The sequence below is a fragment of the Bradyrhizobium sp. Ghvi genome (assembly GCF_900115265.1).
Classification (GTDB): domain Bacteria; phylum Pseudomonadota; class Alphaproteobacteria; order Rhizobiales; family Xanthobacteraceae; genus Bradyrhizobium.
In genome coordinates this window covers 1-56,034 of sequence record NZ_FOVU01000012.1, presented here as the reverse complement: position 1 = coordinate 56,034, position 56,034 = coordinate 1, and the positions used below count along the sequence as shown (strand labels likewise).

At 64.2% G+C, this 56,034-nt stretch carries 55 protein-coding genes and 1 tRNA gene (1 of these 56 only partly in view); 25 read left to right on the top strand and 31 right to left on the bottom strand.

Translation table 11 applies throughout. From position 1 onward, the window contains the following. A protein-coding gene (locus BM374_RS31460) for an MBL fold metallo-hydrolase (RefSeq protein ID WP_244552762.1) crosses the window boundary here: on the bottom strand, positions 1–260 show its 5' portion. It extends 550 nt beyond the left edge of the window; 260 of the gene's 810 nt are visible here — the first part of the coding sequence; it begins with the start codon at positions 258–260; its stop codon lies off the left edge, out of view. Continuing rightward, positions 257–628: a Crp/Fnr family transcriptional regulator gene (locus tag BM374_RS31455; protein WP_092301858.1), complete on the bottom strand. Its 372-nt coding sequence runs from the start codon at positions 626–628 to the stop codon at positions 257–259. The genes BM374_RS31460 and BM374_RS31455 overlap by 4 nt, the downstream gene beginning before the upstream one ends. A gap of 280 nt (positions 629–908) precedes the next feature. Here BM374_RS31455 and BM374_RS31450 point away from each other — a divergent pair, with 280 nt between their 5' ends. The 3 genes from BM374_RS31450 to BM374_RS38885 all read left to right on the top strand — a co-directional run bounded on the left by BM374_RS31450 (position 909) and on the right by BM374_RS38885 (position 3,774). Further along, entirely contained in the window at positions 909–1,907 is a 999-nt protein-coding gene (locus BM374_RS31450) for a hypothetical protein (protein WP_177248684.1), read from the top strand. A gap of 95 nt (positions 1,908–2,002) precedes the next feature. Beyond that, the gene (locus BM374_RS31445) at positions 2,003–3,529 is read left to right on the top strand and encodes a hypothetical protein (RefSeq protein WP_092301852.1); all 1,527 of its coding nucleotides are present in this window, start codon (positions 2,003–2,005) and stop codon (positions 3,527–3,529) included. An 80-nt stretch (positions 3,530–3,609) separates the two neighbouring features. Then, positions 3,610–3,774, top strand: coding sequence for a hypothetical protein (locus BM374_RS38885; protein WP_177248665.1), 165 nt, complete (start codon positions 3,610–3,612; stop codon positions 3,772–3,774). A gap of 9 nt (positions 3,775–3,783) precedes the next feature. Here BM374_RS38885 and BM374_RS31440 read toward each other — a convergent pair whose 3' ends face one another. The 3 genes from BM374_RS31440 to putA form a co-directional block, all read right to left on the bottom strand. Next, positions 3,784–4,431, bottom strand: coding sequence for a glutathione S-transferase family protein (locus BM374_RS31440; RefSeq protein WP_092301849.1), 648 nt, complete (start codon positions 4,429–4,431; stop codon positions 3,784–3,786). Positions 4,432–4,562: 131 nt separating this feature from the next. Next, positions 4,563–5,768, bottom strand: a complete 1,206-nt coding sequence (locus tag BM374_RS31435) for a CaiB/BaiF CoA transferase family protein (protein WP_092301846.1) — start codon at positions 5,766–5,768, stop codon at positions 4,563–4,565. 331 nt (positions 5,769–6,099) lie between these two features. Then, positions 6,100–9,099 carry a bifunctional proline dehydrogenase/L-glutamate gamma-semialdehyde dehydrogenase PutA gene (gene putA / locus BM374_RS31430; protein WP_092301843.1) on the bottom strand — a complete coding sequence of 1,000 codons (3,000 nt, stop codon included), beginning with the start codon at positions 9,097–9,099 and terminating at the stop codon, positions 6,100–6,102. A 113-nt stretch (positions 9,100–9,212) separates the two neighbouring features. Between putA and BM374_RS31425 the strand changes: the two genes are divergently transcribed. Further along, positions 9,213–9,674 (top strand): Lrp/AsnC ligand binding domain-containing protein, encoded by a 462-nt coding sequence (locus BM374_RS31425; protein WP_018643717.1) that lies wholly within the window; start codon positions 9,213–9,215, stop codon positions 9,672–9,674. Positions 9,675–9,842: 168 nt separating this feature from the next. Here BM374_RS31425 and BM374_RS31420 read toward each other — a convergent pair whose 3' ends face one another. The 4 genes from BM374_RS31420 to BM374_RS31405 form a co-directional block, all read right to left on the bottom strand. Further along, positions 9,843–10,043: a cold-shock protein gene (locus tag BM374_RS31420; protein ID WP_008134691.1), complete on the bottom strand. Its 201-nt coding sequence runs from the start codon at positions 10,041–10,043 to the stop codon at positions 9,843–9,845. A 196-nt stretch (positions 10,044–10,239) separates the two neighbouring features. Next, positions 10,240–10,548, bottom strand: coding sequence for a SorB family sulfite dehydrogenase c-type cytochrome subunit (gene sorB / locus BM374_RS31415; RefSeq protein WP_177248664.1), 309 nt, complete (start codon positions 10,546–10,548; stop codon positions 10,240–10,242). Between the two features lie 11 nt (positions 10,549–10,559). Next, positions 10,560–11,759 carry a SorA family sulfite dehydrogenase catalytic subunit gene (sorA, locus tag BM374_RS31410; RefSeq protein WP_092301837.1) on the bottom strand — a complete coding sequence of 400 codons (1,200 nt, stop codon included), beginning with the start codon at positions 11,757–11,759 and terminating at the stop codon, positions 10,560–10,562. Between the two features lie 322 nt (positions 11,760–12,081). After that, on the bottom strand, positions 12,082–13,818 hold the full coding sequence (locus tag BM374_RS31405) for an adenylate/guanylate cyclase domain-containing protein (RefSeq protein WP_092301834.1): 1,737 nt from the start codon (positions 13,816–13,818) through the stop codon (positions 12,082–12,084). A 409-nt stretch (positions 13,819–14,227) separates the two neighbouring features. Here BM374_RS31405 and BM374_RS31400 point away from each other — a divergent pair, with 409 nt between their 5' ends. Then, entirely contained in the window at positions 14,228–15,733 is a 1,506-nt protein-coding gene (locus BM374_RS31400) for a glycosyltransferase family 39 protein (RefSeq protein WP_244552766.1), read from the top strand. A gap of 121 nt (positions 15,734–15,854) precedes the next feature. Here BM374_RS31400 and BM374_RS31395 read toward each other — a convergent pair whose 3' ends face one another. Together BM374_RS31395 and BM374_RS31390 are read right to left on the bottom strand one after the other, a co-directional pair. Continuing rightward, entirely contained in the window at positions 15,855–16,883 is a 1,029-nt protein-coding gene (locus tag BM374_RS31395; protein WP_092301829.1) for a YcjF family protein, read from the bottom strand. Further along, positions 16,880–18,349, bottom strand: a complete 1,470-nt coding sequence (locus BM374_RS31390; RefSeq protein ID WP_092301826.1) for a YcjX family GTP-binding protein — start codon at positions 18,347–18,349, stop codon at positions 16,880–16,882. Before BM374_RS31390 ends, BM374_RS31395 begins: the two co-directional genes overlap by 4 nt. A gap of 180 nt (positions 18,350–18,529) precedes the next feature. Here BM374_RS31390 and trhA point away from each other — a divergent pair, with 180 nt between their 5' ends. Further along, on the top strand, positions 18,530–19,225 hold the full coding sequence (trhA, locus tag BM374_RS31385) for a PAQR family membrane homeostasis protein TrhA (protein WP_092301823.1): 696 nt from the start codon (positions 18,530–18,532) through the stop codon (positions 19,223–19,225). 55 nt (positions 19,226–19,280) lie between these two features. After that, entirely contained in the window at positions 19,281–20,075 is a 795-nt protein-coding gene (locus tag BM374_RS31380) for an SDR family oxidoreductase (RefSeq protein WP_092301820.1), read from the top strand. A gap of 116 nt (positions 20,076–20,191) precedes the next feature. Here BM374_RS31380 and mdlC read toward each other — a convergent pair whose 3' ends face one another. The 4 genes from mdlC to BM374_RS31360 form a co-directional block, all read right to left on the bottom strand. After that, positions 20,192–21,814 (bottom strand): benzoylformate decarboxylase, encoded by a 1,623-nt coding sequence (gene mdlC / locus BM374_RS31375; RefSeq protein WP_092301817.1) that lies wholly within the window; start codon positions 21,812–21,814, stop codon positions 20,192–20,194. Between the two features lie 112 nt (positions 21,815–21,926). Further along, positions 21,927–22,778 (bottom strand): HTD2 family dehydratase, encoded by an 852-nt coding sequence (locus tag BM374_RS31370; RefSeq protein ID WP_092301814.1) that lies wholly within the window; start codon positions 22,776–22,778, stop codon positions 21,927–21,929. A gap of 15 nt (positions 22,779–22,793) precedes the next feature. Then, a complete protein-coding gene (locus BM374_RS31365; RefSeq protein WP_092301812.1) occupies positions 22,794–23,891 on the bottom strand; it encodes a CaiB/BaiF CoA transferase family protein in 1,098 nt (365 codons plus the stop codon). 9 nt (positions 23,892–23,900) lie between these two features. Next, a complete protein-coding gene (locus tag BM374_RS31360) occupies positions 23,901–25,082 on the bottom strand; it encodes an acyl-CoA dehydrogenase family protein (protein ID WP_092301809.1) in 1,182 nt (393 codons plus the stop codon). Positions 25,083–25,208: 126 nt separating this feature from the next. On the opposite strand from BM374_RS31360, the gene BM374_RS31355 reads away from it, so the two are divergent. Beyond that, on the top strand, positions 25,209–26,129 hold the full coding sequence (locus BM374_RS31355) for a LysR substrate-binding domain-containing protein (RefSeq protein ID WP_092301806.1): 921 nt from the start codon (positions 25,209–25,211) through the stop codon (positions 26,127–26,129). A 240-nt stretch (positions 26,130–26,369) separates the two neighbouring features. On the opposite strand, the gene BM374_RS31350 is transcribed toward BM374_RS31355, so the two are convergent. Both BM374_RS31350 and BM374_RS31345 read right to left on the bottom strand, forming a co-directional pair. Next, positions 26,370–27,644, bottom strand: coding sequence for a cytochrome P450 (locus BM374_RS31350; protein ID WP_092301803.1), 1,275 nt, complete (start codon positions 27,642–27,644; stop codon positions 26,370–26,372). Between the two features lie 25 nt (positions 27,645–27,669). After that, positions 27,670–28,935 (bottom strand): cytochrome P450, encoded by a 1,266-nt coding sequence (locus tag BM374_RS31345; protein WP_092301800.1) that lies wholly within the window; start codon positions 28,933–28,935, stop codon positions 27,670–27,672. 267 nt (positions 28,936–29,202) lie between these two features. Between BM374_RS31345 and BM374_RS31340 the strand changes: the two genes are divergently transcribed. The 3 genes from BM374_RS31340 (at position 29,203) to BM374_RS31330 (ending at position 32,053) form a co-directional block, all read left to right on the top strand. After that, a complete protein-coding gene (locus BM374_RS31340) occupies positions 29,203–30,360 on the top strand; it encodes a YjgN family protein (RefSeq protein ID WP_244552761.1) in 1,158 nt (385 codons plus the stop codon). A 3-nt stretch (positions 30,361–30,363) separates the two neighbouring features. Beyond that, positions 30,364–31,497 carry a M48 family metallopeptidase gene (locus BM374_RS31335; RefSeq protein WP_502689474.1) on the top strand — a complete coding sequence of 378 codons (1,134 nt, stop codon included), beginning with the start codon at positions 30,364–30,366 and terminating at the stop codon, positions 31,495–31,497. Between the two features lie 64 nt (positions 31,498–31,561). After that, the gene (locus BM374_RS31330; RefSeq protein ID WP_092302120.1) at positions 31,562–32,053 is read left to right on the top strand and encodes a DUF305 domain-containing protein; all 492 of its coding nucleotides are present in this window, start codon (positions 31,562–31,564) and stop codon (positions 32,051–32,053) included. A gap of 19 nt (positions 32,054–32,072) precedes the next feature. Here BM374_RS31330 and upp read toward each other — a convergent pair whose 3' ends face one another. The 3 genes from upp to BM374_RS31315 form a co-directional block, all read right to left on the bottom strand. Beyond that, the gene (upp, locus tag BM374_RS31325; RefSeq protein WP_092301797.1) at positions 32,073–32,702 is read right to left on the bottom strand and encodes a uracil phosphoribosyltransferase; all 630 of its coding nucleotides are present in this window, start codon (positions 32,700–32,702) and stop codon (positions 32,073–32,075) included. Between the two features lie 169 nt (positions 32,703–32,871). Continuing rightward, a complete protein-coding gene (locus BM374_RS31320) occupies positions 32,872–34,110 on the bottom strand; it encodes a URC4/urg3 family protein (protein ID WP_092301794.1) in 1,239 nt (412 codons plus the stop codon). 7 nt (positions 34,111–34,117) lie between these two features. After that, the gene (locus BM374_RS31315) at positions 34,118–35,374 is read right to left on the bottom strand and encodes a GTP cyclohydrolase II (RefSeq protein ID WP_092301791.1); all 1,257 of its coding nucleotides are present in this window, start codon (positions 35,372–35,374) and stop codon (positions 34,118–34,120) included. Between the two features lie 340 nt (positions 35,375–35,714). Between BM374_RS31315 and BM374_RS31310 the strand changes: the two genes are divergently transcribed. Continuing rightward, positions 35,715–36,842, top strand: coding sequence for a threonine synthase (locus tag BM374_RS31310; RefSeq protein WP_092301788.1), 1,128 nt, complete (start codon positions 35,715–35,717; stop codon positions 36,840–36,842). Between the two features lie 143 nt (positions 36,843–36,985). On the opposite strand, the gene BM374_RS31305 is transcribed toward BM374_RS31310, so the two are convergent. Together BM374_RS31305 and BM374_RS31300 are read right to left on the bottom strand one after the other, a co-directional pair. Next, the gene (locus tag BM374_RS31305; protein WP_177248682.1) at positions 36,986–37,816 is read right to left on the bottom strand and encodes a DUF2927 domain-containing protein; all 831 of its coding nucleotides are present in this window, start codon (positions 37,814–37,816) and stop codon (positions 36,986–36,988) included. An 82-nt stretch (positions 37,817–37,898) separates the two neighbouring features. Then, entirely contained in the window at positions 37,899–38,474 is a 576-nt protein-coding gene (locus BM374_RS31300; protein ID WP_092301782.1) for a L,D-transpeptidase, read from the bottom strand. Between the two features lie 279 nt (positions 38,475–38,753). Here BM374_RS31300 and BM374_RS31295 point away from each other — a divergent pair, with 279 nt between their 5' ends. Next, the gene (locus BM374_RS31295; protein WP_092301779.1) at positions 38,754–40,301 is read left to right on the top strand and encodes an acetolactate synthase large subunit; all 1,548 of its coding nucleotides are present in this window, start codon (positions 38,754–38,756) and stop codon (positions 40,299–40,301) included. A gap of 37 nt (positions 40,302–40,338) precedes the next feature. Beyond that, positions 40,339–40,857, top strand: a complete 519-nt coding sequence (locus BM374_RS31290; protein WP_092301776.1) for a hypothetical protein — start codon at positions 40,339–40,341, stop codon at positions 40,855–40,857. 87 nt (positions 40,858–40,944) lie between these two features. Here BM374_RS31290 and BM374_RS31285 read toward each other — a convergent pair whose 3' ends face one another. Both BM374_RS31285 and BM374_RS31280 read right to left on the bottom strand, forming a co-directional pair. Then, positions 40,945–41,172: a hypothetical protein gene (locus BM374_RS31285; protein ID WP_092301773.1), complete on the bottom strand. Its 228-nt coding sequence runs from the start codon at positions 41,170–41,172 to the stop codon at positions 40,945–40,947. A gap of 197 nt (positions 41,173–41,369) precedes the next feature. Continuing rightward, complete coding sequence (locus BM374_RS31280) at positions 41,370–42,914, bottom strand: peroxidase family protein (RefSeq protein WP_092301770.1); 1,545 nt, start codon at positions 42,912–42,914, stop codon at positions 41,370–41,372. A 516-nt stretch (positions 42,915–43,430) separates the two neighbouring features. On the opposite strand from BM374_RS31280, the gene BM374_RS31275 reads away from it, so the two are divergent. From BM374_RS31275 to BM374_RS31255, 5 genes are all read left to right on the top strand, one after another. After that, positions 43,431–43,763: a hypothetical protein gene (locus BM374_RS31275; RefSeq protein WP_092301767.1), complete on the top strand. Its 333-nt coding sequence runs from the start codon at positions 43,431–43,433 to the stop codon at positions 43,761–43,763. A 152-nt stretch (positions 43,764–43,915) separates the two neighbouring features. Further along, positions 43,916–44,389, top strand: coding sequence for a hypothetical protein (locus tag BM374_RS31270; protein WP_092302118.1), 474 nt, complete (start codon positions 43,916–43,918; stop codon positions 44,387–44,389). Between the two features lie 163 nt (positions 44,390–44,552). Then, entirely contained in the window at positions 44,553–45,035 is a 483-nt protein-coding gene (greA, locus tag BM374_RS31265; protein ID WP_092301764.1) for a transcription elongation factor GreA, read from the top strand. 912 nt (positions 45,036–45,947) lie between these two features. Further along, positions 45,948–46,244, top strand: a complete 297-nt coding sequence (locus BM374_RS31260) for a hypothetical protein (RefSeq protein WP_092301762.1) — start codon at positions 45,948–45,950, stop codon at positions 46,242–46,244. A gap of 105 nt (positions 46,245–46,349) precedes the next feature. Continuing rightward, positions 46,350–46,628, top strand: a complete 279-nt coding sequence (locus tag BM374_RS31255; RefSeq protein WP_092301759.1) for a DUF1488 family protein — start codon at positions 46,350–46,352, stop codon at positions 46,626–46,628. Here BM374_RS31255 and rpsU read toward each other — a convergent pair. Further along, on the bottom strand, positions 46,618–46,893 hold the full coding sequence (gene rpsU, locus BM374_RS31250) for a 30S ribosomal protein S21 (protein WP_092301756.1): 276 nt from the start codon (positions 46,891–46,893) through the stop codon (positions 46,618–46,620). The two genes, BM374_RS31255 and rpsU, sit on opposite strands and share 11 nt — an antisense overlap. Before the next feature lie 419 nt (positions 46,894–47,312). Between rpsU and BM374_RS31245 the strand changes: the two genes are divergently transcribed. From BM374_RS31245 to BM374_RS31235, 3 genes are all read left to right on the top strand, one after another. Further along, positions 47,313–47,522 (top strand): cold-shock protein, encoded by a 210-nt coding sequence (locus BM374_RS31245; RefSeq protein ID WP_092302117.1) that lies wholly within the window; start codon positions 47,313–47,315, stop codon positions 47,520–47,522. A 97-nt stretch (positions 47,523–47,619) separates the two neighbouring features. Continuing rightward, a complete protein-coding gene (locus BM374_RS31240; RefSeq protein ID WP_092301753.1) occupies positions 47,620–47,874 on the top strand; it encodes a transcriptional regulator in 255 nt (84 codons plus the stop codon). Between the two features lie 61 nt (positions 47,875–47,935). Further along, positions 47,936–48,148 carry a hypothetical protein gene (locus BM374_RS31235; protein ID WP_502689473.1) on the top strand — a complete coding sequence of 71 codons (213 nt, stop codon included), beginning with the start codon at positions 47,936–47,938 and terminating at the stop codon, positions 48,146–48,148. Between the two features lie 260 nt (positions 48,149–48,408). Here the strand turns inward: BM374_RS31235 and BM374_RS38125 are convergent, their stop codons facing one another. The 5 genes from BM374_RS38125 to BM374_RS31205 all read right to left on the bottom strand — a co-directional run bounded on the left by BM374_RS38125 (position 48,409) and on the right by BM374_RS31205 (position 52,986). After that, positions 48,409–48,594, bottom strand: coding sequence for a hypothetical protein (locus BM374_RS38125; protein WP_143270288.1), 186 nt, complete (start codon positions 48,592–48,594; stop codon positions 48,409–48,411). Between the two features lie 1,033 nt (positions 48,595–49,627). Then, positions 49,628–50,332, bottom strand: a complete 705-nt coding sequence (locus tag BM374_RS31220; protein ID WP_092301741.1) for a TetR/AcrR family transcriptional regulator — start codon at positions 50,330–50,332, stop codon at positions 49,628–49,630. A gap of 394 nt (positions 50,333–50,726) precedes the next feature. Then, positions 50,727–50,801, bottom strand: a tRNA-Val gene (locus BM374_RS31215). A gap of 160 nt (positions 50,802–50,961) precedes the next feature. Then, the gene (locus tag BM374_RS31210; RefSeq protein ID WP_092301738.1) at positions 50,962–52,260 is read right to left on the bottom strand and encodes a coiled-coil domain-containing protein; all 1,299 of its coding nucleotides are present in this window, start codon (positions 52,258–52,260) and stop codon (positions 50,962–50,964) included. Positions 52,261–52,377: 117 nt separating this feature from the next. After that, the gene (locus BM374_RS31205) at positions 52,378–52,986 is read right to left on the bottom strand and encodes a DUF1134 domain-containing protein (protein WP_092301735.1); all 609 of its coding nucleotides are present in this window, start codon (positions 52,984–52,986) and stop codon (positions 52,378–52,380) included. Positions 52,987–53,126: 140 nt separating this feature from the next. Here BM374_RS31205 and BM374_RS31200 point away from each other — a divergent pair, with 140 nt between their 5' ends. Then, positions 53,127–53,612 carry a YHS domain-containing (seleno)protein gene (locus tag BM374_RS31200; protein ID WP_092301732.1) on the top strand — a complete coding sequence of 162 codons (486 nt, stop codon included), beginning with the start codon at positions 53,127–53,129 and terminating at the stop codon, positions 53,610–53,612. On the opposite strand, the gene BM374_RS31195 is transcribed toward BM374_RS31200, so the two are convergent. Beyond that, positions 53,606–54,433: a 3'(2'),5'-bisphosphate nucleotidase CysQ family protein gene (locus BM374_RS31195; protein ID WP_092301729.1), complete on the bottom strand. Its 828-nt coding sequence runs from the start codon at positions 54,431–54,433 to the stop codon at positions 53,606–53,608. The two genes, BM374_RS31200 and BM374_RS31195, sit on opposite strands and share 7 nt — an antisense overlap. Before the next feature lie 188 nt (positions 54,434–54,621). On the opposite strand from BM374_RS31195, the gene chpT reads away from it, so the two are divergent. Together chpT and BM374_RS31185 are read left to right on the top strand one after the other, a co-directional pair. Continuing rightward, the gene (chpT, locus tag BM374_RS31190; RefSeq protein WP_092301726.1) at positions 54,622–55,275 is read left to right on the top strand and encodes a histidine phosphotransferase ChpT; all 654 of its coding nucleotides are present in this window, start codon (positions 54,622–54,624) and stop codon (positions 55,273–55,275) included. A gap of 197 nt (positions 55,276–55,472) precedes the next feature. Then, a partial coding sequence (locus BM374_RS31185; RefSeq protein WP_177248131.1) for an Hpt domain-containing protein occupies positions 55,473–56,034 on the top strand: 562 nt, incomplete at its 3' end.

The window sequence follows — 56,034 nt, the reverse complement described above, 5'->3', positions numbered from 1 at the left end:
TCGAGATGCTCATGGCTCAGCACGACCATGTCGATCTTCTCGGGCGGGCATCCGGCGAAGTTCAGGCATTCCACCATCGCCGGATAATTCGAGGACAGCCCGACATCGATCAGGATGGTCCGCGCCGAGCCGCGCACGAGATAAGCGTTGGCGGCGCGGTTGGAAAAGCGGATCTGGAAGACGTCGTCCGCCGCCTGGATCAGCGAGCAGATGTCGTTCTTCATCAGGATGGGGAATGCGGTCGGCTTTCGTTCGCTCATGATTGCGCTGCCCGATAGGTGACGGCGTTGGACGCGCGCAAGCGCTTCGACAGCGCGTCCATTACCATCAGCGCGAACGCCGGCTGCTGGCTGACGAGGTAGACGAAGCGGGCGTGGTTGATCCGCATCACCTTGGTGTTGGGCGCCGAGGCGATCGCGGTCGCCGAGCGGGCTGAGCCGTCGATCACGGCCATCTCGCCAAAGAACTCGCCCTTGCCGAGCTTGACGATGCTGGTCTTGCGCGCGCCGTCGAACTTGGCGATCTCGACCTCGCCGTCGAGCACGACGAACAACTCGCGGCCGGTCGAGCCCTCCTCGAAGATGACGTCATCGACACCAAACGCGTTGATGCATTTCTCGATCGTCATGGCACCCCCAAACGCCTTCTGGCTAACGGGACGACCCATGTTAACCGGGGAACAATCACGGGCAAACACTCCTTCGGCTGAGGCGCGCGGCCTATCGCAGGGCGGCATCGGCTGACAATTTGTTGCGCGACGCCACGCCGGTTCCACCTTCCTGACCAAATTCGGCCTCGGACGAGTTCCTAAAATTTCGGTAAGCGGGTCCTGAGGTAAGGAATTCGCAAGCAATGAAAGTTACCAAAAAGTCAACCTAGACTGGAGTATTTGAGCCGTGAGCGAACCCATGCCCGACCTGGCCGGCCAAGAGACCAACGACCGGACCGGCACCGTTGAGGCCGCCGCCGGCGTCGAGGCCCCCTCGATCGCCCCCGACCATGAGGCGCCCCCTAAGCCTGATGCTCCGACGGTCGCGCCGCCCCGGATCGAGGTCCCGAAGTTTCAGACCAAGATCGAACCCAAGATCGAACCCAAGATCGAACCCAAATCCGAGCCCAAGGCCGACGTTAAATCCGAGCCGAAGCCCGGCAAGCTCATTGTCATGGCGCCCTCGGAGCGGTCCTGGGAGCGCGAAGAGTTTGCCCCGCATGTGAAGGCTGAGGACGTGCGCGACGCCGGCGGCAAACGCCGCTTGTCGGCAATGGCCGCTGTGGTCGCGATCGCGGCCTGCGTCGGCGCCATCAGCGGCGCGCTCGCGACCGCGGGCATGATGCATTTCGCCGCTGCCCCGGCCCCTGTGCAGGTCGCCGATACCAGTGCGCTGGACGCTTCCGTTGCGCGGATGGATGCCGACATCGTCGCGCTTAAGGCCAATGTCGAGCACACCTCGAAGACCGATCTCAGCCAAATCAACCGGACCAATGATCGTCTCGACAGGCTCGAGAAGGCGCAGGCCGAACCGATGGCCAGGCTGGCAAAACTCTCCGAGACCGTCGACAAGCTCCGCGCCACCCCGCCGGCTGCCCCCGCGCAGGCCGCCGCCGCGACGCCCGCGAAGGAGACCACCGGCACGATCGCGCCGGCCTCGGCCCAGGTCGGTACTGCTGTTCCCGCAACTGCTCCTGCGTCGGCCGCGCCCAAGACCGAGGTCGGCCGCTTGCCGACTATCGAAGGCTGGAGGCTGCGCAACGCCGCCAATGGCGGTGCGCTGATCGAGGGCCGCGGCGGCCTCTATGAGGTCTATCCCGGCGATCCCATTCCCGGCGTCGGCCGCGTCGATGCGATCCGTCGCCAGGACGGCCGCTGGGTGGTCGTCACCGCCAAGGGCCTGATCGTCGCGCGCTGAAAACCTCCCGGAGCTGAATTTCGAAGAGGCGCTTCACCACCGCGTGAAGCGCCTTTTGACTTGAATAGGCTGTCACGCGCGGTGTTAGTGGAGGCATGAGCCGCGCGCTGCAAATTCTCCTGGCCGCCTCGCTGTTGCTTGGCGGCGTCATGTCGCTCTCGGCGGCGGAAAACCCGCCGCACGCACGCGGCACCGCGATCACCGATCCCGACCTCCTGCGCAAGCTCGACCAGAGCGATGCGCTGTCAATCTCGCGGCTGCTGCAGCCCGAGGGTAGCAGCACTGTTCCGCTGACGACTGATGCACTGTTCGCCTCACTGCCGCAGCTCAAGGAGATTCCGCCGGCGATCGACGCCGAGTTTGATCGCTACATCGCGCAGCACAAGCAGGCTTGGCCGAGCGAGACCATCGGCGTCGGCGAGGGTTTCGACGTCCAGCTATTCGATCCGGCCGTCATGGCATCCGCAAACACACGTTTCGTCCTGGCTGGAATCGTCAATCGCATGGACCGCGCCTATGTCTCGGAAGAATCCTGCGGCGAGATCCGGCTGATCTATCGCTTGGCGCGGTTCGGAAGCGGCAATACCGCGACGCGCCTGCCAATGACCTTCAATCTGGTGATGAAGGCGCGCGATGCGCACCAGATCGATCAGAACGGTAAGCCCGTTACTTGTGCCGAAGTCGCGCGGCGCTGGCTCCACAATGGCGACTGGCAGGCGTTGATCGGCAGTCGCTCCGCTCCTTACGATGCCATGATCGACCGCATCGAGACCAATATCCAGATATCGATTGCGCCGAGATCGGCGCTGCACGACTTTCGCTCGGATTATCTGCTCAAGGTGTTCAAATACGATGCGGCCAGCAAGACATTCGTGGAATCGACGCTGGAGAACCAGATCGACCGCGATCGCATCCTCGCCGTCGAGGCGCTTCGGCGGGACTTCAAGGTCTGGCTGCTGACGCCGGCGAATCTTCGCGAGTTCGACCGCGGCACCGTACTGATCCCGGAAAAGTATCTCGCCAAGGCGGCGGTGGCGCCGACACCCGCAGGCCTCGATGCGTCGATATTGCAGCCGGAGTTCGGGATGCTGCAAGGTGAGGGTGAGAGCAATCATCTGTTCACTGACGACGACGTCGTCGGCGCGCTGAAGCAGGCGGCGGCACGCGGCATCGCCCTGGAAAACATCCGCTCGGTCGCAGGCTTCCAGCGCCGTCTCAACGATGTCACCTGCTCGGGCTGCCATCAGACCCGCGGCATCGGAGGCTTCCATTTCCCCGGCGTGGACTGGCTGACGGACGGGGCGTCGAATTTCACCATCGTGCCGGCCTCGCCGCATTTCTTCGGCGATCAGCTCCGTCGCCGCGACATCCTGGCGGCGTTCGCGGAAGGCAAACGCCCTGATTTCTCACGCGGATTTGCCAGCAGGCCGCAGACCCGCGGCAACGGTGAGCTCGCCGGGACCGAATATCAGGACGGCTGGGGCGCGCATTGTTCCCTGCAAAATGCGGGATCGGGAGAGGCCGACAAGAGTTTTAAGTCATGGACCTGTGCTAAGGGTCTCACCTGTCAGGCTGCGGCGGCTTCCAACCGCATTGGCATGTGCTTCATCAAGACGCGTTAGCGCATGATCCGGAAAAGTGTGTAGCGGTTTTCCGATCAGATCATGCGTAAATCAAGCGACCCAACCGGTTCGGATGACCCATGACGGACACCAGCGACGCCAACAAGCAGCGCAATCGCGAGATTGCGCAGAATGAGGAAGCCAAGCAAATCGCAGGCAGCGTCCGTGTCAGCGCCTCGGCTGTCACGGCGGCGGTCATCATCTGCGGCATCCTGTTCACGCTCGGCTGGCTGGCACTGAGATAGTCGGCACCCTCACTTCGCGTAGTTCGTCATCCGCTTGCCGGGCAAGAGCTCGTAGGCCGGCTTCCAGCCGGGCAGTGCAGCCATGCGGCCGAGCCAGGCGTGGATGGCGGGATGGCTTTCCGCGAAATCAAAGCCGTGCTCGTCGCTCGGATAGTGCAGATAGGCCATCATCGAGATATCGGCGATGGTCGGCTTGGTGCCGATCGCGAACGCATTGTGCTGGAGATGACCGTCGAGAATGCCGAGGAAATCGTCGAGCCGCCGGCGAAAGTGCTTCAGCACTTGCGGATCGTTCTTCTCCGTGAAGGCCCGCATGAAGCGATAGGTCGCCATGTAGCCGGTGAGCTTGTGGTTGTCCCAGAACAGCCAGCGCAGCAGCTCGAATTTTTCGGCTTCCGTCGCCGCGCCGAAGCGGCCGTATTGCTCGGCCAGCTTGAGCAGGAGGGGCGCGGTCTGCGTCATCTTCACGCCGTCGACCTCGAGCACGGGAATCTCGCCCATCTCGTTCACGCTCCGGCGCCATTCCGCCGTGCGCGTGACGCCGCCGCCGAAATCGGTCCACACAGGCTCGAACGTCTCGCCGCACAGCGTGAGCATCAGCGCCAGCTTGTAGCTGTTGCCGGATTCGGGGAAGTAGTGAAGGCGGTAGCTGGGCATGGGACCTCGCGGCATTCGTGTTTTGCCGATGATTATACCGGCCTGGTTCTACGTCGTCATTGCGAGCCAACGGGTCCGCGCTTTGCGCGGACCCGTTGGCTCGCAATCGCGGGGTTAGAGCGGTGCGTCCCTTACCCCACCGCCCCCTTCGCCCGCAGCTGCCTGATCGCGGCCTCGTCATATCCCGCCCCACGCAAAATCTCGTCACTGTGCTCGCCGACGCCGGGCGGCTTGCGCGGTTGCACCTTCTTGGTGCCGTCGATCCAGATCGGAGAGTTGATGGTGAGCATGGTGTCGTTCTCGAACGGCACCAGCACCTCGTTGTCGAGCATCTGCTTGTCGTTTGGAATGTCGTCGAGAATGCCGACGATGCCGAACACCAGGCCGCTGCCGTCGAGAATCTTGCGCCATTCGGCGAGATCCCTGGCGGCGAAGGTCTCGTCAAAAATCTTGATCAGCTCGACCGAGCGGGCGTGACGGTCGGCCTTTGTCGCGAAGCGCGGATCGTTGATCAGGTCCTCGCGTCCGAGGCATTTGGCCAGCGTCGGCCACTGCTTCTCCTCGCTCAGCAGCGACAGGATCAGCCAGCGGCCGTCCCTGCATTGATAGTGGTTGGCGACCGCGTTGAGCGCGCGCTCGCGCGGGCGCCGCTCGCCGAATTTGGCGCCGCAGAGCTTGGCCTGCGCCAGCACGCTGGCCGCCCAGACGCCGTTGGCCATCAGATTGGAGGCGACATGCGAGCCCTTGCCGGTCTTCTCGCGCTGATACAGCGCGGTGACGATCGCGCTGTAGAGCGCCATGGCACAGGGATGATCGCCCATGCCGGCGACCGAGCGGGCTGGCGTGGTGTGGGTATCGGCGCGGACGAGATCCATCAGGCCGGAGCGCGCCCAATAGGCGTTGCTGTCGAAACCGGGCTTGTTGGCCTCCTCGCCTTTCTCGCCATAGCCGGTGAAGGAGGCGTAGATCAGCCGGTCGTTGAGGTGGGCGAGATGGTCATAGCTGATACCGAGGCGACCGCGCACCGGCGGCGGCATGTTGGTGATGAAGACGTCCGCCTCTTCGACCAGTCTGTAGAGCACGGCCTGCGCCTCGGATTTGGAGAGATCGAGCGCGAGGCTCTTCTTGTTGCGCGCCTCGAGCAGCCAGGCGAAATTGTGTTCGCTGGTGGGATAGCCGGGCAGGTTGGGCAGATTGCGGTAGGGATCGCCGGCACCGGGCGGCTCGATCTTGATGACGTCGGCGCCAAAATCGGACAGCACCGTCGCAGCCGCGGGCGCCGCGATGAAGCTCGCGCAGTCCAATACCTTGAGCCCTGCAAAAATGCCTTTTTTCATTGCGGCGTTGCTCCCTCGCTCTTGTTGTTTCCCGCCGGCTGGAATTGGCGCGGGCACGTCATGGGAGTCATTAGACCGATGTCTTGCCGGGATGCAACGGCGTCCGGCGCAAGGCGCATTGCGGTGGGTTAACAGCAATGAAGCCGAATCTCTCCTCCGTCCCCTGAGGTGGCCGCTTCTTCAGCGGCCCTCGAAGGGCGACGGCCCGCCTGCATCCGGGCCTTTCATCCTTCGAGGCTCCCGGCGCGATGCTTGGCATCGCGCCCCTCGCACCTCAGGATGACGGGACTGATATCGCGTATTGTCGCGAGGAACCAATCCAGAAGCGGCCTCACTCCTCTCCCGCAAGCAACGCTGCGTTGCCGCCGGCGGCTGCGGTGTTGATGGTCACGGTCTGCTCGGTGGCGAAGCGTGCCAGATAATGCGGGCCGCCGGCCTTGGGGCCGGTTCCGGACAGGCCGTTGCCGCCGAACGGCTGCACCCCGACCACGGCGCCGATCATGTTGCGGTTGACGTAGATGTTGCCGACCTGGACGCGGTCGATGATGGCCTCGACCGTGTCGTCGATGCGGGAGTGGATTCCGAGCGTCAGGCCGTAGCCGGTGCGCTCGATCGCTTGCAGCACGCGTTCGAGGGTCTCGGCGCGGTAGCGCACCACATGCAGGATCGGACCGAACACCTCCTCGGTGAGCTGGCCGGCATCCCGGAGCTCGAAAATATGAGGCGCGACGAAGCAGCCATTCGGAGCCGTGCCTGCGAAATGCAGCCGCGCCTCGCTCTTCATCCGCGCAATGTGGGCATCGAGCCGTTGCTTGGCGTCGGTATCGATGACCGGCCCGACATGGGTCGCGACATCTGCGGGATCGCCGATCTTGAGCTCGCGTGCGGCGCCCGCGATCATCTCGATCATGCGGTCGGCGACGTCCTCCTGCACGAACAAGAGCCGCAGCGCCGAGCAGCGCTGGCCGGCGGACCGGAAGGCGGAGGTGACGACGTCGTCGGCGACCTGCTCGGGCAGTGCGGTCGCATCCGCGATCATGGCGTTGATGCCGCCGGTCTCCGCGATCAGCGGCACGATCGGTCCGTCCTTGGCGGCAAGCGTCCGGTTGATCTGACGCGCGACCTCGGTCGAGCCGGTGAAGACGACGCCGGCGATATCGGGGTGCGCGGTGAGCGTCGCGCCGACACGGCCGTCGCCGATGACGAGGTGGAGTGCATCGACAGGGATGCCTGCCTCGTGCAGCAACGCGACAGCCTCGCGGGCGACGCGCGGCGTCTGCTCGGCGGGCTTGGCCACGACGCTGTTGCCGGCCATCAGCGCCGCGGTGACCTGGCCGAGGAAAATGGCCAGCGGAAAATTCCATGGCGAGATCGCGACGAAGACGCCGCGGCCGCGCAGGCCGAGAGCGTTGCTCTCGCCGGTCGGCCCCGGCATCGCAGTCTCGCCACGGAACAGTTTGCGGCCCTGCGCGGCGTAATAGCGACAGAAATCGGCGGCTTCGCGCAGTTCGGACAGTGCATCATCGAGCGTCTTGCCGCCTTCGCGCTGAAGCAGCGCGATGAACTGTGCGCTGCGGCTCTCCAGCAGGTGGGCGGCCTGTTCCAGCGCCGCCGCGCGCGTCGAGGCCTGCGTCCGGCTCCATCCGGAAAAGCCCGCGCGGGCAGCCGCGACAGCCGCGCTTGCCTGCTCGGACGTGGTGTCGGGGACCGGCTTGAGGTCGGGCATCGCCGCCTTGACCTCGGCCAGCAGCCTGTCGAGCGCCGCGCGCTCGCCGAATTCGATGCCGGCTGAATTATGTCGCTCCGGCGCGAACAGATCGCCCGGCAGCGGAATCTTGGCGTGATGGGCCTGATCCGGACGAACGATGAGATCGACCGGACGCTTCAACAGCGCCGGCACCGGCACGCGATAATCGGCCGCCTGCGCCACGAAGGACGAGTTGGCGCCGTTCTCGAGCAGCCGCCGGACCAGATAGGCGAGCAAATCGCGATGGCTGCCGACCGGGGCATAGGTGCGGTAGGCGGTCTCAGGGTGATCCTTGGCGAGCTGCTCGTAGAGCGCTTCGCCCATGCCGTGCAGGCGCTGGAATTCGAAGCCGCCGCTCTCGCCCGCGAGCTCCAGCACGGTCGCGACGGTGAGGGCGTTGTGGGTGGCAAATTGCGGGAAGATGCGCGGCCGCAGACCCAAAAGCTTGGAGGTGCAGGCGACGTAGTTCAAATCCGTCATCGCCTTGCGGGTGAACACCGGATAGCCGTCGAGCCCGCGCTCCTGCGCACGCTTGATCTCGGTGTCCCAATAGGCGCCCTTGACCAGCCGCACCATCAGTTTGCGGTCATGCGCGCGGGCCAGCTCATGGATGTAGTCGATCACTGCGCCGGCACGCTTCTGATAGGCCTGGATCGCAAGGCCAAAGCCGTCCCAGCCCTTGAGCGAGTCATCGGCGAGCGTTGCCGCGATCACATCGAGCGATAGCTCCAGCCGGTCGGCCTCTTCGGCATCGACGGTGAAGTTGAGGTCATAGGCCTTGGCGCGGCGGGCGAGATCGAGCAGTTGCGGCACCAGTTCGGCCATCACGCGACCGTGGCTGATCGCCTCGAATCGCGGATGCAGGGCCGAGAGCTTGACGGAGATACCGGGCCGGTCGGGCAGGGGATGGTTGCCCGCGGCCTTGCCGATCGTCTCAATCGCGCTCGCATAGGCATCGAAATAGCGCTTCGCATCCGCAGCCGTGCGCGCGCCTTCACCGAGCATGTCGAAGGAGTAGCGCGACTTCTGGCCCGAGCGCGGCTTGCCACGTTCCAGCGCCTGCTCGATGGTCTCACCCAGCACGAAATGATTGCCCATCAGCCGCATCGCCTGGCGCGTGGCGGTGCGCACCGCCGGCGCGCCGAGCCGCTTCACAAGCCGGCCGATCGTGCCGTCGGGCGTCTCGCCGGGCTGGATCACCCGCGCCGACAGGCCAAGCGCCCAGGCCGATGCGTTGACCAGGAACGCGGTGGACTTGGTCTCGTGATGGATGAAGTCACCCTCGCCGAGCTTGTCTTCGATGAACTGGTCGGCTGTACGCGCATCAGGCACGCGCAGCAGCGCCTCGGCGAGCACCATCAGCGCGAGGCCCTCCTTGGTGGAGAGCGCAAACTCGCGCAGCATGTCCTCGACCCCGCCGAGCCGGTCGTCGCGCTTGCGGATCGCCTCGATCAGCCGCGTCGCGGTGCGGTCGATCCGGGCTTCCTGCGCTGGGCTGAGATGCACCAAGGGAAAGAGGCGCGCAGCGATGTCGGCGTCATCAGGCGCGTAGGGGGCAGAGAAAGGGGCCGGGAGGTTTGGCATGGCGTGTCCTGTGGCTGAGATCAGGATAAGACCCGCGTGACCGTGGTTCGATAGACAAATTAGGCGCTTTGGCTTAGAAAATGAAGATTGATGACCCTTTATCCGCACAAAGCATGGAACTCGATCGAATAGACCGGAAAATCCTCTCCATTTTGCAGGAGGATGGGCGAATCGCGAATGTCGAGCTCGCCGAACGCATCGGCCTGTCGCCGACGTCAATCGGCGAGCGGCTGAAGCGGTTGCAGCGCGAGGGCTTTGTCGAAGGCTATGGCGCGCGGCTCAATCCGCACCGGCTCGGGCTCGGCTTGCTCGTGTTCGTCGAGGTGCTGCTCGACAAGACCACGCCTGACAATTTCGAGCGCTTTGCGCGCGCGGTGAAACTCGCGCCCGAAGTACTGGAATGTCACATGGTTGCAGGCGGCTTCGACTATCTGGTGAAGGCGCGGCTGGCCGACATGACCGCGTATCGGCGTTTCCTCGGCGAGACCTTGCTGTCGATGCCGGGCGTGCGCGAGACGCGCACCTATGCGGTGATGGAGGAGATCAAGCGCGACGCACCGTTGCCGGTGGGCTAACCACATGCGGTCGCGATTGTCATTGCTGCGGCGTTGATTGGCGATCTCTCGAGGCAAACAGCCCTTCGCGTGCAGTCGCAACGCCTGTCGTCGAATGCACTGGCCGTCTTCTAAATTTTTATGGCCTCACCCCCGGATCAATCCGGGAGGCAGCAAAGGCTGGCGGGCTTATACTTTGAGGTTCTCTGCGGACGTCTTGCCCCGGTTTGCGATCTCTTCATATTCAACCGTCTGTCCCTCGTTGAGCGAGGACAAGCCGGCTTTCTGCACTGCCGAGATATGCACGAACACATCCTTGCCGCCCGACGCAGGCTGGATAAATCCATAACCCTTGGTCGGGTTGAACCACTTGACCGTACCTTTAGCCATCACGTCTTCTCCGCGGGTCTTCCTCCGAGATCGCGAACCGCCAGTCCCCGCCAACCAGCCGGTTCGGTCCTACAGGATACGCGGAATGTGGCGGGCTTGGTAGATCAAACCACATCCGCATTTTACCGAAATTCGCTCAACTTCGCGGCGTTTTCGCCTGTTTTGCCCGTTTCGCGGTCAATTGGCCCCGATGCCGTCAATAAGTCGCGGCCAGATAATCGACGATCTTGCCGACGTCGGCGTCCGCAATCGGCGCGCCATAGACCTTGATCATCTTGGTCACCTCGGCCTGCCAGAAGGCTTTCTTGTCCTTCATCGGCGGCTGGGTCGCGATGTAGTCGGACGAATGGCAGGCGGCGCAATTGCCCTGCACCACCTCGAGATTGGGCCCGGGCTTGAAGGCTGCGGTCTCGTCCGGAGTCTTGTAATTGACCGGGGCGGCAAGGACCGACCCGACCAATGCGGCGGCGACGAGCGCGATGGCGCTGAGAACGGTGCGCTGCATGATCATTCTCCTCAGGCCACGCTGACGCGGACGGTTTCGACGACGTTGCGTAAATAGCCCGCCGGGTTCCAGCGCGGCGTGTCCGGCTGCGTCTCGCCGGAATTGCTGGTAGCGCGCACCTTGAGCTCGACCTGGCCGGCCGCGAGCTTCACCGGCAGCTTCCATTCGCGAAACGAGTACTTGCCGAGGTCTTTGCCGAGCTTGGCGGAGGCCCAGGTCTTGCCGCCGTCGGTGGAGACCGAGACGTCCTTGATGCCCTTGCCGCCATCGAAGGCGATGCCGCGCAGCGTCGTCCGTCCGGCCTTCAGCTTGGCGCCATCAGGCACGTTGGTGATGAAGGAGCGGATGGTGAAGCGGTTGATCGGGATCGTCGCCTTCGGCGTCGTGCCGGGTTCGACGGAATTGTCCGGGGTGTCAGGAATCCGGTAGGCCGACTTCATCCAGAAGCCATCATAGACGCTGTCGATGACGGTGATCTCGTTGAGGTGCTTGACCCAGTAGGTGCCGTAATAGCCGGGCACCACCAGGCGCAGCGGAAAGCCGTTCAGGAACGGCAGATCCTCGCCGTTCATGCCATAGGCCAGCATCACCTCGCCGTCGCTGGCGTGAGCAAGGTCGAGCGCCTTGGTGAAGTCGGGCGTCTTGTCGCTGACCGGTCCGTCCATGCCGCCGAAGACGACCTGCTTGGCGCCGGCCTGCACGCCCGCCATGTCGAGCACGGTCTTGAGCGGCACACCGCGCCAGCGCGCATTGCCCATCGCGCCATTGGCGAGCTGGCCGCCGGCAACGCGCGGCTCGAAGAAGCCGCGGCTGTTGCCGGAGCATTGCGTGACGGCGACGATCTCGGTCGCCTTCATCTTCTTGATGTCCTTCAGTGAAAGTTTGAGCGCCTTGTCGACCTTGCCCTTGACCTCGAGCGTGAACTTATCGGGATCGAGATCGTAGGGCAGGCCGGCGAGGTGATAGCGCACGAAGAACGCGTTGTTCGGCGTGATCGGCCCGTCGTTGAAGATTGCAAATGGCGTCTCGAGCTGCGGCGGACGGCTGGTCAGGCCGATCAACGGCCGCTTCTGCGGATATTTCACCAGCGGCCGTTCGCCATTGCCGAACGGCAGCGTCACGGTCTCGAGTGCCAGGGCCTTGGTGGAATTCAGTGTGGCCGCCATGGCGGCAAGCCCCGCTCCTTTGAGCAGGTCGCGTCGGTCGAACATTCAGGTCTCCTCCCGGAGCTTTTCGTTGGCTCGTGGTCATCACCGCGAGACCCGCGCTCATCTGTCTCAACCATCCGGCTGAAGTCAATTCGTGCTTTCGCAGCAAGCCCATGCCGTTGCGTTGCAACAGGCCGGTGTTACGCCGAGATGATTCCTGCTTCACCTCTCCCGCTCTTGTCCGCCGAAGCCTTGGCGAAGGCGGATGCGGGAGAGGCCGGGAGAGGGCTTTCACCTCTAGGGGGCTGTCCCGTTCCGGAGACACCCTCTGCCCAACCCTCTCCCGCAAGGCGGAAGGGGGAGCGCGCCTCTCGTGTGGTTAGCTCTACGCCGCGACGCGCTCACCGCCTGCGATGACCGAAGACAATGTCCTGGTGTCGGCGATGACGCGCACGACCAATGGCTCGTCGCGGCCGCGGATCGCGACCTCCTGCTTCGGCAGCGCGTCCTCGTGAAGGCCCGCGGTGCGGCGGACCTCTTCGGAGACGATCGCTTCGCACTGAAGCGTCTTGGTCATGTCCTGAAGCCGGGCTGCGACGTTGACGGCATCGCCAAGCGCAGTGAAGACGATGTGGTCGCGATAGCCGATGTCGCCGATGATGACCTCGCCGCCATGGACGCCGATGCCGAAGCGGATCGGCTGGCGCAGATCATGGCTCAGCAGCTCATTGAGCTCGTCCACATGGGTCGCGATGCCCGCCACCGCCTTCAGCGCCTGCCGGCAGGCGGTGTGCGGATCGCTGGTGAGGCCGAACAGCGCCAGCATGCCGTCGCCGACGAATTGGTTCGGCTGACCGCCATTCTCGATCACGGCCTGCGACACCGCGCCAAGGAAACGGTTGACGATGAAGACGGTGTCGAACGGCAGCCGCTTCTCGGCGAGCTGCGTCGAGCCGCGCATGTCGACGAACAGGCTGACGAGATAGCGCTCCTGGCCGATCCTCACGGGCGAGGACGCCTGCGCGTTGGCCGACAGCATGTGCGGCATGAACAGCTGGAAGAAGGACAGATCGCAGGTCGGCCGCAGCTGGCAGGCCAGTCGGATCGAGGGATCGGCGGTGCCGACGCGGGCCAGCACGAAGGCTTCACGCTGCGATGGCTCGGGCAGGGCGCCGTGGTCGCCGATGATGCGGATGCGACAGGTCGAGCAGCGAGCGCGGCCGCCGCAGACGCTGGCATGCGGCACGTTGTGGCGCAGGCTCGCCTCCAGCACGGAGAGCCCCTTGGGCACGCGCACCGTCTTGCCGTTGCCGTAGGACAGCGCGATCATGCCGCCGCGCCGCTCGCGCCAGCCGCGCACGCCACGCGCAAGCAGCGCCAGTCCGAGCAGGCCGAAATAACCGATCGTCAGTCCGCCGGTGATGCGGTCGAGCGTATCGGCCTGGGCGAACGTTCCGACCTCGCGCTGCGTGTAATTTTGCTTGCGCCAGTCTCCGTCCTCGCTGTCGGCGGCGACGCTGCGGCCGCCCTGATAGATGCCGAGCAGCGCCAGCGTCGGAATCAGCACCGCGGCCGCCAGCAGATATGGCGCGACCCGGACGAAGAATGGTTTGAGCCGGAGCCAGAAATAGATGCCGATGCAACCGTGCACCCAGGCGACGATCAGCAGGATCGTCATGGTCCAGAGCCGGGCGGGCGCCACGACGAAAAACAAATAGAGCTCCTGCGGATAGAGCTTCTCGTGCCCGTAGAGCATCTGGCCGAGCCGGATGCCGATCACATGCGCCATCACGAGCGCGGGGATGCTCAGCCCCAGCAAGAGCTGCAGCGGCTCGATCGTCCGCCAGCGGAACTGGCGGCGCTGATACAGCGCGTAGACGCCGAGACCCATATGGGTGAGAGCGGCGGTATAGAACACGATCGCCACCGGAAGGAACTGCCAGAACGATGTGTGGTAATAGACCCCGACCTGCATCGCATCGACCGAGATATTGCCGAGCGCGTGGTTGAGGAAATGGCTGACCACGTAAGCGAACAGGATGATTCCGCAGACCAGCCGGACCTGCCGCGCGCTGGTCGAGCGGACGAGTTCGGGCAAGCGCAAAAGGACGGTCCTGGCCATGATTCGGTTGTATCAGCTCACTGAGGAGAACAGCCAGCGGAGAGTTAAATTCCGGGAGTGAACAGCCCCTCCGATCACATGCGCGGCAAGGAGCCAGACAGTCGGTCGTCGTCCCGGACAAGCGCGCCCTCAGGCGCGCGCAGATCCGGGACCCATCCCCACAGGGAGATTTGTAGGGCAGTCTGGTAACTCCAAATCTTCGCCAAACGCCTCCCTGTGGTTATGGATCGCGGGTCTGCGCTGACGCTTGCCCGGATGACGCCGAAATATGGCGCACTCCCCCGCCACATTGACTCCCCCTCTCAAGTCGGGGAAAAGCGCGGCCGTGACGATCGCTCCCGACATCACCGTGAAGCCCAACGACGCCTCGCGCCGGCCGCTTGTCTTGGCCGCGCTGGTGATCGCCGCGATGACGGTGCTGCGCATCGTCTACGCCTCCGCGATCGAGCTGCGCACCGACGAGGCCTATTACTGGACCTGGTCGAAGGAGGCGGCGTTGAGCTTTCTCGATCACCCGCCCGGCATCGCCTGGCTGATCCGCTTCGGCACCGCGATCTTCGGCGACACCGTGCTCGGCGTCCGCTTCGGCGGCATTGTCGCGATGCTGGTGACGCAGCTTCTGCTGGCCGACATGGTCCGCCGGATCACCCATGATGTGCGCGCGATCGTCGTTGCGGTGCTGATGCCCGAGGCCGCGCTCTATTACGGCCTGCTCATGGCCAAGGTCGCGCCCGACGTTGCCATGATCCCGTTCGCGATGGCGATGATGTGGTCCTTGGTGCGGCTCGCGCAAAGCGGCGATGGCCGCTGGTGGCTCGCGGCGGGCCTGTTCGCAGGGCTCTCGATGCTCTCGAAATTCACCGCGATCATGTTCGCGCCGGCGGTTGCCGCGTTTCTGCTGGTGCCGGATTGGCGCTGGCGCTGGCTGCGCAGCCCCTATCCTTATCTGGCCGTGCTGATCGCGGTCGCATTGTTCTCGCCGGTGCTGATCTGGAATGCGCAGCACGACTGGGCCTCGTTCCGTTTCCAGGGCGTGCGCGCGACTGCCAATTACGGCATCTCGCTGCGCACCATCGGCGACTACATCGGCCTGCAACTCGGGCTCGTCGGTTTCGTCATGCTGCCGGTGGTGTTGTCGGGCCTCGTCCTGACGGCATGGCGCGGCACCCGCTCCCGCGAGCCGGTGGCGATCCTGCTGTCGACCGCGGTGCTGGTGCCGTTCGTCTACTTCTTTCTCAAGTCGTTCACGCTCAGGGTCGGCGACACCTGGCCGATGTTCATGTGGCCGGTCGGTTTCGCCGCCGCCGCGGTGAACCTTGCGATGCTGCCGAAAGAAGGCTGGTCGGCACGGATGATCCGGTCCAGCATGTTCTGGGTGAAGACGGCGCTGGTGTCCGGGATCGCTTTCGTCGTGATTGTGTTTCTTTATTACGTCGCCGCGCCCTGGAATTTCCTCGGCAAGATGGATCCGATCGGCGCCGAGGCCGGCTACGACCAGGTCGCCGCGCGTGCCCAGGCCGCGCTGGACGAGACTGGCGCGACCTGGATTGCGACCACGGATTACCGCACCTATGCCATGATGCGCTGGCTATTCCGCGGCCGCGTGCCCGTGGTCGAGATCAACGAGCGCGGCCGTTTCCAGGATTTCCATGATCCTGGAATGGACAGGATCAGGGGACATGCGGGACTCTATGTCGGTCGCCAGCCCGATGATCATTCACCTCTGTGGGAGACCATCCCCGCAACGCGTACACCATTGGGGCAAGTCGAACGCCATTGGCGCGGCGTCCTGATCGATACCTATACGCTCGACAAGCTCACCGGATGGACTCCGGACCTCTCGCCGCCAAAGGACTCGCCGCTGTTCCAGTGGCGCGTGCTAGCGGGGGAATTTGAGAGGCGTTCGCGCGGCTAGCGAGGTTCTTCTTCCTTCTCCCCCTGTGGGAGAACGTGGCGCGAAGCGCCGGATGAGGGGTATCTCTCCACTCGCAAAATCGTTCGTGAGGATAGATACCCCTCACCCGCGAAGCGAAAGCCTACTCGCCGTCCTCTTTCCTCCGCAACAAATCGGTCGCGAGGTCCGACAGTTTCGGCGGCGGCAGCGCGGCGAATGGCAGCGGCCGCGTGACGTCGATCGCCGCCAACCCGAGCCGTGCTGTCAGCAGCCCGTTGAGCATGCCTTCACCCAGCCGCTGCGACAGCTTTGCCGCAATCCCGTGGCCGAGCATCTGCTGCACCAGGCTGTCGCTGGCGGCGAGACCGCCGGTGATGGCGAGATGGGCGATGACGTGACGAAGCAGTCGGATCATGCCGAGTGCGCCGGGCCTGCCGCCATAAAGCCGGGCGAGCTGGCGGATCAGGCGCAGCGAGGCCACGAACACGAACAGCACGTCGAACAGCGCGCGCGGCGACACTGCCGTGACGATCGAGACCCGCTGCGCGGCCGACGACACCAGCCGCCGCGCCTCCTCATCCAGCGGTGACATCAATTCGCGCTCGGCGAGCCGGATCATGTCGGCGCCATCGATGATCTCGCCGCTGTGGCTCTCCAGCGCGGCACGGGCGCGCGCGAGCCGCGGATTCTGGTGCGCGATCGCGATCAGGTCCTTGACGATGTCGCGGCTCTCCTTGCGATCGTCGCTCAAGAGTACCTCGGCGGCACGCCGATGCAATTTTTCGATCGTTGCAAGCCGCGCCAGGCCGAACGCCTCGCGCCCGATCACCACCGCGAGCGCAAGCGTGGTAACGAAGGCGAGCGCCAGCCCGACGAAGCCGAGGCTCTCGCTGCGCGCAAACAGATCCTCGATCAGCCTGACAACGCCGAGCCCGGTGCCGAGCAGCGTCAGGCCGGCAACGCCGGACCAGAACAGCGCGCCCCAGGGAAAGCCGCGCCGCGCCGGAAGCGCGGTTTCAATGGGTACCGGCAAGTTCGCCGGATCGGGCTCCGGCGTGATCTGAATGGTGGCGCGGCCGAGCCGGCTGGTCTCGTCGGCCTCGGTCACGACGACATCGGGATTGTCGAGCCGGAACGTCGCCGGCCGCCGTGGCTTCGATCGGTCGTTCATGCGAGCTTGTCTCCGATCAGGAACTGCAGGGCACGGTCGAGGCGGATGTGCGGCAGTGCGGGCTCGTTCGTTCCTTCGCGTTCGAGCTTTGGCGGACGGAAGCGCAGGAAACGGAAATCGCTCTTCTCCGCGGCTTGCGTCGACAATCCGCGGAACGCGTCCGTCCCGCCAAAGAGCGGCTCGGGATCATCTGGCAGATCGCCCGGAAAGGTCGCCACCTCCGTATTGCCGTCAAAGAACTCGCCGTTCGCGCTTTCGCCCGCGGCCGGTGTGCCCAGGATCGAGGGCAAGACGTCGCGGCCATGCGCAACCTGCGCTTCGCGCGTGGCGCGGACGGCGGCGAGCGCCACCACGTCGATCGCAGCGCCGGTATCTTCAGCACGCGCGACGGCGCGGGTGACGGCGCGGCGCAGCACGGCCTCTAACCGGTCATGGCTGGAATGATGCAGATGATCCGCTTTCGTCGCGGCGAACAGGATGCGATCGATCCGCGGCCGAAACAGGCTGGAGAGGAGCGTGCTGCGGCCGATGCGGAAGCAATCGAGAATGCCCGATAGCGCCGCCTCGAGATCGTGCAGCGCCTCGGGTCCCGCATTGAACGCGGAGAGTGCATCGGCCAGCACGATCTGGCGATCGAGCCGCGCAAAATGATCCCTGAAGAACGGCCGCACCACGACGTCTTTATAGGCTTCGAAGCGACGCACCATCATCGCCCACAGCGATCCCTCCGGCGCCTGTCTGCCTGCGGGGACGTCGAGTGGCGCAAAGGTCAGCGCCGGCGTATCGGCGAGATTGCCGGGCATCAGGAAACGGCCGGGCGGCAGGAGACTCATCGCGAAGCGTTCGTCGCGGCAGGCGCGCAAATATTGGGTGAACAGTTTTGCGGCTGTCAGGGTCGCCTGCTCGTCCTCGCCTGCTTCGGGCTTGAGCGTGGCGAGATGCGCGTGCCAGTCCGCGGCCAGATGCGCGCGCGGCGCCTCGCGCGATAGCGCCAGGCTCTCGGCCGACCATTGTTCGTAGCTCTTTTGCAGCAGCGGCAGGTCGAGCAGCCATTCACCGGGATAATCGACAATGTCGAGCGTCAGCGTGCGATCGGCACCGTTCGGGCGCTGATAGTCGATGACGAGACGCAGCTCGCTGATGTCCACCGTCGAGTTCGGCCAGCGCCGCTCCTCGATCAGTGCGCGCAGATGGTTCTCGTAGGCAAAGCGCGGCACGGCATCGTCGGGCTGCGGCGCCAGATGCGCCCGCGCGATCCGGCCCGAGGCATAGGCTTCGAAGACCGGAAACCGGCCGCCGCGGGTCAGCCCGTGGATCAACGCGGTGATGAATACGGTCTTACCGGCCCGCGACAGGCCGGTGACACCAAGCCGCACCGTCGGATTGAAGAAGTGCTCGCCGTAGTCGATCAGAGCCCGTGCCGAAAGCCGCGCCTCCTCGACCATGTCCTGAAAACTGAATGCCATATGAACGGGATGAATCTCGGGCGGGCGGAACAGTGAAGCCGTTCACAAAAGTGGCAATTGCGTGAGGAAAATCAAGCTTCATACTTCCACCGTCTTTGTCGGCAAATCAGCCGATTGAACGACGCGCCGGTCCCGAATGACCGATATACGAGGGCATTGCCACAGCTACCGCGGATTGCCATGACCGTCTTCCAATTGAAACAACTTGCATCCACCTCGGTCCACGCCGCTGCCGACGCGATCGGCTGGAATTACGATCGCGCCGAGCTGATCGCCGACGGTATCATCCATGGGATCGGCGTGCTCGCCGGCATCATTGCGGCGACGGTGCTCGTGGTGCTGGCAGCGGTCTATGCCGATGCGACTAACATCGTCGGCGTCTCGATCTATGTCGCCGGGCTGATGTCGATGCTGGTGCTGTCGGCAAGCTACAATCTCTGGCCGGTCTCGCCCGCCAAATGGCTGTTGCGACGTTTCGATCATTCCGCGATCTATCTGTTGATCGCGGCGACCTACACGCCGTTCATCCTGGAGGTGAAGGACAGCGCGTTCGCGCTGGTGCTGCTCATCGGCGTCTGGTGCGCCGCTATCCTTGGTATCGTGCTGAAGCTGTTCTATCCGGGCCGGTTCGATCGCGTCTCGGTCGGCATCTATCTCGCAATGGGCTGGAGCGGCGTGATGCTCTACGATGCGGTGGTCAGGGCGCTGCCGACGCTGGTGCTCGGCTTCATCCTTGCCGGCGGCTTGCTCTACAGCTTTGGCGTGATCTTCCACGCCTGGCGGCGGCTGCGCTTCCAGAATGCGATCTGGCACGGCTTTGTCTTGGCCGGCGCGGCATGTCATTATACCGCGGTGCTCGACCTCGTGTTGAGCTAGCTGAGTTCCGCGAGGCGGCAAAAGCTGTGCGGCATAGGACAAGAGGAGACGTCGCATGCGGGTGACCGGCAAGGTCGTGGTTGTCACGGGCGGCGCAAACGGCATCGGCAAGGCGCTGTGCGAGGCCTTTCACGCCGAGGGCGCGGCCAAGGTGGTCGTCGCCGACATGGATGCCGCCAACGCGCGGGCTGTTGCCGCCATGGTGGATGGTGCGGCGTTCAAATGCGACGTGGCGCAGGAAAAGGACATTTCGCACGTCATCGAGGAGACCGAGCGGCAGTTCGGCCCGATCGATCTGTTCTGCTCCAATGCCGGCATCGGCGGCGGCTTCGATCCGATGGCGGAAAATGCCGGTGGTGCCTCCGACGAGCCCTGGCAGCGCAGCTGGGCCATTCACGTCATGGCGCATGTCTATGCGGCGCGGCATCTCATCCCGCGGATGAGGGCGCGCGGCGGCGGCTATTTCCTCAACACCATCTCGGCCGCGGGCCTGCTGTCGCAGGTCGGCAGCCCGGCCTATTCCACCACCAAGCATGCGGCGGTGGGCTTTGCCGAGAATCTCGCAATCGCGCACAAGGCTCACAACATCAAGGTCTCGATCCTGTGCCCGCAGGGCGTAGACACCAACATGCTGCGCTCGATCCCGAAGGGCCCGCAATCCGGCGACGGCGACCTCACGCCCGAGCAGGTCGCCAAGGACGTGCTCGCCGGCCTCGAGCAGGAAACGTTCCTGATCCTGCCGCACCCGCAAGTGCTCGGCTACATGCGCAAGAAGACGGAGAATTACGATCGCTGGATCGGCGGCATGGCCAAGATCCAGGCGAAGATGCGGGAGGAGTTCGGGAAGTGACCGATAGGTCATCCCGGGGCGATGCGCAGCATCGAACCCGGGATCTCGAGATTCCGGGTTCGGTCCTGCTTACCGCCCCGGAATGACGGAAGCGAGGTCAGTCGGGACCCGGTCCCCTAATGCTTCTGTCCGTAGAGCACCGGTACCGCCGAATCCACAATAACCTCGACTAGGCTCGTGCCCTCAAACGCCATTCCACGCTTGAGCGCTTCGCCGAGCTCGGCGGCCTTGCTGACCCGCACCGCATGGCAGCCCATGCCTTCGGCGAGTCTGATAAAATCGATCCCGGGCAGCTCGAGCCCCGGCACGTTCCGCACCTGCATCACCTGGCTGAACGAACGCATCGCGCCGTAGCCGGAATTGTTGATGACGACGACGGTGAGCGGCAGCTTGCGTTGCGCTGCGGTCCACAGCGCCTGGATCGAATACATCGCCGAGCCGTCGCCGATCAGGCACACCGTGCGTTGCTTCGGCTTGCCCAACGCCATGCCGACGGCGGCCGGTAGCGAGTAGCCGAGGCCGCCGCTTGCCATGGTGTAGAAGGAATCCTGACCGCGCATAGGCAGGAACTTCTGCATCGCCGGCCGGTGCGAGGGCACTTCCTCCACCAGCGAGGCTCCCTCCGGCATCGCCTCCGACAGCGCGTGCAGCAGGAATTCGACCGGTAGCGGATCCGCAGCCTGCGGCGCCGGCGGCAGTGTGCGGCCCTTTGGCATGGCGCGCTTGCTCTCGGGCAGCACGTCGAGCAGCGAGCTCAACGCCGGTTTCATGGTGGCGATGATGCTGGTGCCAACCGGGGTTACCGCCGCGGCATCCGCATCGTCTGTGATCTGGAAGATCGTCGCGCCGCCGTCGAAGATCGCGGCATGGCCTTCGACATGGAAGGTGAACACCGGCGCGCCGATCACGACGACGAGGTCGTGCTCGCGCAATGCATCTGAGAGCTGCGCGGGCGAGGCGTGCAGGAAGCCCGCGAATAGGGGATGCCGCTCCGGGAACGAGCAGCGCGCCGAGAACGGGCTGGCCCAGACGCTCGCCTTGGCCTTCTCGGCCACGCGCACCATCAGATCGACCGCGCCGGCGCGATCGACGCCGGGGCCGACGACGAGGGCAGGGTGCTTTGCGGAGCCAAGCGCTGCGGCAAGCGCCTTCATTGCCTCAGGCTCAGGCCCGATCTCGCGGCTGATCTTGCGCGCTGCGACCGGCGCGCAGGCATGCGCCCAGTCGTCGATCGGGATCGACACGAAGGTCGGTCCGCAGGGCGGCTGCATCGCGGTGTAATAGGCGCGCGCGATCGCGGCCGGCACATCCTCGGGCCGCGCCGGCTCGACGCTGTACTTCACATAGGGACGCGGGAATTCGGAAGGCCGCTCGGCATAGAGGAACGCCTGCAGCGGCAGGATCGAGCGCGCCTGTTGGCCCGCGGTGATGACCAGTGGCGTCTGGTTGCGATGCGCCGTGTAGATATTGCCGAGCGCGTTGCCGACGCCGGCGGCCGAATGCAGGTTGACGAAGCCGGCATTGCGCGTCGCCTGCGCGTAGCCGTCGGCCATGCCGACGGCGGAGGCTTCCTGCAGCGCGAGCACGTAGTCGATGTCGTCGGGCCAATCGCTCAGGAACGGCAGTTCGGTCGAACCGGGGTTGCCGAACACCTTGTCGATGCCCAGGGCACGCAACAGGTCGAGCGTCGCCTGCTTGACGGTGACGGACTTGCTGCCGGTCTTGCCGTTCTTGGCCATGGTTGTCCGTCCCTGAATGTTTGTTATTGAGCCGTCATGCCGGGGCGCGAAACGAACCCGGAATCTCGAGATTCCGGGTTCGATGCTTCGCATCGCCCCGGAATGACAGAAACTACCACACCGCCGTGCCCTTCATCGTCGGCTGCCCCTCGGCATTCGCCGTCCAAAGCTCGAGACCCTGTTCGATATCGTTGGCGTTGACGGAAAACTCGCTGCCTTCGAACAGCGGCTGCAAACCGCGATAGGTAAACTTCTTCGGCGCCTTCCCGCCGCGCAGTTTCGCCGCCATCTCGACAATGAGCGCCGCTTGCAACGGTCCATGAAAGATCAGACCCGGATAACCTTCGACCTTGGTGACGTAGTCGCGGTCGTAATGGATGCGGTGGCCGTTGAAGGTCAGCGCGGAATAGCGAAACAGCAGCACGGGATCGGAGACGTGCGTCTCGCGATGCTGCGCCATCGGCGGTGGGGGCGGGGCCTTCGCGCCAGCCGGTGCACTGCTCGTCATCTCGCGATAGACGATGTCCTGCCGCTCGCGAATGGCGAGCCCGCGTGGGCAAGAGATGCTGTGCTCGATCGAGACGAAGCACAGCGTGCCGGTCGAACCCGTCTTCACCTGCACGTCGGCAATGCGCGAGGTCCGGGTGGATTCGTCGCCGACGCGCAAGGGCTGCAAAAACTCGATCTCGCCGCCGGCCCACATCCGGCGCGGCAGCGGCACCGGCGGCAGGAAACCGCCGCGGGTCGGGTGGCCATCAGGCCCCAGCATCGACATCGGAAACACCGGCTGCGCCAGGCACCAATGCACCGTGAACGGTGCGGCGTCGCCGGTCTTGGGCGCGCCGACTTCCTGGAACAGCGTGGCACGCAGGCCTTTGACAAGCTGCGCGGTGACGATATCGGTCGCCTCTTCGCTGCGGCCGATCCATTGCCTGAGGTGATCGATGTCGAGCTTTTCGGTCATGACGCCTCGCTCTTGTTATTTCTTGGGTCGTTCGCCGATGGCAGGCACGGCGCCATAGCTCCGCTTCTCGCCGATGATGATCGGCGCCGGCGCGGGATAGCTGACGCGGCCGTTCGGCGTATCGACCTCGATGCGGCGCAGATGCGGATGCCTCGTGAGGTCGGCCATGGTGTTGACTTCGGCGAAGGCAATGTCGGCGTCCGACAGCCGCTTCAACAGCTCGTCGCGCGTCATCCTGCCGAAGATATCGGCGACCGTTGAGTCGGTGAAATCGCGATTGCGCACGCGCTCCACCATGTTGGCGACGCGGGGGTCCTTGGGCAGATCAGGCTGGTCCAGCACCTCGGCGCACAGCGTCTTCCATTCGCGCTCGCTCTGGATCGAGATCAGGATGTCCTTGCCGTCCTTCGAGGTGAAGACGCCGTAAGGCGCGATCGAAGGATGACGCAAGCCCATGCGCTTGGGCGGATTGCCGGCCTCGGCGTTGAGCAGCGGCACGGTGCACCAGTCCGCCATGACGTCGAACATGGAGATGCGGATATCGCAGCCCTTGCCGGTACGGCTGCGTGCGATCAGCGCCTCCAGGATCGCCGCATGCGCGGTGGCGCCGGTCGCAACATCCACGATCGACATGCCGACGCGCGAGGCGCCATCGGGATTGCCGGTGATGGAGGCAAGGCCGCTCTCGGCCTGGATCAGCAGGTCATAGGCCTTGCGATGCGCGTAGGGACCCTCATCTCCATAGCCCGTGATCGCGCAGGAGATCAGTTTCGGATAGTCCTTCAGCAAGCGCTCGCGCGAAAAACCGAGCTTGTCCATCGAGCCCGGCTTGAGGTTCTGCACCAGCACGTCGGCGCTCGCGATCAGCTTTTCCAGCTCAGTGCGGCCCTCCTTGGTGGCGAGATCGACGACGGCCGACTGCTTGCCGCGGTTGAGCCAGACGAAATAGCTGCTCTGGCCCTTGGCCGCCGCGTCATAGCCGCGGGCGAAATCGCCCTCGGGCCGCTCGATCTTGATCACCTCGGCGCCGGCATCCGCCAGCCGCGAGGAGCAGAACGGCGCTGCCACCGCCTGCTCGACCGCAATCACCCTGATCCCGTCAAGTGCTCCCATGATGCGACCTCAGTACGAGCGGGGCATGCCGAGCACGTGCTCGGCGACATAGGACAACACGAGGTTGGTCGAGATCGGCGCGACCTGATACAGCCGCGTCTCGCGGAACTTGCGCTCGACGTCGTATTCCTCGGCAAAGCCGAAGCCGCCATGGGTCTGGATGCAGGCATTCGCCGCTTCCCAGGATGCATCGGCCGCCAGCATCTTGGCCATGTTGGCCTCAGCGCCGCAGTCGAGCCCGGCCTCGTATTTGCGCGTGGCTTCCTTCACCATCAGCTCGGCCGCGCGCATCGAGGCATAGGCCTTCGCGATCGGAAACTGGATGCCCTGGTTCTGGCCGATCGGCCGGCCGAACACCACGCGTTCCTTGGCGTAAGCGGTGGCCTTGGCGATGAACCACTTTGCGTCTCCAATACATTCGGCCGCGATCAAAATGCGCTCGGCATTCATGCCGGAGAGGATGTAGCGAAAGCCCTTGCCTTCCTCGCCGATCAGGTTCTCCGCCGGCACCTTCATGTCGGTAAAGAAAACTTCGGTGGTGGCGTGGTTCATCATGGTCCGGATCGGGCGGATCTCGAGGCCGTTGCTCTTCGCCTCCCGCATGTCGACGATGAACACGGAGAGACCTTCCGTGCGCTTCTTGGCCTGCTCCTTCGGCGTGGTGCGCGCCAGCAGCACCATCAGATCGGAATGTTCGGCGCGGCTGGTCCAGATCTTCTGGCCGTTGACGATGTAGCTGTCGTTGCCTTCCTTGCGCGCAAAGGTTTTCAGCGACGACGTGTCGGTGCCGCTGGTGGGCTCGGTGACGCCGAAGGCCTGCAGCCGCAATTCGCCGCTGGCGATCTTCGGCAGATATTTGGCCTTCTGCTCGGCGCTGCCGTGACGCAGCACCGTGCCCATCGTGTACATCTGGGCGTGGCAGCCGCCGCCATTGCAGCCGGCGCGCTGGATCTCTTCGAGGATCGCCGCGGCGGCCGAGAGCTTCAGGCCCGCGCCGCCATATTCCTCGGGGATCAGTACCGAGAGATAGCCGGCCTCGGTCAACGCATCGACGAACGCCTTCGGGTAAGCCATCTCGCGATCGAGCTTGCGCCAATATTCGCCGGGAAACTGCGCGCAAAGCTTTGCGACGGCCTCGCGGATATCGGCGTAATCCTCGCTGTGGTGTTCGTCTCGCTTTTCTTGGCTCATGGCGTTTTTCCGTATCTAGCGGCAGTTAAGATAACGCCGGCCGATCCTCCGGCGTTGTGAAAACAACGCCAGCCCCCTATGCTCATTTGCTATAGCGTATGGAGTAGCCTTCCAGGATTGGCAAGCATGGATTTCCGGCAGCTCAGGACCTTCAGTTGCGTGGCGGAGCTCGGCAGCCTCTCCAAGGCTTCCGACACCTTGCGCGTGGCGCAGCCGGCGCTGTCCCGGCAGATCAAGCTTCTGGAACACGAGCTCCGCACCGAGCTGTTCACGCGCAATGGCCGCGGCATGGTGCTGACCGAGGCGGGACGCCTGCTGCTGGCGCGCACCTCCGGCATCGTTCGGCAGATCGACCAGATCCGCGACGACATCCAGTCGGCCAAGGGTCCGCCCTCGGGGCAGGTCGTGCTTGGCCTCGTACCAACCGTCAGCTGCGTGCTCTCGGCTCGCTTCGCGCGCCGCTGCGTCGAAACATTCCCCGGCATCTCGCTGCGCATCGTCGAGAGCTACAGCGGCCATCTGGTCGAATGGCTGCATCGCGGTGAGATGGACCTCGGTATCCTCTACGGCCGCTCGGCCGATCTGCATCTCAATGTCGAGAGCCTCGGCCGCGACAACATCGTCGCAGTCGGCCCGCGCGGCTGCGGTCTTGCGCGCAGGAAGAGCGTCGATGTCGGCTGGCTGTTGCGGCAGCGGCTGGTGCTGCCCAGTCATTCGCACGGCCTCCGCGCGCTGATCGAGCACGCGGCGGCGCAGCGCAAGATCAAGCTCAACGTCCAGCTCGAAGCGGATTCCTTCCGCGTGCTGACGAGCCTCGTCGAGGAAGGCCTCGGCTTTGCGCTGCTGCCGCCCTCGTCGGTCCACGGCGAGGTCGCGGACGGGCGGCTGGAAACCGCGCCCGTCTCCAAGCCGATGACGCGCGAGCTCATTTTTGCCTCTCCGATCGACCGCCCGGCCTCGACGGCCTCGCTCGCCATCACCGCGCTGCTGCGCGAGGAGGTTGCGGCCTGCCGCAAGGACGGCGTGTGGGACATCAGGCTGAGTTAGAACAGCTGCGCGCCATCGTGCCTTCGCATCTGGTGCGAGCTGTCATGCCGGAATTTTATAGCTGCCGACCTCATACTCCGCTGTCATTGCCCGCGAAGGCGGGCGATCCAGTATTCCAGTGGCGGGAGTACTAGAGCCGAGAAGCCGCGGCGTACTGGATGGCCCGGTCAAGCCGGGCCATGACAGTGGAAATTGCGGAAGCGGATTGCCTCAGCTCGTCGAATGACGGCGATGAAAATTCTACCCCGGAATCCGCACCGGCAGCGACTCGTATCCCTTGATGAAGCTCGAATAGATCCGCTTGGGCTCGCCGACCACCTCGATCCGGTCGAAGCGCTTCAGCATCTCCTCCCAGATGATGCGCAGCTGCAGTTCGGCGAGCCGCATGCCGACGCAGCGGTGGATGCCGAAGCCGAAGGAGAGATGGGTGCGCGGGCGCGGGCGGTCGATGATGAAGTCGTTCGGCTTCTCGAACATCTCCTCGTCGCGGTTGCCGGAGACGTACCACATCACGACGCGGTCGCCTTTCTTGATATGCTTGCCGCCGATCTCGGTGTCCTGCAACGCGGTGCGGCGCATATGCGCCAGTGGTGTCTGCCAGCGGATCACCTCCGGCACCATGGAGTCGATCAAGGCAGGGTTGGCGCGCAGCTTGTCGTACTGCTCGGGGTTCTCGTTCAACGCCAACACCGACCCGGTCATGGTGTTGCGCGTCGTATCGTTGCCGCCGACGATGAGCAGGATGATGTTGCCCATGAGATTATCGGGATCCATGTGGCGCGTCGCCGGATTGTGCGCCATCAGCGACAGCAGGTCGTTGCGCGGTTCGGAGTTGACGCGCTCGTTCCACAGCTTCGACATGTAGGCGTAGCACTCGTCCATCTCGCGGCGGCGTTCTCCGGCACTCGCCACGATGCCGCTCTTGGGCAGTGCGGTCGAGACGTCGGACCAGCGCGTCAGCTTGCGTCGCTCCTCCCAGGGGAAGTCGAACAGGGTCGCCAGCATCTGCGTCGTCAGCTCGATCGAAACGCGCTCGACGAAATTGAAGGTCTCGTTGCGCGGCAGGTTGTCGAGCACGGTCTGCGAGCGCTGACGGATCAGCTTGGCCAGGTCGTCCAGATGTGTCGGCGTGAACATCGGCGACACCGTCTTGCGCTGCGCCGAATGCTTGGGCTGGTCCATCGCGATGAAGCTCGGCCAGTCGTAGCCCTCGGGCACGTCGCGGATCGAGATGCCACCGAGCGTCGAGTCCGAGGAGAAGATGCCGTGATTGGTATCGACATGCATGATGTCGTTGTATTTCACCACCGACCAGTAGGGCTCGATCGGCGCGTTGGTGCAGTAATGCACGGGCTCTTCCTTGCGCAGCCGCTCGAACCAGGGCCACAGCGTGTCGTCCTGGAACAGCCGGGGCGCGCCGGGATGGAATTGCGCCAGCGGCGTCGCATAGGCCTCCTCGCGAGCCCTGCGCATGCGTTCGGCCTTGTCCACTCTCACCGGCGCTTGGATGTTCATGGTCGAGGCTCCAGTTGGTTCTCACTCACGCCGCAATCTTCACCGGTAAGGTTTCAAGACCCTTTACGAAACTCGAATAAACCCGCTTCGGCTCACCGACTACGTCGATATGGTCGAACCGCTTCAGGATCTCCTCCCAGATAATCTTGAGCTGCAGTTCGGCAAGCCTGAGGCCGACGCAGCGGTGGATGCCGAAGCCGAAGGAGAGGTGGGTGCGCGGCCGGGCGCGGTCGATGATGAAGTCATAAGGCTTGTCGATCGCCTCCTCGTCGCGGTTGCCCGAGACGTACCACATCACGACCTTGTCACCTTTCTTGATCTGCTTGCCGCGAAACTCGAAATCAGTGAGCGCGGTGCGGCGCATATGCGCCAGCGGGGTCTGCCAGCGGATCACCTCCGGCACGAAGCTGTCGAGCAGATCAGGATTTTCGCGCAGCTTGCGATATTGCTCCGGATGCTGGCTCAACGCGTAAATCGAGCCCGACATGGTGTTCCGCGTGGTGTCGTTGCCGCCGACGATCAAGAGGATGAGATTGCCCAGGAAGTTCTTGGCATCCATGTCCCGGGTCGCGGCGCCGTGAACCATCATCGAGAGCAGGTCGCTCTTCGGCGGCTGCGCGGCGCGTTCCTTCCAGAGCCGCGAGAAATAGGCCGCGCATTCGCCAAGCTCGGCCATCCGCTCCTCGTCGGTGGCGACGAGTCCATCGGGGCCGGGAATGGTGGTGGCAATGTCAGACCAGCGCGTCAGCTTGCGGCGATCTTCCCAGGGGAAATCGAACAGCACCGCGAGCATCTGCGTGGTGAGCTCGATCGAGACCTGATCGACCCAGTCGAACACCTCGCCGCGGGGCAGATTGTCCAGGCACTCGGCCGAACGCTTGCGGATGTTGATGGCGAGATTGTCCAGATGCGTCGGCGTGAACATCGGCGCCACGGTCTTGCGCTGCGCGGCATGGCGCGGCGGGTCCATCGAGATGAAGCTCTCGCGGCGCAGATCAGGATCGACGTCGCGGATGGTGATGCCGCCGAGCGAGGAGGCCGAGGAGAACACCGAATGATTGGTTTCGATCTCCATGATGTCGTTGTAGCGCGTCACCGACCAGTACGGCCCGAACATCGAATCCTTGCAATAATGCACGGGATCTTCGCGGCGCAGCCGGTCGAAATAAGGCCAGAACGTATCGGTCCTGAACAGCTCGGGGTCACCGGGATCGAACTGCTCGAGCGGAAGTGACGACGCGCGCGCGCGCAATTCGTCGAGCTTGGCCGCGCTCTCGATGGTCCCGTGCATGACCGTTCTCCCTGTTATGGACCGCTATGGACCGCGCGATTCCTGTGAATTCTGCGCTGCGGTATTTGAGCTACAATTACAACGCGTTACGTGCGTCGGAGCAAGCGACAGTTTTGCCGCAAGCGTGATCTCCAGCACGCCGCTTGTCATGAAATCGTGAGAGAAACAGAGGGAAACCGAGCCAAATCGAACCCACTCATCTTGGGGATCGACCAATCTCTGATCTATAGTTTGAGCGGATCAGATCCGCATCCCGAGGTTGCCGCCGTGAACGACATGCAATGGGCCCCCATCGGCCCCTCCGAACCGGTCCCGCCGCCGCTGCCGCCCACGCGGGTCGATTTCACCGGCAATCGTTCCGAGTTCCGGAAAATTGTCACCAAGGGTGCCATGCTGGAGCTCGTCACCTTCGGCTTCTACCGGTTCTGGCTCGCCACCGACATCCGCCGCCATTTGTGGTCGAACACCGTGGTTGACGGCGATGCCGCTGAATACACCGGCCGGGCCAAAGAGCTGCTGGTCGGCTTCCTGTTCGCGCTCGCGATTCTGGTGCCGATCTATCTCGCCTATTTCCTCGTTGGTATCGAGTTCGAGCGCTGGCAAGGCTTTGCCTCGACGCCGCTGTTCATCTCGTTCTACGCCTTCGGCCAGTTCGCGATCTTTCGCGCGCGTCGTTACCGGCTGACGCGCACGGTCTGGCGCGGCGTGCGCCTCTGGATGGACGGCTCCGGCTGGGCCTATTCGTTCCGGGCGATGCTATGGGGCCTCTTGGTGTTCCTGACGTTCGGCCTGGCGCTGCCATGGCGTGAGGCCTCGCTCGAGCGCTACAAGATGCAGCACACCCATTTCGGCGATCTGCAAGGCGACTTCGAAGGCAACGGCTGGGAATTCTTCAAGCGCGGCTGGTGGCTATGGTTGCTCAGTCCGATCGCGGTCGTGATCTTCCCGCTCGCGCCGTTCTTTTATGCCGAATTCAAGGCGCGCGAATGGCGCTGGTGGCTGAACGGCATCCGCATCGGTGGCGTCAGCCTGTCCTCGGATCTGCCGCACAACGCTTTCTATGGCCTTTACTGGAAGATGGTCGGCTGGTGGGTGCTGCTCTCGACCCTGTTCGGCTTCTATCTCGGCGGCGCCACCCTGCTCGTCGTCAAGCTGAGCGGCGTGCCGGCCGAGGAGCTGTTCGCGCCGGGCCACGCAGCCAAGAGCATTCCGATGCTGGTGCTGATGGTGATCGGTTATTTCGCGCTGGCCCTCGCCGTGAACATCATCATGCGCGTCTATCTGCAGCGCGATCTCTGGGCCAAGGTGCTGGAAACCGTCGCGGTGCACAATATCGGAGCGGCGGCCGATGTCCGCGCCAGCGGCGAGCTTGCCAGTGCCCTCGGCGAAGGCTTTGCTGATGGCCTCGATGTTGCAGGATTCTGAGCCGTGAGTGATGTGACCGCCGAGCCCGGTGCCGAGACGAAGCCGGGACAGAAGGCGATCTTCTTCGACGGGCAATCAAGTCGGCGCCGTCAGGTCATGCTGACGCTGGGGGATGCGCTCGAGATCGCCGAGCCCGGCGATGTGCAAGCCAGCGGGTTCGTCACGCGCTGGAGCTATGACGAAATTCGCCGAGCCGATAGTCCACCCGGCATCCTGCGCCTGACCTCGACCACGGCGCCGCCGTTGGCGCGACTGGAGATCCGCGACACGGCTTTCGGAGCCGATCTCATCGCACGCTGTCTTCGGCTCGACGAGCATCAGACCACCGGTCGTGGTGTTGCGAAAATCGTGGGCTGGTCGGTGGCAGCGGCCGTTTCCATCGTCTGCGTCGTGCTGTTCGGCGTGCCGCTCGCTGCGGACCGTCTCGCGCCGCTGGTGCCCAAACCGATCGAGCGGCGCATTGGCGATGCGTCCGAGGTGCAGGTGAAAACGATCTTCCGCGGCGAGGCTTGCAACGACGCGGCCGGTCAGGCGGCGTTCCGCAAGCTCGTCAACCGGCTGCGCGATACTGCCGGCCTCGACGACGATTCCATGACGGCTGGTGTGCTGCGAACCTCGGTGCCGAATGCGTTCGCACTGCCGGGGGGCAAGGTCTACGTCCTGAGCGGCCTGCTCGACAAGGCCGAAAGTCCCGACGAGCTCGCCGGTATCCTCGCCCACGAGCTTGGCCATCTCAAGCATCACGACAATATGCGCGGCCTGATCTACAACGGCGGCACCTCGTTCCTGATCGGCCTGTTGTTCGGCGACGTCACCGGCTCGTCCGCCGTGATCTTCGCATCGCGCAGCGTGGTCGAAGCCTCCTATTCGCGCGAGGCCGAGACCGCCGCCGACAGTTTCGCCATCGACATCATGCATCAGCTCGGTCGCTCGCCCAAGCCCGCGGCCGAATTGATGTTCCGCATCACCGGCAAGGAGGGCGGCTCGAGTTTCGCGACGATCCTGGCAAGCCATCCCCTTACCGAGGATCGTCTCGCTCGCATGACCAGGGAAGATCGCCCCGCCAGCGGCCCGCCGCTGTTGACGGACAAGGAGTGGCAGGCGCTGAAAGGCATCTGCGGCAGCGGCAAGGTGTGAAACCCCCGAGGAACAATCGTCGCGGCACACGCATATCCTGTCGGACAACGATAGGATGTATCACATGTCTTACGGCCGCTTTGCCGCGATGATCGCGGCTTCCACGGTGATCATGTTCGGGCTGATGTACCTGAACACATTCGCGCTGGATCACGTCTGGTACAGCCAGACACGGACCTGGATGGCGCTCGTGATGGGCGCCGTCATGGCCGCCGTGATGCTTGGCTTCATGGGGGGCATGTACAGGAACCGCACGGCGAACATGGTCATTCTGGCCGCGAGCGCCGTGGTGTTCGTGCTCTCGCTCTGGCTCGTTCGCAGCCAGGAGACCGTGACCGATGTCTCCTATATGGAGGCGATGATCCCGCATCATTCGATCGCGGTGCTCACGAGCGAGCGGGCACATATCAGGGATCCCCGCGTCCGCAAGCTGGCCGACGGCATCATCGAGGCGCAGGTACGGGAGATCGGCGAGATGAAGAACCTGATCGCCGAGCTGAAGGCGCACCCGGCGCCTGCCGATGCAAAGGATCTGCCGCCGAGGCCGCCAACCTGATGGTGTGGCGAGGCTGCCTTCATCTGGTTCCGTAGGCGCGATCGCCGGCGTCGCCGAGTCCCGGCAGGATGAAACCGTTGTCGTCGAGACCTTCGTCCACCGCCGCAGTCCAGATATGCACGTCCGGATGCAGGCCCCGCAGGCGCTCAAGTCCTTCCGGCGCGGCGATCAGGCAGGCGAGACGGATGTCCTTGGCCCCGCGCTCCTTCAGCCGGTCGATTGCGGCGACCGCTGTGTTCGCGGTCGCGACGACAGGCGTCACCACGATGGCGAGGCGCTCGCTGAGATCGGACGGCGATTTGAAGAAATACTCCACCGCCGCAAAGCTCTCGGGCTCGCGGTAGAGGCCGATATGGGCGACGCGCGCGGTCGGCACCAGGTCCATCATTCCGTCGACGAAGGTCGTGCCCGCGCGCAGCATCGGCACGAACACCAGCTTCTTGCCCGCGATCTTGGCGGAATGCATCGTCGCCAGCGGCGTCTCGATCACGGTATCGGCGAGCGGCAGGTCGCGCGTCACCTCGTAGCACAGCAGCATGCCGATCTCCTTGATCAGCTCGCGGAACGACTTGGTCGAGATCGACTTGTCGCGCACCAGCGTCAGCTTGTGCTGTACCAGGGGATGATCGACGATCGTGACGCCTTCCATGATGGGATGCTCTTGCTTCTTCCCTTCTCCCCCTGTGGGAGAAGGTGGCGCGAAGCGCCGGATGAGGGGTATGTTTCAGCAAACTCCAGTGAGTGATGTGCCCGCGGAGGCATACCCCTCACCCGGCTTCGCTTTCGCGAAGCCACCCTCTCCCGCAAGGGGAGAGGGATTAAAACACGGTGCCGTCGCTGATCACCTTGAGCGGCGGTGATCCGTCGGGACGGCGCGCAAATGCAATGGCCCGGCCAGCGGCCCAGGTGCCGCCTTCCAGAATGCTGGCGAGCGGTAGCGACTGTGGCGTGCGACCGAGCTTGGCGCGAACGCGTTCGGCAACGCGGTCCAGCAGTGCGACGGTCAGCGCGCGCCACTCGACGACGAGCAGGGAATCCACCGCATGCGCACGATCCGCATCCGCCGCATCGCGCAGGCGCAGCACTCCGTGATCCACGAACAGTCCGCCATTGCGGTATTCGGCAAGCCCGGTCAGGCCGTCGATGTCGGTAACCTCGAATCCGGCGCGCTGGAGCGGCTCGATCAGCGAATAGCTCAGCCATTGCGACAGCTTGTGCAGCGGGACGAGACCCGCGGTCGTATCCTCGGCCTTGATCGCGGGATGGCGCCAGCAATCGCCGAGCGGAACACCGGCAAGCTCCAGACGCGACGGCCAGATCGACCCGAGCTGGTTCAGCACAGCGGACAGAATCGTGGGTGCGGGGATGCTGCCATCGTTTGCCTGCGCGGCGATATGATCGAACAGGCCGCCGGGCCGTGGCGTGTCCTGCATGCCGAAAATGTCGGGGCGCGCTGCCACCAGCCGGCCCAGACGTTGCAGCAGATCGGTGCGTCCCTCGAGACCGAGCAGCGGATTGGCATCGCTGGCCTGGAAGGCCGACGTCAGTGCCGAGAGCGGCAGCTGTGCCAGCACATCCGCATCGACCCTGAACGGCGCGCGCGCATCGCGGGAAAACAGGCCGCCGGCAAACATGTCGAGGCTTGCGAGAGCCAGTCCCTCGGAGCGGCCGATGCCTTGTCCCGTCACCGCATCACGGTATCGCCAGGTCGCGCCGGCGCCGGCGTCGAGCAGCACACTGACGATGGCAAGGTCGAACTCCGCGCGCGCCCGCGCGGCTCGATCGGGCCACGATGTTGCGCCGGCCAATTGAGCCCAGCGGTCGAGGCCGCCGAACACAAAATGCCGCCACCGCGCATGGAAGGGAATGTCGAGCGTCGGATAGGCTTTCCGCGTCACGTCGAGCACGGCATCTGCAACGCCATCCATCCGATCGAGATCGACGGTGAAATGTGTCAGCCCGCCGGACAGGCCGATGTCGAGCATTTGTCCAGCCCGCGCGCGAACCGCCTTGGCGGTGAGCAGCGCGCGTGCCTCGTGTTCCAGAACGTCCGCCATCACGAGATCAGTATTTTTCCAGCGAACGCCCGACCACGCCCTCGACGTCCTTCTCCGGCGCGATGTCGGTCGAGTAATAGCCGGCGGCCTTCTTCGCGGCGATCTCGACATAGGCGTCGGCCGGGATCAGCTCGGGGGGGATCGGCACGCGCTCGACGATGTCGATGCCTTGCGAGGTCAGCGCGTCGTACTTCATGTCGCTCATCGACAGGAAGCGGTCGATCCGCTTCAGGCCGAGCCAGTGGATCGTATCCGGCATCAATTGCTGGAAGCGCGCGTCCTGGACGCCGGCGACACATTCGGTGCGCTCGAAATAGGCGGCGGCCGCATCGCCGTCCTCCTGGCGCTTGCGCGCATTGTAGACCAGGAATTTGGTGACCTCGCCGAGCGCGCGGCCCTCTTTCCGGTTATAGACGACGAGCCCGAGCCCGCCCTCCTGCGCGCCGCGTGCGGATTCCTCGATGCCGTGGATCAGATAGGGGCGGCAGGTGCAGATGTCCGAGCCGAACACGTCCGAGCCGTTGCACTCGTCATGCACGCGGCAGGTGATCCTGGTGCGATGATCAGGCAGTTTGGTCACATCGCCGAACATGTAAACGGTGGTTCCGCCGATCGGCGGCAGGAACACCTTCAGGTCCGGCCGGGTGACGAGCTCGGGGAACATGCCGGCGGTCTGCTCGAACAGCGTACGGCGCAGCTCGGTCTCGTTGGCTCCGAAGCGCTCGGCAAGCCCGGGCAGGTACCAGACCGGATCGATCGCGATCTTCACCACCGACACGCTGCCATTGGCGTGCACGACCTCGCCGTCGGCGCGCAGCCGTTTTGCGGCGAGCGCCTCGCGAATCTCCGGCAGGTCCAGCCGTGCGCGCGTCACCGCGATGCTGGGGCGGATGTCGACGCCTTCGGCGATCTCCTGACGAAAATTCTCGGCGACCAGATGGCCCCAGGGATCGAGCGCGACGATCTTGGCGGGATCGCGCCATTGCTCGAACGGACCGATGGTCGCGGCCGGGAAGGTGTTGGTGAGGTCGGGCCTGCGGATCGGGTCGAGCGCGCCGGCGGAGACGGCCAGCGCGCGGTACATTGCATAGGAGCCGCCATGGCTGCCGATCACGTTGCGGTCGCCCGCGCGTGACACCGTGCCGATGATCGGCCCGCGGGCGCGTGCGTCGGGGGCGCCCCAGTGAATCGGAAAGGCCGCCTTGCGGCCGGGCTCGGGGTGCGAGGTGAGACGGATGTGGTCAGTACGGTTCGCGCGGCTCATGGCCAAACTCCCAAAAAGCCAACGGCCCGCCGCTTGGACGGGCCTGGCTTATCAGCGTTGCCGGGACAGAGCCCGGCGATGCAATCCAACATATTGTAGCGGCCAGCCACGACAGACAAGTTAATCGTAAGGGGCAGGCAAGACGGTTCTCGGCCGAATTCTCGCCGTCGCCCCGCGGGGGCAGTGACGCCGCGCCGGCGACTTCCATTAAGGCATTGAAATATATCTTGTTATCGTGTTTTCAAGAGGCGCTGCAGCGTTTGGAGCGCGCGCGTCGAATCCTGGATAGGACGCGCCAGCCGACCGATCGTACAGTCCACCTTCGACCCGGAGACCCCCAATGACCGCCGCCAGCTACATCGACCCCCGCAACGGAAAGCTCTATTCCCTGCATGAGCCGCGCTGGTGCTCGGATGAGCGCACGCCGCTGCTGGTGACCCCGGGCGCAGGGATTTCGCGCGCGGATATCGACGGCAGCACGCGGTCGCTCTGGCGCTACCGCGCGGCGCTGCCGGTCGAGATCAAGGACCCGATTTCGCTCGGCACGGGCTGCACGCCGCTGGTGCAGCAGGCGTGGGGCGATTTGCGACCGTTCTTCAAGCTCGAATGGTTCAATCCGACCGGCAGCTTCAAGGACCGCGGCTCTTCGGTCATGCTGTCCTTCCTGCGGCAGATCGGCGTCAACGCCATTCTGGAGGATTCCTCCGGCAACGGCGGCTCGTCGATGGCGGGGCTTGGCGCGGCCGGCGGCATGCGTGTGAAGATCCTGGCGCCGGCCTCGACCTCGCCCGCCAAGATCGCGCAGGTGCGCGCATATGGCGCCGAGGTGCAGCTCGTTGAGGGCCCGCGCGAGGAGTCGGAGGCGGAAGCCATCAGGCAGTCGAGCCGGACCTTCTATGCCAGCCACAATTGGCAGCCGTTCTTCCTTGAGGGCACAAAATCCTTCGCCTATGAGATCTGGGAAGATCTCGGCTTTAAAGCGCCCGATAACGTCATCGCTCCCGTCGGCGCCGGCAGCAGTCTTCTGGGCTGCGCCTTCGGATTTCGCGAGCTCCTGAAGGCGGGGCAGATCGCACGGCTGCCGCGCCTGTTCGCGGCCCAGCCGCTCAACTGCTCGCCGGTCGATGCGAGCTTCAAGGCCGGCGTCGATACGCCGGTCGCACGCGAGGTGAGCAAGACCATCGCCGAAGGCACCGCGATCAAGTCTCCGCTGCGGCTGCGCGAGATCATCGCCGCCTTGCGTGAAAGCGGTGGCGGCACGGTCGCGCTCACCGAGGACGAGATCGTCGCGGCGCTGCGCCGCCTGGCGCGGCAAGGCCTGTTCACTGAACCCACCAGCGCCAGCGCGGCGGCAGCGCTGGAGAAGCTCTCGGCCAGTGGGGCGATCAAGGCGAACGAGACCACCGTCGCCGTCCTCACCGGCACCGGGCTGAAGGCCGCGACCACGGTGGCTGATCTGGTGAGGTAATCGTGGGGTGGGTTAGCCATGCGGATGCGCAAAGCGCAGCCGCCTGGCGTAACCCACCATTTCCGTCGACGCGGAAGAAGCCAAAGAGGTGGGTTACGCTAGCGCTAACCCACCCTACGAGTTCTCGCAATGGCGCCGGCAGCTCACTCCTTCAAATCGTTCACCCGCTTCACCCAGGCGCGCACGTCGGCGAGCACGTCGGGCAGCACTTCTCTCACCTCCGGCACCGTCATGCCGGCCTTGATGCGGGGATCGTACAGCAGGTTGAGGATGTACTGGTCGTAGACGTCGAAATAGCCCATCGACACATTGTCGTTGAACATCGTCCACGGCACGCTCGATGTGTCGTTGATCGGCCCGAGCGATTGCAGCACCTCCTCATAGGCGCAGTCGAGGAAGGTGAAGTCGCCGACGTCGACGGTGAGGATGACGTCGGAATGCTCGATCTCGAACTGGTCGTTCTTGCGAAAGCCGGACAGGCACTGCGGATCGAGCGAGGTGCGGATCTCGCGCGCCTTCTCCGCGCCGTAGAAGCTCGCAATGGTGCGATAGAGATCGCGGTCGCGCACCATCTTGACCCGCACGTTCGCCGCTTCGCTGCTGTCGGCCATGGCGATGTCGAGATGCTGTACGTGCTTGCCGATGTCGGCCACGACCCTTGCGAGCTGCGCCTTGCGGTCGGCGCGGTCGGTCTCGGCGAATACGCGCACCGGTTCGTCGAACTTGCGGATGCGGTCGACGCGGCCGGCGAGGTGGTACTCGGCGCCGAAGGCGGTCTTGAAAAAGCCGTCGACGATCTCGGCGTCGGTAAAGCTCTTCTTCTCGGTGCGCTGGCGTGAGGCGATCGCCGGCAATTCGCCGGCGCTCGCCGAGCTCACGACGCCAAGGGGGACGATGTCAGCCGCAAGCGCGAACGCCGCAAGCGCCAGCGGGGAGAAGCGGAGGATAGCCGAGGGCCGGTTGAAAGCGCGCATCGTCACGCAACGCTGCCGCATTCGCCGGCAACGCACAAGTCCGCAGATTCGCGGGCGAAGCCGGTTCCCGCCTTGCCGCGCTCTAGTTGTTCAGCACCACCACGGTGGTGCCGACCGAGACGCGGCCGTAGAGGTCGGTGACGTCGTCGTTGGTCATGCGGAAGCAGCCCGAGGACACTGCCTGGCCGATCGTCTCCGGCTCGTTGGAGCCGTGGATGCGGTAGAGCGTCGAGCCCAGATACATCGCGCGGGCGCCGAGCGGGTTCTCGATGCCGCCCTTCATGTGGCGCGGCAGGTCGGGCCGGCGGGCGATCATCTGCGACGGCGGCGTCCATTCCGGCCATTCCTTCTTGGCGGTGATCTTGTGCACCCCGCCCCAGCGGAAGCCGTCACGGCCGACGCCGATGCCGTAGCGCAGCGCCTGGCCGTTCTGCAGCACGAGATAGAGCCGGCGCTCGGCGGTGTTCACCACGATCGTGCCGGGGGCATAATTGCCGTTGTACATGACGGTGGTGCGGGGGATCGGGCTCGCTCCGCCGCCGAGAAAGCCGGTGGAGCTGGTGCCCGTGAAGTCGATCATCCCCGCTGCAGACGCGTCGGCGGCGCCAGCCAGCAAGAGCGCGATTGCGGTGATCGGTGCGGCAAAAAACCGGATCATTGTTTCCCCCAACAAAAATCGATTCAACGGAAACCACAGGCCATATTTGCGGGCATTCCGCAAGCCACGGCCCCGTGAGGCAAACCTTCTTAACAGACGGGGCATCGTTAACGGATGGCGTTACCAAATCGGCAACAGCACCAATTTGTCGGAAAGCGTTAGCCAAGCGGGCGCATCGCCCTGCCGGGCAGGGCCGCTATGCCGGCTATTGCTTTGACGGGCCGAGCGAACAATGATTGATCGGATGGAACGTTGGAAATTGCCTGCGGGAGTCTTGGGATGAACGGTGCGGAAAGCCTGGTGCGGACGATGGTCAAGGGCGGGGTGGATGTCTGCTTCACCAACCCCGGCACCTCCGAGATGCATTTTGTCGCAGCGCTCGACCGCGTGCCGGGCATGCGGTGCGTGCTCGGCCTGTTCGAAGGCGTGGTGACGGGTGCCGCCGACGGCTATTTCCGCATGAAGGGCACGCCGGCCTCGACCCTGCTGCATCTCGGTCCCGGCCTCGCCAACGGACTTGCCAATCTGCACAACGCCAAGAAGGCCAATTCCGGCATCGTCAACATCGTCGGCCAGCATGCCGTCTACCACATCGACTACAACGCGCCGCTGACTTCCGACATCGAGGGCCTTGCCCGGCCGATGTCGTCCTGGGTCCGCACCTCCCCGAACTCCAAATCGGTCGCCGCCGACGGCGCCGCCGCGATCGCCGCCGCCAGAAGCGCCCCGCCGCAGATCGCGACCCTGATCCTGCCCGCCGACACCGCCTGGAACGAGGCCGACGGCGTCGCCGAGGTCCCGGCCGAGCAGCAGCGCGCCAGCTATTCGCCGCAGGCGGTCGAGCAGGCCGCAAAAATCCTGCACGGCCACGGCGAGGGCACGCTGCTGCTGATGACCGGCAGCGCGCTCAGCGAGCAGGGCCTGGCCCTGGCCGAGCGCATCGCGGGCAAGACCGGCTGCACCGTGATGGGCCCGACCTTCCGTCCGAAGATGGCGCGCGGCCGCGGCCGCTTCTCGATCGACCGTATCCATTACGTCATCGAGCACGCGCTGCCGATGCTGGCCAAGTTCCGTCACATCGTGCTGGTCGAGGCCGACGATCCCGTCGCGTTCTTCGCCTATCCGAACAAGCCGAGCATGCTCAAGCCCGAGGGCTGCGAGGTGCATCGCATGACTTCCTGGGGCGAGAATTCGGTCGCCGCGCTGGAAGCGCTCGCCGGCGCCGTCAAGGCCAGCGCCAAGGACGTCAAGCCGCAGACCTTGGCTGAGCTGGCCAAGCCGACCGGCGCGCTCACCTTCGCCTCGATCGCGCAGGCGATCGCATGCGCGATCCCCGAGAACGCGATCATGGTCGACGAGTCCTTGACCACCGGCCGCGGCTTCTTCCCGCCGACGGCGGCCGCCGCGCCGCACGACTGGCTGCAGAACATGGGCGGCTCGATCGGCTTCTCGACGCCGCTGTCGATCGGCGCCGCGATCGCCTGCCCGGAGCGCAAGGTCATCACCATGGTCGGTGACGGCAGTGCGATGTACACGATCCAGTCGCTGTGGACCCAGGCCCGCGAGAATCTCAACATCGTCACCATCGTGTTCGCCAACCGCATCTACCAGATCCTGCGCGGCGAGTTCGACAATGTCGGTGCCGGCGAGCCCGGCCAGCGCGCCAACGACATGCTCCGGCTCGACCGTCCGACGCTCGATTTCGTCGCGCTGGCCAAGGGCATGGGCGTGCCCGGCCGCGCCGTCACCAATGCCGACGAGTTCAACAAGGCGCTGGCGGAAGCCGTCGCCGAGCCGGGGCCGCGGCTGATCGAAGTCCAGATGTAGGCGCGCAGACAGGGAGCGCCGAGGGCCCGGAGGCAAGATGCAGACCGAGCTGAACAAGGTGATCGCGGCGCTCAGGGACTTCTACGCCCACGAGGGATTCCTGTTCGAGAAGGACATCGGCGAGCGCGCGATCACGCATCGCTTCGCCGTCCATCTCGAGCGGCAGTTTTCAGGCTGGGCGGTCGATTGCAACTACGACCGGCTTGGCGAGCGCACGCTGCATCTGCCGCACGGCACGATCATCTCGACCGACGATCATCTGGGCAAGTCGATCTACCCCGACGTCGTCGTACATCAGCGCGAGATCCCGAACAATCTGCTCGCCGTCGAGGTCCGCAAGGCCAGCAATCACACCCCGCTCGAGCACGATCAGCACAAGCTGAAGGCGATGACCGATCCGCATGTCTGGTTCGCCTATTGGATCGGCGTGCTGCTCGTGCTGGACAAGCACGGCGTGACGTCCTCGGAAGTCTATGTCAGCGGCGTCTCCGATGAGCAGCAGTCGCGATGGTTCGCGGCCAGGCTCGAGGAGAGCGGTCGTGGGGCGATGAAATAGGGCGTCCACTGACCGCGTCAGAGGCGCGCGGATTTGCACAACTCGCGCGCCTCGAGGGCACATCACGGGCTTCGGCTGAACAACCGTTCAGAGCGGCCGCCAGCGACGCGGATGGTGCCGGTAGTAATCGTAGTCGTGATCGCAGTCGTCGTAACCGTAACCATGACCATAGTAGCCGGGAGAGCCGAGCACGATGGTTACACCACCCCCATGACGCGAGCCGCCGAACTCAAATGCGGAGGCGGAGGTTGGGGCCAAAGCGGCCGTGCCCAATAAGGCCGCGGCGACTGCAAGAAGTGAGAATTTGCGCAACATGGATCGTTCCTCTCTGATGGTTAGTCGATGTCATTATCGACCGTCGCAGCATGGACCATGCGACGACGCCCGACTGTGACTTCGGGCACGTTCGGTCTGCGCTCGGGACGCTGTTCATCCCATACCGTCGGGAAGACGTGAATCACGAGGCCGCTCGCATCACACGAGCGGCCCCTGCATTCTCTACCGTGGCGACCTCAATGCAGCGCAGCCCCCCCGCCCAGCGCGTAGGTCACCAGATCCTTCAACTTGAATTCGGGGCCGGTCACCGGCGTCCAGTTCGGATCGAGCGACAGCACGGAGGAGGCGTCCCCGAACATCATGCCGAGGAAGACTTCGGCGACGATGCGTCCGCCGACCGGGCCGAGTTGCGGCGTGTTGACGCCGCCCCCTGGCGCACCCGTGGCCGGGACCGCGACGGCGGTCTTGAACTGGCGCGCTTCCGCGAGGATGTAGGTCCAGAGCGGGCAATTGCCCCTGAACACGCCGTTGGCAATCGATGCGATCGGAACTTGGGGGTCGCCGACCGGATCGGGATTGTTGACGGCACGGCCGATGATGATCTGCTCGTCGGTCAGCGGCGTCACCTGCATCGCCCTGGCGACCGCCTGGCCCGACGGCAGGCCAAGCCGCCAGCCGCGTTCGAGATTGCGAAGCGCCAGTGACGACGGATTGGAGGCGACCTCCGGCGGCAGCTTGCGCAAGGGATCGACCAGCGATGTATCGATTCGATAGGCGAGCTGGAGCCGCCTCCTGTTGTCGGGGTTGGTGCTGTCGCCCTCGACGCCATAGGCGCGCGTGTCGATATCGATGAAACGTCCCCAGTCGATGGCGCGTCCCGGCCCCATGGCGCGGAAGCCCGTCAGCGCGTTGTTGTCGGGGTTGTTGGGGTCGGGGAATATCTGCAGCAGCATGTTGTCGGCGTCGTTCAGCCGATAGCCGGGCCGGATCATGGAGTGTCCGAGCCGGTAGGCCGCGACCGAAAACTCGACAGGCATGTATGGAAAGCTCTTCCAGTGATAGTAGGCGAGCTTGCTGCGATCGTAGCGCCCGCCGGTCTTGAGATCGTTCAGCACGGCGGCATTGACGATGCGCGGCAGGAAGTCGTTCAGCACGACGTATTGATAGTGGAAGCGCACACGCTGCTGCACGTCCTGGAAGGAGAGCGTGTCATTGTCGTCGACCATGCGGTTGTGGAAGCGCAGCATCAGCCCCTGCAGCTGCGAGACGATGCTGTTCTCGTCGTTGCGGGGATCGCCGATCAGCGCGCGGCCCTTGAATCGCGGCAGGTCGAAGGCATTGGATACGCCGGTGCCGGTCAAGGTCTCGCCGAGCAGGAACTTGCCGTTGTTGTCGTACATATAGGGTTGGTCGTTTGGTCCGCGTCCATAGAGATTGTCCAGGTCGAACGACGGCGTGCGGAAATCGACGAGGCCGTCCGGGTCCTGCTGCTTGGCCAGCGAGCTCACCGGATCGAAAGTGATGTCGTGATCGACGAACTGGCCGAAATAAGTGTAGAGCGCGGGAATTCCGCTCTCCTCGGCATCGGGGCCGTCCTTGGGCGGATCGAAATCGCCGACCATGTCGTCGGCGAGCGCGGCGAGATTTGCGATGTTGTCGGCCTCGTTCGGCCCGAATGTCGCCGGCGTCAGCGTGCGAAACATGCGGCCGAAGCGGCCTTGTGACAGCGGCGAACGGGTGGCGTTGAGACCGCGCGGCGTAGTGGCGTGACGACTGCTCATAAATGACCTCCATGAAAACTGACGACGGCTGGCAACTAAATCGAGAGGTGTTCGTCATAAGATATGCATGTGAGGGTAGATCGCGAAATTCGGCGTTGCTGTGCGCTGCTTCACACATTGCGCGATGTCGATCCGGCTCCATGAGCGAGCGTTGCGATCAAGCTGCGGATGCGCTTTGCAAATTTTTCTCGCCTCCACGCCGAATAACATTCTCGTCATCGATATATTCGACGCGAAGCAATGTCAGCCTGGCCGACCTATCAGGCGACGCCGAGATCGTGGCGAGCCGCGCGGGTTGCCTCGCGCGTTGCGGACTCACCCGACACGTTGTCGTGCGCGTCCTGGTCTCGGAGCGTGCGCTGCGTTCGGCGTGCGCCTATGATGGCGCAAGCCGTCGTGGCAACGTGATCCCGGCCGCAGTTTGCAGCCCTGGTCTCGCCTATCCTCGGCGGACTTGCATGCGTCGATCCCGCGGGACGATTCCGTCATTGGGGATCAGGCATTTTGGAGGTTCTGATGCAAAAGTCATATTTGCTGGTTGCGACCGCGGCACTGGCGCTCATCATGCAAACGCCGCTCGCGCTGGCGCAGACCGCCCCGGCTGCAGCGGGCACGCCGGCGACCCCCGAGACCACCGCGGCCCCTGCTGCGACCACTGCGCCGGCCGCGACCACAGACACATCGACCCCGCCGGCCGGCCCGAAGAAGAGCGCCGAGAAGAAGCCGAAGAAGAAGATGACGCGCCGGCAGGAGATCGATCATTCGATCGACACCGGTACCGTCCCTGCGCGCTATCGCAGCTCCGTGCCGAAGCAGTATCAGCAATATATTCCGTTCGAGAAGCAGTGACCGGTCGCACCGCGGCGCGAGGTGCTCCCCGCCTTGCGCCACGGTGAAACTGATCGGGAGCCATGCAGCAGCGAGGGCTCGATCTGATCGGCTGACCCTGTGGCAGTCCACGATGCCGGTGCTAGACTGGCGCCAGCCGGGGGGAAGCCGTGATGAGTGACGATGCAAAGGATGCTGGCCTGGTGGCCATGATCAGCAGCATCCTGGGAGGCAACAAGCGCGCAGAGGCCGCCAGCCCGCCGCCGCTTGCCGACGTCGCGCCGTCGGCGCCACCGGTCCCGGACGTGGCGCAAATCCCGGAGGCGGACTCTCCGAAGCTGCAGGAGCCATCCGATGAAGCCGTGCCGGCTCCGGCGCTGGTCGCGCCTGCCGCTCCATCCCTGACGCCGGACGGCAAGCGGCTGCTGCCGGCGGAGGCGATTGCCGAGCTCGTGCTCGGCGAACTGCGCAAGCTCGACGATTTTCCGGCGTCGGGCGTCTCCGTAACGGTCTATGGCTATCGGAACTGGAACGCGATGCTGACCTTCGCGCCGTTCTCGACCAGTTTCCAGAACGCGACCCGGTTCCGCCAGGCCTTGCCCGACCTCGTCTTCAAACTGCGCCGTTTCGTCGAACTTGAGATATAAGGGATCGAGCGATTTGGTTTAATCGATCCGGGCCGAGAACTCGTAAGAACGCCGACGAAGCTTCGGCTACGTCGCATCGCAAGATGCGGCCCGGGTGAGGGGTTTCGGCCTCATGCTCCAACTCTGATACAGTCGCGTAAGACTGTTCGACAGGATTTTCGAATTGAGCGTCGCCTTTACCAAAGAAGAGAGCGCCGAGACCGCCTCCGAAACGTTGCTGCCGGATCGCCCGATCTCGCCGCATCCGAACCTCGTGACGGAAACGGGCCTGCAGGCCTTGCAGGCCCAGCTCCAGGCTGCGCGCGAAGCCTATGAGGCCGCGCAAGCGATCGACGACGTCAACGAAAAGCGCCGGCAGTCGGCGGTGCCCTTGCGCGATATCAGATACTTCGCCGAACGGCTGCGCACCGCGCAGCTCGTGGCTAGTCCAACGTCGAACGAGACGGTCGCCTTCGGCAGCACGGTGACCTTCAGCCGCACGGATGGCCGCGTGCAGACCTATCGCATCGTCGGTGAGGACGAAGCCGATCCGAAGGCCGGCTCGATCTCGTTCGTGTCGCCGGTCGCGAGGTCGTTGATGGGGAAGACGGTGGGGGATGTCGTGGGAGCTGGCGCGCAGGAGATCGAGATCTTGGCGATCGCGTAGAGGCACGGAGTAGAGTGTGCTGGAACGACAACCCAACGCGCGGTGACGATTCCTCCCAATCTATCGCGCTTGTGAGCAGGCTCACTCCCTCTGCGGAGGGGCTCGCTCGTCGTCCCGCTGACGCTCTTCCAGCCAATCAGCGAGGGTCTTGTATTCCCGCTCCATCTTCTTGAGTTCTGCTCTGGTCTCCTTATGCCCCGTGATGGCGGCTTGGAAACGGCAGTCGCGCTCCAGAGCACGGTACTTGCGATGTGGCATTGTGACTCCCTTGTCACAAACGGAAGCCCCCCGCTTACTCGATATTCCTCGATCGCGAACTTAACTAGGTTAGTCGCTGCCAGTTTGGTCTTGCCTCCTCGATCTCCCGAGGGAACGGTTCTTGCGTCTTCCGGCCCAGGAATGTGTCAGGCGCGGGGCAGCGTCTCAGAACGTCCGCCGCTTTCCTGGCGAACTCACGTAAAAGCTCCAGGTTCTGGGCGTCCTGTTGGGACGGACGGCAAATTCCGCGCCGCAATACCATTGCTGCGTTCCTCGTCCTGTGCAGGCGGGAGCGCGCTTGGTCTCTCTGCCACCGGCGCCCACGGATCAGAGCCGTTGCCGATGATGTAGAAACAATACGCTTGATAGTCGAACTAGGACAGCACGTTCTTCAACCGGGCGCAGATCCATGGTCGTTCGTCAATACGGCCGTGATAGTGCTGGCTATCGCTGCGGCAAGGGCGCATGGTCATGCCAGCCGCGGCACCGGTCGGGCTTCACTTGCGAAAGGCAGGCGTGCATGGCCACCCGCTCGCGGCGAGAAGCCGTCACGTTCAGGCGTCCATTCCGCATCCGCGGCATCGAGCCCACTGGGCCGGTCGATAGGCTCAGTCGATCCTGCGAACGCGCAAGCCGCAGGCGCGGGCATCGCCAATGACTGACCACACCGTCGATCTCGATAAGCACCGCGGCATGGCAGCGCAGAAGGCGACCGAGCTGCGCCGCGCGCTGGCCGAGGTCGAAGCCAATGTCAGGGAGCTGCGCGAGCGCGAGGCCGACCTCGAGAACCGCATGATGACGGTGCCGGCCGGGTCCTGGGCCGAGGCCGCGACCAAGGCCCGCTATCTGCTCAACCTCTATGCTGCGAGCCTACCCGTCGAGGACACCCGCCATCGCGCACTGGTGGCTGCCCTGTTCGACGATTTCGCCCGGCTGTCGGAGGAAGGCTGAGGCGGACGCCGGGCACCTGCGTTCTCGACATGTGCCCCGCAACGACCGCGAAGGCGGGCATTGCTGCTGCAGGTGTGAAGAAGGGATCACGTAAGGGAGTAAGCCATGACGTTGACCCGCGGCCGCTTTATCAGCCACGAATACGAGCGGATGATCGTCCGCTTCTCGATGCAGGACGGCACCCGAGAGATTCCTTGCGCGATCTCGACCTCCGCGATGGATTATCTCGAGCCTGGCCCGCAAGTCAGGCCCGAGCAGCGGGAAGCACAGTTCACCCGCCTGCGGGACCGCATCGAAGCACGGGCGGCGAGCAAATACAGCGCGACGGAGTTCGAGGGCATTCCGCCCGGGATCGTGCTGCGCGGGATCGATTTCAGGCCGTAGGAGCTTTGATCTCCGGCAAAGGCGGTTTGCGCTCGAAGGGTTTCTTTTTCGGTGGCGCCGGCAACAATCCCTCCCGGATCGCCTGCTTGCGAGCGAGCTTGCGCGCGCGGCGAATGGCTTCGGATTTTTCGCGCGCCTTTCTCTCCGACGGCTTCTCGTAGGAGCGCCGCTGCTTCATCTCCCGGAAGACGCCTTCGCGCTGCATCTTCTTCTTGAGAACACGAAGAGCCTGCTCAACGTTGTTGTCTCTGACGACGACCTGCATTGATGTTTCTCGCTTGAGGCTGCAGATGCAACAGGTCCTGCAAGCAGCCGATTGCGCAGGAGCTTCATTGCGAATTTTTCAGGATAGCGGCCGCGACTTCAGTCGACAGCTCCGGGCCGGCCGAAGTGCTTTCACCGGCGACGCAGTCTGGTGCGCTCACGTGAACACTCTCGCACGGACAAGTCAATCGACAACGCCTGCGACCATTTCGGCAGATCCGATGGCAACGACCAGCCGAAAACAAATCGGCTTCCGCCCTTGTAAAAGAACGGGCGCGGTGTATATTGTGTTTGTTCGATCAGCCGCTGTGCCTTGTTGAATGCGCCCGCGGGCTCCTTTTCCAAAGACATCGACGAAGTTGAAAATGTCCGCGTGATTGTCGCGCGGCGTAGATGCGCTCGTGCGCTTTGGAGAAGATAATGACGACAGGTACCGTGAAGTGGTTCAACGGCCAAAAGGGCTTTGGATTCATTCAGCCGAACGACGGCAGCAATGATGTGTTCGTTCACATCAGCGCCGTCGAACGCGTCGGCCTTTCGGGTCTTGCAGAAGGCCAGCAGGTCAATTTCGAGACCAAGACCGACAAGATGCGAGGCAAGGTCAGCGCCGAGAATCTCTCGCTGGCTTGATATCGTGGCGCCGTTTCACGGATGTACTGAAACGGCCACTTGGCCCGCTCGATCCCTGGATTGAGCGGGTTTCGTCGCGTGCAAAACGGAGTGAAGCATGAGTGCCAGGAAAACGGCCGAGCTGTCACCCGAGGGCATCGCGCGTTCCGATCGTAAGCGCCTCGCCGCAGAAGAGGGCGTGCGCGCACTGGCAGATGTCGAAAAGCAGGCCATCGAAGTGCGCAAGAACATGGCGCGGCTTCGAGCGATCCGCGAGGCCAGGGAACGCGAGAAGGAGGCGGCTGAAGCAGCTCTCCACGCCGCGCTGCCTGTACCTGCGGCCAAGAAGCGTACAAGGAAAACCGCACGATAGCCGTCTTCAGCGTCGTCGCAGCAATTCGAAGGTGCCGATCCCATTCCGGAGAGTGCAGCTCGTGCGCAGAGTCAAATCGGACCACGGAACCATCACTTTCTTCGTAGCGTTCGGCGCTAGCAGGCAGATGTGCCGACTTGCGACGACCTTCGACACGCAGAAGCAGGCGTTCAGCTATTTCCAGAAGCATCGAACGGAGTTCGAACATATGGCGCGCAGGCGCCTTGCGTCGGGGGAGCTCGAAGATGGCATCGTCGTGCTTTCGATGCTTTGAACGGGTCGATCAGCTATTCTGCGAAGGTCAATGAATCGGCGGACATCTTAACCGAACGAACGTCGCTTTCAGGACGGGGCCACCCATCCCGAACTTCGATAGCCAAGTCCTCGCTGCTGGCGAACGGTTGGAGCTCTCTGCCAATATCGGCAAGAGAGATCGCCGCTTCGATCTCCGCGGCCCTTGATTGGACAAATCCAGACCTTCTTCGTCCAGACGAGCGCCTCACTGTCGCGTATCTCGAAGTAGAATCGCGACAACTACCGCGTCCTGTCGGGTGGGCTTTTCTGTCGGGCATCCCGTGCCAGGCGTTCGGCTTTCAGCCGTTCCCTGTTCGCGTGGAAAGCCTGTTGTGCCTTCTCGTAGTCGGTCGCGACTTTTTGCGGGGCCTGCTTGAAATAATTGTCCGCCGCCTTGGCGGCAGGCGATCGAAATTGCTGTCTCATCGCTTGTCCTTTCTATCAGTCGTGATTCGAAGTCCTCCTGTGTTGGAAACTTCCGGATTGGTTAGCTCCGTCCCTGACCAACCTGCTGCGTTTGGGCCGATCAATTCGCACACGGCCGAACTCTTCGGGGCCGTCGAGTAAATCGCGCTTTCGGCTCGCCCGAGTATCTGCCGTCGTCGTTGCGTCGCCCACCCGGTCGATCGTATCGCCAGCCAGTTTCCTGGCGCGTCGTGTCTGCCGATCGTGGTCGGTGTCCGATGCGAGTCCCAGCTCCACGAGGCGGCCTATCGCTTCGGTCAGGCTCGAGACGTCGTTCCGACGAGCCATCCACGCCGTGATGGCTCTCGACAGAGATTGCGAGGGACGAAAGCAAACAGTGTGAGCAGGATTACCGCTGTTTTTCGGTTTTTTCATCGAACCCAGCAGTTGCAGAATATGGCCTGACCGGGGCTTGGCACCGGCCGCAAGGTCAACCGCCGATCTTCTGATGGGTTCCTCAAATAACGGCCGTGAGAGCCGGGGAGGGGAGCGAAGAGCGGCGCGGACCGAATGGCATGGAAACCATCCGGAAGTTCGTCGATTGCTGCCCGGTGTCGAAGAGCCGGAAGCCGAACAGATCGGCGTCGAGGGCAGAGCGCCGATGGTCGCTACTCCAGAGTAGATGTGCGGCCAAAGCCAGAGCTCCGAGGATGGCCGGGGCGGCGAGATAGGGGAGCAGGCGCCTCATTCGTTCACGTCCTCCTCGACAGGGGCAATGTCCCGTCCGGCCGGTCCGGTAGCAGGAACACTTCGGATCCCACTCCAGTATAAAACGATCGTTCAAGAATATATAACGATCGGTCAAAAAGCGAAAAGCGCGCTGCGAGGGTGAAAATGCGAAAAGCTGGAAATTGCCGTAGGCGGACACGCTTGACGGCGCAGGCGCGCTGACGATTGCCCAGTCAATAGGCAGGGTGACCCGCAAGGTGCTGCGATACCGGGCTCAGGAGCAGATGCTTTCGGACGCGGACAAGTGCCGCTGAGCGTGAGGCACTCAGTCGCCCTTCCTGCTCGGCGCGGCCGCGCCACCGGACAAACCAAGCCCACCGAGCACGAGCTGGACGATCGTGGCCTTGGCTGCTTCGTAGTCGGCCTCTTCGAGCTGCCGCTTGCGTTTCATGATGGCCATCTGGCTGGAAAAATCGGCGTAAGCCTGGGTCATGGCCCAAATACAAAAGAACAGATCGGCAGCGCTGACCGGCCGGACGGCGCCGCGCGCGGCCAATGTGTCGATGGTCTTGACCTTCTCGTGCAGCAGCGGTGTCGAGACCTTCTCGATGAAGTTGCCGATGAATGGCGCTCCGCTGATGATCTCGTTGGCATAAATCCGCGAGAGATGCGGGTGATCGCGGGAGAAATCCACCTTCCTGTGGATGTAGCGCACGAGAACGGTTTCCAGATCGGTTGTGGCGTCGAGAGACTCCATGTCTCGCGCCCATTTGTTCATCGCGCGTTCGAGTATCGCGCGATACAGATCCTCCTTGTCCTCGAAGTAGTAGTAGATATGAGCTTTCGCCACGGACGCCTTCTTGGCGATGAGGGCCGTCGTTGCTCCGCGGAAGCCGAAATGTCCGAACACGAACTCGGCGGCATCGAGAATCTTCTCCTCGATGTCGGGGGCCGGCGCGGTGGCCCTGCGTCCACCTTTCGGCCCGCGGCGGATGCGAAAGTGCGATTTGGTGGTTGCGTCCGCCGCCATGGTATTTTCCCGAATATGGCCGCTCGAGCGGCAGACTGGGCCCAGTGCCGTTCAGGTACATCAAGGCTCCCCAGCATGCAATTGGCGGTCCGTCGTCATACCGACGAAAGACTTTCTCGACGTGGATGATGTTTGGCCTGCAGCGATGGCCGAGAGATCGCTGACACGCGGCCGGGGATGCTGCCATCATGCCCCTGTTTTGCCCGACGGAGCAAGCCGTTTTCGGAAAAGCCGCACCACCTTGATCCGACCGAGGTCGGCTACTGTGCATGGGGTTGTTTTCGACTTTTCGATCGGGCGGGAGCAAGACCCCCGATTCCGTTGACGCTCTTCGAGCCATGCCGGATACGTTTCGCCATCATTGGGCGTGGCTGCGCCACGCGAAGGCGAAGCGTGGTGGGCGCACAAGGGATCGAACCTTGGACCTCTCCCGTGTGAAGGGAACGCTCTCCCGCTGAGCTATGCGCCCGGGACCATCATGCAGACGGCCGGACCTTTCGGCCGGCCGGCGCATCGGAGCCCGCGATTTAGAAGTGCGGGTGAGAAGTGTCAAGTTTTCAGGCGGCTTGAGGCCGGAAAACCTTTCGCCGATGGAGCAAATCGGCGGCGAGGCCGGGGTTTCGGACGATTTACGCGCCCTGCTGGCGGGCGCGGGAGGCGTGGGCCTGGAGCGCGCGGATGCGCTCGGCCAGCGTTCCGCCGCCCTCGGGCAGGGGGCTTGCTGCCGCGCCGTTGGTCGCGACGCCATTGGCCGGGCGCGGCGCCGGCTTTGCGGGCTGGCCGGCCTCGGCCGCCAGCAGCGCCTCGATCGGCGAGTTCGGGCCCTCGAGCTGTATCGCGAGCTTTGCCACCTCGGCGGCGATGTCGTTGATGCGCTCGCGCAACAGCGCGTTCTCCATCCGCTCGGTCGCCCAGGAGCTTTCCGCCTGCTGCTGGATCGCATTGATGTCGCGCTGGAGTTTTGCGCGCTCGTCGCGAGCGATACGCAGCTGCTCTTCGAGCGCGGCTTTCTCGGCGCGGAGCTGCTCCATCGCGGCCGACGACTTGCCGCCGCTGTGGGCGGCCATCTCGACGCGCAGCTCCTTGATGGTGCGCTCGGCGTTCTCGTTGCTCTGGCGGAGCTGGTTGTTCTCATAGTCGCGCTCGGCGAGCAGCTTGCCTTGCGTGGCGAGCCGCCCTTCGAGATCGGCGACGCGGCCCGAGAGCATCTCGGCTTCCTTCACCTGCACGATCAGCTGGCGATCGAGCTCGGTGACGCGCTGGCTCAGATTCTCGACGCGGCCGCGCGCCTCAGCAAGCTCCCGCGAGGCGGTCTCGGATTCGGTCCGCTCCTGCGCCAGGCGCGCCTGCGTCGCCGCGAACTCCTTCTCGGCGTCGCCGACGCGGTTCTTCAATTCCTCGATCTGCGCGCGCACCGCGACCAGCTCGACCTGGCGGCTCTCCGCCATCATCGAGCGGTCGGACAGCTCGGAATTGATCTTTGTCAGTTCGGCCTGCTTGTCGGCGAGCGCAATCTCGGCCTCGCGCAAGGCTTCGGTCTTGGCGTTGAATTCCTCCTCGGTGGCGCGGAGCTGCTCCTTTACCGCCTTCTCGCGCGCCTCCAGCGCGAAGATCGTGGCGTTCTTCTCCCCGAGCTCGATCTTCATGCGGTTGATGGCATCGCTCTTCTTGCCGAGCTCGGCGAGCTGGCTCGTCGTCTTGTTCTTGAGCTGGTCGACGCTCATCTCCAGCCGCCGCGCCGACATCGCGAACTCGGCGCGGAGCTGGTCCTTGTCGGCCTGGATCTCCGCCATCGACAGCGGCGTGGCCGCCTCGAGCCGGCGCGTGGTCAGGCGGACCGCGCGGTTATGCACCAGCGGCACGATCGCAAGCCCGCACAGCATCGACAGCAGGAAACCGATCGCCAGGTACATGATCGGTTCGACCATGGGCCAGAACTCCGAGAGCTAAGGAAAAATTTACCAACGACAATGCATGCGAGGCCGGCAAAAAGCCAGCCCCCGCCTCTCGTTAACCTTGATCCGTAGGGATACGGAGGCGTTTGCCTAGAACGGGTTCCAGGTCGCGCGCGGCGTGTATTTGAGATAGCCGATATTGGCGCCGAGGCGTAAGCCCAGGCCGGAGCGGATCGGTACCAGCACGATGTTGTTGGCGGTGAGCGCCGTCATGCCGAAGCCGCCGATGATATAGGCCGAGCCGTCGATGCCGGCGAAGCGCTGGTAGATCGCGTTGGTGGCGGGCAAGTTATAGACCAGCGTCATGGTGCGCGCGCCGTCGCCGCCCCAGTCGAAGCCGAGCGAGGGACCCTGCCAGTAGACGCGCAGGTCGCCGGCATTCTTGGTGTAGAGCGTACCTTCGCCATAGCGCAGGCCGGCAACGAAGGCGCCCGAGCCTTCCTCGCCCAGGATGTAGCCGTTCGGCAGGCCCCATTGACTGACCGCCTTCTCGATGATCGAGGCGAGCCCGCGCGAGACGTTGCCGAAGAAGCGGTGGCCGGCGGTGACAAGCTCGTCCGGCCCATAGGTGCTGGGCGACGGGGTCCGTTGCGGCGGCGGCAGATCCGGCGGCGGCGCAGCCGTCTGGGCCGAGGCCGGCACGATCCAGCCGGCCAGCGCGACGAGCGCCACTGCGGCAAGGCGTGATGCGAAAGTCATAAAAGAACCCCTGATACCGATTCCGTCCGCTTTCCTTAACCTGACGCCAACAGGCACGGCTCTAGGTTGCGCCGGATGTCCCCTCGACTCGGATGTTATCCGCAGCAACTATGACGGCACAACGGCAGGAAGATAGCCCTTTGCGCCCCGGAATTGCCTTGATCGGCCGTCTGGCCTGCATGCTGGCGGGCATTTGGCTCGCCTGCTCGGCGTTGTCGGCGCAGGCCGCGACCACCGAACGGATCGTCGTCAACCGCTTCTCGGGCGTTGCCATCGAGGGCTTCGACCCCGTGGCCTATTTCGTCGATGGCGGCCCGGAGCAAGGGACCGCGGACTTCGAGGCCAACCTCTGGGGCGCGGTCTGGCGCTTCCGCAACGACGGCAACCGGGCGGAATTCCTCGCCCATCCCGAAATCTACGGGCCACAGTTCGGCGGTTATGACCCCGCCGACATCGCACGCGGCGTGATCACCGCCGGCAATCCGCGCTTCTTCGTGATCTCGGCGCAGCGGCTCTATCTGTTCAACCGCGAAGACAATCGCGACGCCTTCGCCGCCAATCCGGGGCGCTTCCTGTATGAGGTCGGCAAGCGCTGGCCGGCCCTCCAGGACAAGCTCAGTCAGTAGCTTGCTACCGCTTCGGAGTCGCCCCAGGCGATGAACGCCGGGATGATGAAGCCGGTGTCTCCGCGCTCGCCGAAGCGAAGCTCGCCGCCCCTGTCGTCGGTGACCTTGCCGCCGGCGGCGGTCACCACCGCGCAGCCCGCCCCAACGTCCCATTCGCAAGTCGGCCCGAAGCGAGGATAGATATCGGCGCTGCCCTCCGCGATCCGGCCAAACTTCACGGCCGAGCCACAGGTCTTTCTGACGGCGTTGGGCCTGGCATCGATGAACGCTTCGCTCTTGGCATCGCCATGCGAGCGGCTGACCGCGGCGACCCAGGGCTCACCAGGCCCGGGCAGTTTCCGCGTCCGGATCGGCTCGGCAGTGCCGATGGTCGCGCCGTCAAATCTCACGCGCTCGGCGCCACGGCCGACGATACCGCGCCAGAGCAGCCCGAGCGCGGGTGCGCTCACGATGCCGAGCAGCGGCACGCCCTCCGTCACGAGGGCTAGGTTGACGGTGAACTCGTCTCGGCCGGCGACGAACTCCTTGGTGCCGTCGAGCGGATCGATCAGGAAGAAGCTGCCGCGAAATGGGGGTGAGGCGAGGTGGGTCCGCTCTTCCGAGAGTGTCGGCACGTCGCCGGCAAGCCTCGCCAGCCCATCCGCGATGATTTGGTCGGCGGCGAGGTCGGCCTCGGTCACCGGCGAGCCGTCCTGCTTGCCGTCGACCCGCATCGCCGCGCGATTGACGCGCATGATCGCCTCGCCGGCCTGCACCACCAGCGCAGTCAGAGGCTCCATCAGCCGGTCAGCGGCGTCGCTGTCGATGTTCCTCACCTGCATGCCTCATTGATCGGCAAGTCTCGCCCTCTCTTCACGTGATTCGCCCCGATTGGTTCGACTGGCGCCTTATGGCCGCTTCGTACCTATCGCAAGCTAGCTGCCACAGGCTGGCGAATGTTAGAACTCCCAGCATCCGTCAAGCATGCGTGATTCGCCGCGTCCGCGCCGTGCAATTCCAGGAACCCTTTATGTCCGACGCTCCGTCTTCCGGTACCGCTTCCGCTCCCGATATGCTCGAACTCGCGGCGCTCCTGTGCTCGCGGGTCTGTCATGATCTCATCAGCCCGGTCGGCGCGATCGTCAATGGGCTCGAAGTGCTCGACGACGATCCCAAGCCCGAGGACCGCGAATTCGCGCTCGACCTGATTCGCAAGAGCGCGAAGACGGCCTCCGCCCGCCTGCAGTTCTGCCGCCTCGCCTTCGGCGCCGCCGGCTCCTCCGGCGCGCAGATCGACCTCGGCGATGCCCAGACCATGGCGCGCGGCCATATCGAGGACGGCAAGTGCTCGATCACATGGAACCTGCCGCGGCTGCTGCTGCCGAAGAATCGCGTCAAGCTGTTGCTCAACATGTTGGTCGTTTCCCAGCATACGATCCCGCGCGGCGGCACCCTGACGGTCGATCCGATCGGCGAGGGCGAGTCGATGAGCTTCCGCATCACCGCGACCGGACATAACGCACGCCTGCCGCAGAACATCTCCGAGCTTCTGAGCGGCGCGCGCGGACCGGCCGCGGATGCACACGCGATCCAGCCTTATTATACGCGGCTGTTGGCGCAGGCCTGCGGTCTCACCGTGACACTCAAGCCCGAAGGCGAAGCAATCATCGTTACCGCTTCGTAAACGCGTACGTCGCTCTCAGAGGTTAATCCAATCTTTACGAGGCGCTTCGGTTTGTCCGGAGCGCCTTATCTCTTTGTTGGTTCCGTTCTTTTGCACATACTCAACCAATATTAAACGCTTTGCGGTGAAGCTGGCCCCATTCTGAAGTGGCGCATCACAACACGTGCGTGCCCCTCCCTGTATGAAGGCCTGTTTTCATGGATGATCTGTTGCGGGAGTTTCTGACGGAGACCAGCGAGAGCCTGGACACCGTGGACAATCAGCTGGTGAAGTTCGAGCAGGAGCCGAACAACGCCAAGATCCTGGATAACATCTTCCGCCTGGTCCACACCATCAAGGGGACGTGCGGCTTCCTGGGGTTGCCGCGACTGGAAGCGCTGGCGCATGCCGGCGAGACCTTGATGGGCAAATTCCGCGACGGCATGCCGGTGACGGGACCGGCGGTGACGCTGATCCTGTCCTCGATCGACCGCATCAAGGAGATTTTGGCCGGCCTCGAGGCGACCGAAGCCGAGCCCGAGGGTAACGACCGCGATCTCATCGACAAGCTGGAGGCGATGGTCGAGCAGGGCATGGCCGCAATGTCAGGCTCGGCGCAGCCGATGCCGGCTGCCGGCGCTGCTGCTCCTATTGCCGAAGCCCCGCCGCTGGTGCCGGAAGCACCCGTCGCCGCTGCGCCCGCCAAGGAGATGACCACGGGCACGCTGATCGAGCAGACGCTGGAGCGCCCCTTGCGTCCGGGCGAAGTCTCGCTCGACG

Coding starts and splice junctions, on each gene's coding strand:
- BM374_RS31220 (WP_092301741.1), bottom strand. CDS start 50,332: ATGGCGGCGGACGCAACCACCAAATCGCACTTTCGCATCCGCCGCGGG.
- BM374_RS31305 (WP_177248682.1), bottom strand. CDS start 37,816: ATGCGCGCTTTCAACCGGCCCTCGGCTATCCTCCGCTTCTCCCCGCTG.
- trhA (WP_092301823.1), top strand. CDS start 18,530: ATGACCGTCTTCCAATTGAAACAACTTGCATCCACCTCGGTCCACGCC.
- BM374_RS31205 (WP_092301735.1), bottom strand. CDS start 52,986: ATGACTTTCGCATCACGCCTTGCCGCAGTGGCGCTCGTCGCGCTGGCC.
- BM374_RS31330 (WP_092302120.1), top strand. CDS start 31,562: ATGTCTTACGGCCGCTTTGCCGCGATGATCGCGGCTTCCACGGTGATC.
- mdlC (WP_092301817.1), bottom strand. CDS start 21,814: ATGGCCAAGAACGGCAAGACCGGCAGCAAGTCCGTCACCGTCAAGCAG.
- BM374_RS38885 (WP_177248665.1), top strand. CDS start 3,610: ATGACGGACACCAGCGACGCCAACAAGCAGCGCAATCGCGAGATTGCG.
- BM374_RS31210 (WP_092301738.1), bottom strand. CDS start 52,260: ATGGTCGAACCGATCATGTACCTGGCGATCGGTTTCCTGCTGTCGATG.
- BM374_RS31240 (WP_092301753.1), top strand. CDS start 47,620: ATGAGTGCCAGGAAAACGGCCGAGCTGTCACCCGAGGGCATCGCGCGT.
- BM374_RS31450 (WP_177248684.1), top strand. CDS start 909: ATGCCCGACCTGGCCGGCCAAGAGACCAACGACCGGACCGGCACCGTT.
- BM374_RS31440 (WP_092301849.1), bottom strand. CDS start 4,431: ATGCCCAGCTACCGCCTTCACTACTTCCCCGAATCCGGCAACAGCTAC.
- BM374_RS31395 (WP_092301829.1), bottom strand. CDS start 16,883: ATGAACGACCGATCGAAGCCACGGCGGCCGGCGACGTTCCGGCTCGAC.
- BM374_RS31365 (WP_092301812.1), bottom strand. CDS start 23,891: ATGGGAGCACTTGACGGGATCAGGGTGATTGCGGTCGAGCAGGCGGTG.
- BM374_RS31320 (WP_092301794.1), bottom strand. CDS start 34,110: ATGGCGGACGTTCTGGAACACGAGGCACGCGCGCTGCTCACCGCCAAG.
- upp (WP_092301797.1), bottom strand. CDS start 32,702: ATGGAAGGCGTCACGATCGTCGATCATCCCCTGGTACAGCACAAGCTG.
- BM374_RS31260 (WP_092301762.1), top strand. CDS start 45,948: ATGACTGACCACACCGTCGATCTCGATAAGCACCGCGGCATGGCAGCG.
- BM374_RS31310 (WP_092301788.1), top strand. CDS start 35,715: ATGACCGCCGCCAGCTACATCGACCCCCGCAACGGAAAGCTCTATTCC.
- BM374_RS31195 (WP_092301729.1), bottom strand. CDS start 54,433: ATGCAGGTGAGGAACATCGACAGCGACGCCGCTGACCGGCTGATGGAG.
- BM374_RS31380 (WP_092301820.1), top strand. CDS start 19,281: ATGCGGGTGACCGGCAAGGTCGTGGTTGTCACGGGCGGCGCAAACGGC.
- BM374_RS31270 (WP_092302118.1), top strand. CDS start 43,916: ATGAGTGACGATGCAAAGGATGCTGGCCTGGTGGCCATGATCAGCAGC.
- BM374_RS31360 (WP_092301809.1), bottom strand. CDS start 25,082: ATGAGCCAAGAAAAGCGAGACGAACACCACAGCGAGGATTACGCCGAT.
- BM374_RS31445 (WP_092301852.1), top strand. CDS start 2,003: ATGAGCCGCGCGCTGCAAATTCTCCTGGCCGCCTCGCTGTTGCTTGGC.
- BM374_RS31435 (WP_092301846.1), bottom strand. CDS start 5,768: ATGAAAAAAGGCATTTTTGCAGGGCTCAAGGTATTGGACTGCGCGAGC.
- BM374_RS31300 (WP_092301782.1), bottom strand. CDS start 38,474: ATGATCCGGTTTTTTGCCGCACCGATCACCGCAATCGCGCTCTTGCTG.
- BM374_RS31390 (WP_092301826.1), bottom strand. CDS start 18,349: ATGGCATTCAGTTTTCAGGACATGGTCGAGGAGGCGCGGCTTTCGGCA.
- BM374_RS31290 (WP_092301776.1), top strand. CDS start 40,339: ATGCAGACCGAGCTGAACAAGGTGATCGCGGCGCTCAGGGACTTCTAC.
- BM374_RS31255 (WP_092301759.1), top strand. CDS start 46,350: ATGACGTTGACCCGCGGCCGCTTTATCAGCCACGAATACGAGCGGATG.
- BM374_RS31285 (WP_092301773.1), bottom strand. CDS start 41,172: ATGTTGCGCAAATTCTCACTTCTTGCAGTCGCCGCGGCCTTATTGGGC.
- sorA (WP_092301837.1), bottom strand. CDS start 11,759: ATGTTCGACCGACGCGACCTGCTCAAAGGAGCGGGGCTTGCCGCCATG.
- BM374_RS31315 (WP_092301791.1), bottom strand. CDS start 35,374: ATGAGCCGCGCGAACCGTACTGACCACATCCGTCTCACCTCGCACCCC.
- BM374_RS31280 (WP_092301770.1), bottom strand. CDS start 42,914: ATGAGCAGTCGTCACGCCACTACGCCGCGCGGTCTCAACGCCACCCGT.
- sorB (WP_177248664.1), bottom strand. CDS start 10,548: ATGCAGCGCACCGTTCTCAGCGCCATCGCGCTCGTCGCCGCCGCATTG.
- rpsU (WP_092301756.1), bottom strand. CDS start 46,893: ATGCAGGTCGTCGTCAGAGACAACAACGTTGAGCAGGCTCTTCGTGTT.
- BM374_RS31245 (WP_092302117.1), top strand. CDS start 47,313: ATGACGACAGGTACCGTGAAGTGGTTCAACGGCCAAAAGGGCTTTGGA.
- BM374_RS31420 (WP_008134691.1), bottom strand. CDS start 10,043: ATGGCTAAAGGTACGGTCAAGTGGTTCAACCCGACCAAGGGTTATGGA.
- BM374_RS38125 (WP_143270288.1), bottom strand. CDS start 48,594: ATGAGACAGCAATTTCGATCGCCTGCCGCCAAGGCGGCGGACAATTAT.
- putA (WP_092301843.1), bottom strand. CDS start 9,099: ATGCCAAACCTCCCGGCCCCTTTCTCTGCCCCCTACGCGCCTGATGAC.
- chpT (WP_092301726.1), top strand. CDS start 54,622: ATGTCCGACGCTCCGTCTTCCGGTACCGCTTCCGCTCCCGATATGCTC.
- BM374_RS31400 (WP_244552766.1), top strand. CDS start 14,228: ATGACGGTGCTGCGCATCGTCTACGCCTCCGCGATCGAGCTGCGCACC.
- BM374_RS31355 (WP_092301806.1), top strand. CDS start 25,209: ATGGATTTCCGGCAGCTCAGGACCTTCAGTTGCGTGGCGGAGCTCGGC.
- BM374_RS31405 (WP_092301834.1), bottom strand. CDS start 13,818: ATGGCCAGGACCGTCCTTTTGCGCTTGCCCGAACTCGTCCGCTCGACC.
- BM374_RS31350 (WP_092301803.1), bottom strand. CDS start 27,644: ATGAACATCCAAGCGCCGGTGAGAGTGGACAAGGCCGAACGCATGCGC.
- BM374_RS31425 (WP_018643717.1), top strand. CDS start 9,213: ATGGAACTCGATCGAATAGACCGGAAAATCCTCTCCATTTTGCAGGAG.
- BM374_RS31455 (WP_092301858.1), bottom strand. CDS start 628: ATGACGATCGAGAAATGCATCAACGCGTTTGGTGTCGATGACGTCATC.
- BM374_RS31275 (WP_092301767.1), top strand. CDS start 43,431: ATGCAAAAGTCATATTTGCTGGTTGCGACCGCGGCACTGGCGCTCATC.
- BM374_RS31345 (WP_092301800.1), bottom strand. CDS start 28,935: ATGCACGGGACCATCGAGAGCGCGGCCAAGCTCGACGAATTGCGCGCG.
- BM374_RS31295 (WP_092301779.1), top strand. CDS start 38,754: ATGAACGGTGCGGAAAGCCTGGTGCGGACGATGGTCAAGGGCGGGGTG.
- BM374_RS31370 (WP_092301814.1), bottom strand. CDS start 22,778: ATGACCGAAAAGCTCGACATCGATCACCTCAGGCAATGGATCGGCCGC.